This window comes from Pectobacterium sp. 1950-15 (assembly GCF_037136835.1).
Classification (GTDB): Bacteria; Pseudomonadota; Gammaproteobacteria; order Enterobacterales; family Enterobacteriaceae; genus Pectobacterium.
Map to the genome: position 1 here is coordinate 1 of NZ_JBBBQR010000024.1, position 56,529 is coordinate 56,529.

Here is a 56,529-nt window from a genome sequence, read left to right on the forward strand (position 1 = left end):
TGCCAGCCCCTGCGTGAGCAGTTGGCCGGTTTTCGCATTGTCCAGACGGTTTTTCGCCGTCAGCGTCAGAGCCGACAGCCCCAGCAGCTGGCCGGCATTCCCGATGTCATCGGCCGTCAGCGCCAGCGTCTTCGCCTGCCATTGCCCACGGTTTTCCAGTCGGCTGGCAGTCAGCGTGCTGTCGCCCTGACTCAGCCACTTCCCGCTGTTGCGCGCCGTGGTGTTAATCGCCAGCGTCAGTGCATCCATGCCCAGCATCGTGCCCTGATTGTCCAGTGCGTTCGCCTGCACCTGCAACCGGCGACTTTCCAGTGAACCCGACTGCTCGACCTGATCCGCCTCCAGCTGTACCTGCTGGCTGCCGCTCATCAGGCCACGGTTGCGCACCGTTCCCTGCAGCGTCAGGTGCAGCGCGTCACCAGAGAGTTCCCCCTGATTGAACAGGTCAGTCGCCGACAGCCCCAGCGTCGCGCCATAAAGCTGGCCCTGATTGGTCAGACGGTCGGCAACGGTCAGTTGCAGTGCGTCAACCCCGGCGATTTCGCCGCCGTTAAACAGGCTATCGGCCGTGATGTCGGTGCGCTGCCCCAGCAGCGTGCCCTGATTATCCAGCGTTATTCCCTGCAACTGAATGGCGTTCGCCTGCCAGCGCCCGCGGTTGGTGAGCGTCGTACCGGACCAGTCCAGCCGCCCGTCCGTTTGCAGCGTCCCGATACCCTGATAATTCCCCTTCAGCGACAGGGATGTCAGGGCGACCACGGCACCGTCATTCTGGATCGTGTTGCCCGTCAGGGTTGCCGTGCCGTTACCGGAAAGCGAGCCCTGATTGGTGATTTGCGTGGCATGCAGTTGCAGGTTACCGCCCGACACCAGCGTGCCGCGGTTGTCCAGTACACCGTCGCCCGCCCCACGTCCCTGAGGTGAAGATGACGCGTTGAGCTGCTGAATATCTGCCGCCAGCGACAGCGCCATCGGCAGGAATGAACGCTGACGTGCGGCACTTGCGGGCGCAACGGTGACGCTAAGTTCACGATCGGTCTGCACCCGCCCCGTATTGATGAAATGGGCAGACTGTAGCGTCAGGTTATCCGCCAGCCACTCGCCGTGGTTCTCCGCTTGGGCGGCCTGTAACACCGCCGCCCCCTGCGTGAGCAGTTTGCCGCGTTGTTGGTTGGTCAGCCCGCCCTGTGCCGTTACCGACAACGCCTGAATCCCGAGCAGTTGCCCGGCATTGGTCACCTCATCCGCTTCCAGCGTGACGCTTTTCCCTTCCAGCGTGCCGCTTTGTTTAATGGCGTCTGCCTTCACTACCACAGATTGATTGCCGCTGATGACGCCCGCGTTATCCAGCAGCCCGGTGGTGTTCAGTTGCAGGGTATTGATGCCCTGCATGTCGCTGCGGTTGTTCACCTCCGCCGCCGCAACCGACAGGTTGTCACTGCGTAGTTCGCCGCCGTTATCCAGACCGCCAGACAACACGATCCCCAACGAATCGGTGCCCACAATGCCACCGAGATTCGTCAGACGGTTTGCCGCTATCGTCACGTAATTACCCAGCACCGTGCCCTGATTGGTCAAGTGCTTCCCTTGCAGGGACAACGCCCGGCTTTCCCAGTGCCCGCCGTTAACCAGCGTGTCGCCCTCCAGCGTCAGGGTGCCCGCGGTATTCAGCAGGCCACGGCCCTGATAGTCGCCACGCAGCGACAGCCCCGTCGCTGCAACCACTCTCCCGTCGTTCATCAGCGACATGCCCGTCAATGTCGTCTGACCCCGACTAGACAGCGTGCCCGGATTCTCCATCAGGCGCGCAAAGAGCGTGGCGTCACCGCCCGTGGTCAGCGTGCCGCGGTTGATTAACGTCCCTTTGCCGTCGGTCATCGGCAGCGTCAGAGACAAGGCGTCATCGCCCTGAATCTGGCCGTCATTGGTGAGATTATTCGCCGTCAGCGTCAGCGTTTTCGCCTGCCACTCTCCGGTATTCACCCCCTCCGCCGCCGTCAGCACCGCAGCGCCCTGAGACAGCAGCTTGCCCGCCTGCTGGTTGGTGAGCCGATTGGCCACCGTCAGCGCCAGTGAGGACACGCCGAAGATGTTTCCCGCATTATCCAGTTCATCCACCTGCAGCGTGACGTTTTTTGCCTGCAACGTGCCCTGATTATCGAACCGTTTAGCCGTTGTGCTGCTGTCACCCTCACTCAGCAGTGTTCCCTGATTAGTCAGATTGCCGGTTATCGCCAGCGTCAGCGCGTCGGTGCCGTGAAGCGTGCCCTGATTGGTCAGTTGTGCCGCCTCGGCCCGGAGCTGGTTGCCCTGCAGTGTGCTGGCGTTAGTCAGGTTGCCGGTCAGGAAGAGCGACAGGTTATTGATACCGCTGACCGTGCCACGGTTGTCGAAAGACGTACCGTTCGCTGTCAGGGCTAAGGCCTGCAGCGTGCCCCGGTTCTCGGCCTTCGCCGCCTGAAGGTGCAGCGACTCCCCACTGAGCCAGTCGCCACTATTGGTAAAGGTATCGGCGACGGTCAGGTTCACCGCGCCCCGCGCCTGTGCCTGCCCGCTGTTTGTGAGGGTATTGGCCTGAAGGGTCAGGGTATTGCCCTGCAACGCTCCGACCTGACTGACGACATCGCTGTGAATGGTCCAGCTCCCGGCTGCCAGCAGGCTGCCGCGGTTGTCCAGATGGGTGGCCGTAACCTGTCCGTCGCCGGTAAGGCTGGTTTTGCCCGTATTCAGCCAGCGTTCGGCATTCAGCAGGAACTGCTGTGCCTGAATGGCACCGTCGGTCTCGGCCTGCCCGGCGTTCACCGTCAGGTCCGTGCCGGCCAGCAGCGAGCCGGTCGCGGATTGCGTCAGGGTGCGCGTGGCGTCCAGTTGCAGCGTGTTGTCGGCCTGCAGCGTCCCCTGGTTGGCGAGCGTGCCGGTGTGCAGCTGTAAATCAGGCGCGGTGAGCGTACCGTCATTGCTGACACGGTCGGCGGTAACCAGCAGGGTGTTGCCGGCCTGCATCAGGCCGCGGTTATCCAGCGCGTCACCCAGCGTCAGCGCCAGTTTTTCCCCCGCGCTGAGCGTGCCGCGGTTCACCAGACTGCCGCCGTGCAGCGCCAGCATCTGCCGCGCATTGATAGTGCCGTGGTTTGCTGCCGTCTGGCTGGTCAGGTCGAGTGTGTTCGCCGTCACCCCGCCCTGATTGGTAAACTGGTTAGCCTGTGCACTCAGCGTCGCGGCCTGCAGTGTGCCACCGTTGGTGATGGTGTCGGCCAGCAAAAACAGCGAGTTATCCGTCAGGATGTTGCCCTGATTGTTCAGCACCGTTTGCAGCTCAAGCGTCACGTCATGGCGGGCGCTGAGTAATCCGGTGTTGTCCAGACGCTGTGCGTTAACCGCCAACCGCTCGGCCGCCGCCAGCGTGCTGCGGTTCGTTATGTCACCGCCGCTGAACGTCAGCCCCTCCCGCGCGGCGATATCGCCCTGGTTATCCAGCACATCCAGCGTCAGCGTGAGGGTTTTCCCCGCCAGCGTGCCGCGCTGCACCAGACGTCCGCCCTCCATACTCAGCGTATTGTCCGCCGTTACATTCCCCTGCCAGTCGCCCTGCTGCGTGACGCGTACCGTGGCGTTGTTCTTCGCCTGAAGCTGCGCGCTGCCGGCACCGTTAAGGGTCTTTGCCGCCAGTCGCACATCTTCAGCACCCGCGCTGCCCGCCAGGGACACCGCGTCGCCGCGCACATCGAGCACCGACTCCGCCTTGATGCCGCTCGTTGCATCCTGCTGCAGCGACTGACCTGCCTCGATCGTCACCTTGCCCGCGGCAAGCTGGGTATTGTTGAGTGTGACACTGTCACCTTTAAGAGAGAGTTGATTGCCGGATTTGACCGTGCCCTGTGCATCAACGCCGGCACTGATAAGACTGTTTTGCGCCTTCAGCGTCCCGTCTGACCGGAGAGCGATATCCTGCCCGGCACGCAGCGTCGCGTCCTGCAGCGTGATGTCCTGCTTCGCGTTCAGCGTCAGCGCGTCACCCGCCTGCTGCTTGCCCCGCAACGCCAGCGCGTCGGCGTCGGCCTGAATATTCCCCTGTGCCACCGCATCGCCGAGGCTGAGTTTGCCGTTGGCCGACAGCGTGATATCCCCGCTGCGCGCACTCAGGTTGCCGACGTTAACGCCCACGCCTTTATCGCTGGAAACCAGCCTGATGCGGTTGGTGTACATCCCGCCCAGCGCGCCCGTATCCAGCGCAACCTTCACACCGCTGTCTGCCGCCTGCGCCGTCACTTTGCCCGTTGCATCAACCTGATTAGCCCCCAGCACAATCTGCGTGTCGTTGGCATTCAGCCCGGCGTTAATCTGCGCGGTACGGGCAATCAGGCTGAGGTAGTCACTCTTGCTCGCATCCAGCCCCTGCCCGGTCAGCGTGATATCGCCGCGCTTCACGTCGATATGCTGCAAATTCCCCTGCGCATCCAACTGCGGTTTGCCGGTGGTCAGCGTCACCTGCGGGGTATTGATAAAACCGCAGCCGTCGCAGGTAATGCCGTTCGGGTTGGCCACGATGACGCTGGCCTGTTTGCCGCCCACTTCCAGATACCCCGCCAGCGTACTGCGGTTGCTGGACACCACTTCGTTGATAATGGCGTCGGCGGCTTTACCCTTCAGGTTAGGGTTGTTCTGGATCAGCCCGCCAAGCTGGGTGGGATTGAGCTGCGCCGTGCCGTTATTCAGGATCAGACCGGGTTTATCAACGTTAAAATCCTGATACTGGTTGTGGGAAATCCCCGCGCTGTTTGGCGTGGCGATATTGATGACCGGGACGCCATTACCGGCCTGCTCCAGCGCGGTGTTGCCCGTCGCGACCTGCACGCCCGCCGCCATGGCTGGCAGCAGCGGCTGAAACGCAATCAGATGGATCAGCGTGTACGCCAGCAGGCGCTGTGTGGTTTTTATTGGTTTCATCCCTGAACCCCGGTCTTAACGATTAACAACGAAAAATGAAAAATAGTTAAAAAGACAGCCCAACGCGGTAATACACCACGGCGCTATCCGGCTTTAGCCAGTCGGGGTGTGCCAACGGCCACCCAACTGTGATTTGTTGTGAGAGATATTGATTCGCGACGCCAGCCCCTACCGCCGCGCCCCACAGCGTACCCGCCGATTCGCTTTCCGCTTTCTGTGAGAAAAGATGCCCACCGTCCACCGCCGCCGTCAGGGTAACGCTGCCCAACAGCGGCAACTGTGCTGCCCGCCAGTTGAGTTCGTTGCGCCAGTAACCACCACGATTGCCTGAGAGATACTGCTCCTTGAAACCCCGTACGGAGGTTTCCCCGCCCAGCGTGACCTGTTCGCTGCCATACAGGCGCTGCGGTGAATATTGACCGTAGAGGTTGGTGAGGTAATGGAGGTTGTCTGCGATCGGGTAGTAATAACTGGCCGCCAGCGTCACTTTGTTGAACTCAGCGCGGAACGCATCGTCAGACTTACCGTCGTCCGTTTCCGCGCCAAACCAGCGCGTTCCCCGGCTATAAGCCGGATTCAGTGTCGCCAGCCCGCCCCACAGTTTCTGGCTATGGTTGATGCCAATAATCGCACTGCTGAGTTTACGGCTGCTGATTTGCAGCAGCACATCGCTCAGGTAGTTCTTTCCGATACGGTGCGACAGGCCCGCAGAGAGGCTGGTTTTCATGTCACCGTTGCGGAATATCACGCGTGACAGCGTGGCGCGGTGCGTCTGGCTATCACCCGTTGAATGCCAGAGAAAATCCCGGTTGATGAAATCGTTACGGTAACGGCTTTGAGAATAGTCGTAGCTGAGCGTCCAGTAGCCGTAAGGCAGAGACACCCCCGCCTGCAGGCTTTCGGCATTGCGGCTATCGCGAAACTCGCTGCTGTGCCCGCCGTTGACAAACCACTGGTCGGCCAGCCCCAGCACGTTATCCGCCCACAGGCCACCGCTTAGCTGCCGCTCTCCGGTGCTTTTCTGCCCGCTATTATCGAAACCGATGTTTGCCGTCAGCGGAATCTGTTTCTTACTGGTCAGGTTGACGATGGAATAGCCGGGCTGGCTGCCGGGCTGAATTTCGATGCTCACCTGCTGCGTCGGCATGCGGTTGAGCTGTTCCATGCCCTGTTCTATATCTCGGAGATTGAGAATTTCGCCTTCCGGACCTGGGAAAACCTGTTTTAATGCCCACGTTGATTGGTTATTAAGATTAATAGATTCGAGGCGACCTTCCAGAATATCAATCTGCAATACGCCGCCAGAAAGATCTTGCTCAGCAATAAAAGCGCGACTGGTAATATAACCCCGTTCGATATACCAATTACTGACGTCATGAATCAGCTGATTTATATCATTAACATTAAGACAACGATTAATATAATCTTTATTTAGACTATTTTTATCTTTTTCACGCAGCAGGGAGCTATTGTGATAAGTAATATCCTTAATGAAAAAGCAGTACCCAGCATCGCTTCCGCCAGTGGGGTTCACCGTCGTTTGTGGCTGATTTAATTGCAATAAGGAATCGCGCTGCTGCCGGGATTGATCGATCACCTCGGCCTGCCGCTGCTGAATGTCATTTCTTTCTGCCGGATTAAGCGACGCGGAAAATACGGTATAAGAAAATAGCGCAGGCATGATAGCAATCAGCCTGAAAAAACCACGCATGGTTTCATCCCTGATGATAATAATTTTTTTGGCATAGTAGAGCCGTTAATTACCAAGCTCAATATGTCAGGTAATATATAATTTTATGATAATGGATTTGCGTTAAGTCGCGATAAAATACGCCCTTAACCAATAATTTCAGGTCTGTTACACCTCATCATACAATACTGCGCATTTCATAACCTTTTCTTGTCGATTCGCCAACCGGCAGACACCTCCCCATAGCTTCGTTGATGCATCATATTGTATATTAGCGCCTCATCGCCGTCGGTTATTGCGGCACTCACTTATATTTATCTCACCACGTTGCGCAGCGCTTCTCTCTGGGGGAACAGTGAATTATCCAATTGGGCAGATCAATCACAGCTATCTGGGCTCCAGCGTTTATACCATGCTGCGCGAGGCGCTAATTACCGGTCAACTCAAACCGGACGACCGCCTGAGAATACGGGAGCTTGCCGCACAGGTGGGTACCAGCGTCACGCCGGTGCGAGATGCGATCCTGCAACTGGCGAAAGAACAGGCGCTGGTGCTCAAAACGCCGCGTGATATCCGCGTTCCCCAGTTGACCGAAGCGCAATTTATCGAGATCCGCACATTACGGCTGGCGCTGGAAGGCACGGGAGCCGAACAGGCAGCCGCACACATTACGCCGAAGATGCTGGAGCAGATTGAGGAGAATATTCGCCAGAATCGTCTGGCGATTGACGAGAAAAATCTACGCGAAGCGCTGCGATTAAATAGCGAGTTTCACTTGTTTCTGGCGCAGGCGGCGCGTATGCCGCTGTTAACGCAGTTTATCGGCAGCTTGTGGATGCGCACTGGCCCGCTGATTGCCCAGGCCTATGCGCATTTTTCCGTGCAGATGGCGATCGAACATCATGAAGATGTCCTCGCCGCGCTACAGCAGCGCGATACCAGCGCCGCTCGTCAAGCCATCCAATCTGATATTCTGGATGGCAGCGAAACAATGCTGGCCTTTATTGCGATCGAACAATAGCTTATTGCGCTATGCCGCCATGAGTCGTGGCAACAAGCCGCGAATTAGCAGTCGGGTTTCTTTTGCCTGACTGATAAACGCGGGCAGCAACGCGGTAAAGCCGGGTTCATCGAGCGATTCTGCGGTGTGCTGAGTGCATAAACGCAGCGTCGCATTCTCATCCAGCGCCAGCCAGCAGCCTTTCATCGCCGCCATTTCAAAGTTGAGCATCAGCATGAGCTGGTAAACCGCCGTACTGATCTCCCCCTGAAATCGCATCACATCGCTGTGTAATAGCAGCACGCTGCTGCTGGCGGGGACCTCTAACACCACCGCCTCCTGCCCGTCAGAGTCGCGTAGCGCACAGATGCCGTCCTGCAAACTCAGTGGAGTACGGCTGAGCGAACCGTAATGGCGCAATAGGCGAGTAATATGTTGTTGTGTGGGTGTCATTCTGTTCTCCTTTACTCTTCACAATTAACCGTTAAGTTGCAGGCCTTCCTGCTGTAACTGTTGCAGGGCGTTGGCGGTAGCCGGACTGGCTTTTGCAATTTCGCCGCCCAGTTTGTAGCTTTGCGGTACGTTTTGATCCTGCCCGTAACTGAAGCTGACGCTACCGAGCAATTTATTCATGCTGACGCCCGCGCTGCTTGAGGCGTTGATGATGACCGCAGGGGTATTAAACCCTTCGCTCTTCTTCACCGTCTGCGAGACATCAATGCTGGCGAGACGTAAATTATTGCCGTCTTTAAACAACGCGATGACGTCATCTTTGCCGTGCGTTTTGTCCTGAATGCCCTTCTCGATCTTCTCCCGTACATCATCTTTCAGCTCCAGCGCAACCGTCACCGACGCTCTGTCGTTATCCTGCAAGCGGCTCACGATATCCTTCAGTGCGGGGTTGTCCGCAATCAGTTGATTAATGCGATCGGCATTGCTCGGCGGCAGCGAAGAAAACAGATGGTTGCCGATGACCTGGAACAGCCCGTTTTCCGTCAGTTTGCTGAGATTGGTGTAGGACGTCGTGTGTTTGACGCTATCCAGCGTGGCTCCGTCGCGCTGCGCAACATCCTGTCGCACGTTCAGCTTTTTCAGGCTCATCAATCCCTGATGCTGATCGTCAGTTTTTGCCGTTTTATCCGCAAAATGCTCATTCAGGATGGCTAATTGATCGTCCGGCTCCGCCATTTTTTTCACACCGTCAATCAACAGTTGACTGGCCGGATCGTTAAACGCGGAGTTCAGCGTTTTGGTCAGCGAATCGATGTCCTGTTTCTCCAGCGGTTCGGCTTTCTTCAAGCCCAGGCTGATCGACTGGTTAGTGCGTGAGTCAGCCGCCACATTCACCCCGATACTGGCCGAAGTGAAGAACGGGACGGTGCCATCCGGCGTGGTTCTGGCGGCACCCGCGCTGAGGGTCGCGTTTGCCCCCATCGCGGCCTGATTCATGAAACGCAGGCGGTTGTCGGATTCCGTGTAGGTTGTGGATTTTTCACCTTGTGCGACGCTGGACGAACTGGTGGCAGACAGCACATTGGCGCTTGCCGTCAGGCCGACGGATCCGCGCAGCGTAGCGCTGGTTGGCGCCGCACCTTTTTCCGTCAGGTTTATGCCACCGCGCAGTTCCAGCGCCGCGTTGCTATCCAGATTGAAGCTAACCGTTTTACCGGCCTTCACGCTGTGCTGCTCCCCTTTATCCAGCAGGGCAAGCGGGTTGATCGTGCCGCTTGAGAGGCCGTCAATAAATCCAGGCAGTTCTTCTTCGCTGAGGGTGAAATTCAGGGCGTTTTGCTGCGCCATTTGCAGGCTGGCGGATACGCCGAATGAGGCGCGGACATCCGGTGCAAAGCTGTGTTTGCTGTTAATACTTTGCGTCATCTGCTCCGTGGTTTTCCCTGTCAGATATTGGCTGACGTCATACCCGCCGGAATAGCTCACTTTACCGGTGATGCCACCTGAACGCTCGAAGGCGACATTGATGCCGTTTTCACCGCGAGAAAAACTCAGATTGTAATTCCGTTCGCCGCTGACACCACCGCCCGGCACCGGAGGAAAAGGTAATGGCGTGCCGCTGACCACAAACGACATGGACGCTCCACCACCATAGGTTCGGTTAAAGGCGATGCTTTCGTTGCTATCCAGCGACAAAACGGTCGCCTTCATTTTATCGATCATGTCCGTCTGGTTGGCCGCCTGCATCACGGTTTTCGACGTTACGCTGACGGCATTCTCTTCTTTCCTGAACGCCTTCATAAAGGTTTTCACCGAGTCATAATCCGCTTCCAGCGCCTTATGGTTGGTGAACCCCATGTCGGTCATCTTTTTCACCGGATTTTCGCCGTAGTCTCCCTGACGCAGCGCGTTAAGCTCTTTCATCATCGAGGCCAGTTCCGCTTCACCCGGCGACGTGCCAGATAATGCACCGATGCGATCGGTCAGCTTATGCAAATCCCCCAGCACCAGGGTATCCAGCACCAGCCGCGTTTTCGCCAGCGACAGGGCATCACTGGTATCCCGCTGCTGCCCAAACACCTCACTATTCGGCTTTTGAGCGATCGGCGTTTTGCTATCTACAAAGGCTTTGATCAACGTACCAGCCGTACTCGTTTTCGATGAAGGGTTACTTTCCATTGCCGCCAGAAGCACCGGAGCCAGATCTTTTTCTCTGCCGTGCACGCTGGCAGGCTTGCCTTCCGTGTTCATGACACCATTATCGTTTACCACGCCCTGCTGCCTGCCGATAAGCAGAGCTGCTTTGGCCGAGCTGCTTTCCAGTTCGGTCTGGAACTGTTTGAGCAGATTCACCAGCGGTTTTCCTTTCTCCCCCAGATCCAACTTGTCTATCTTACTCTCCAGATCTATCGCCGCCCCCTGTGGCTGGCCCGTCGTGGCATCCAGTTTTTTCAGTAACTCCGTCTGCATGTCGTAAACGGGTTTCAGTCCTTCACGCCCGCCGATCTGGTGCTGAACATGGTCAGCAAAGGTTTTTAACGGCCGGGGGACGTCCATGGAGAACGAGACAACATGCGCTCTGAGCAAATCTGACAGCTTGCTTTTCACCTGCTGTGACTCTTCGCCGGTTTTACCCAGAACCTGCACATCGGCTTTAACCGTGACCCCGGTCAACGGTATCTTCGTCCCTTTTGTCGCGACATCAAGCCGACCAAACACCGTTTCTGCGGCACGCGCTTCCGAGGGTAATGGCGCTTCCCCTTTCGGCACCGTCGTTTTCCATGCGTTGCCTTGCTGGGTATGAAGCTCATGATCGTCATGTGCCACCTGCAAATGATGCTGCGCATCCGTGCCCAGCGAATTGACTTTCCCCTCAATCGGCGTCTTCACAGGCTGCCATTGTGCGCTGTCATGATTAGCCGCATTTTGCCAGTCGGCCTTCGGCAGTTGGAAAAGTTGCCCGTCTTTGTTCAAGGCGAAGAGCGTCTGCTGGTGATCCAGCGTGATGTCTTGAATCTCACCGGACAACCCATTTTTAGGCAACGCCAGCGGTGGCGCAGCGAGTTTATCCGTTCCCGGTTTGATCTGGTGGAAATGCAGATCGCCCTGCTTATCGACGGCAATAAATTTATTGCGGTTGATGACCGCCATCGTCGAGACGCCGTCGTCCTTCGCAATACCAGGAAGCGCCGTGCCCGCAGACGGCGTCATTCGCACCTGTGGCAGCGCAAACACGGTGTTGTCACCGTGCGTAAACGAGCCGGATTTCTGGTTGATGGACAGCGGCGTGATTTCACCGTCTTTCAGCGTGTAAGCCTGATTGTCTAGCCCACGCTTCAGTTGGCTGGCTTCGACGCTGGATGCTTCCCAGTTTTGGGTATTGCCGTTGTAAAAATGGACCTTGCCGTCCTGTAACCCAATTTGCCCTAGTCGTCCCAGATCTAAGGTGTCTTTCGCTGCGGGGGCTGTCGTGGTCAGACCCAGCTTGTTATCGACGACCAGACTGTCGCTCAGGTTCCAGCCCGGCGTTGGCGACAGCCCATTTTGTCCCAGAGAAGCGACGTGTTTTTGTCCTTGACGGTCGGTGGCGAGCGCCTGCGTCTGGCCGTGTTCATCATGGGCAAATCCGGTAATACGGTGATCATCACCCAGCACCGTATTCAGTTCTGGCGTGCTGGCTGGGGTTAATGTCACGTTCGGTTCACCCGCTTCAGGCAGCGGTGCGTGGTAAAGCTTGCCGTCATTATCAGCAACCAGCAGGTGTTCTGCGGTTAACCCCACCGCTTTCGCATACACCGGTTCGCCGCTGTCCAGTTTGAGTTCCACCGGCTGCGGCGCGGCATCCAACGCGCTCATCAGATGCAGCTGCGTAAGGTGATCCTGCTCGGTCAGCATGGCCGATTGCCCATTCTGATTGGCGGAGAACGCCGTAATCTTATCGCTGAACGTGGCTGATTCCGTTCCCGCCGAGAGATTACTCAGCGTGTGATCATCTTTAATCGCATACAGTTGCCCATCCCCCTGCCGGGATAACTGGCTGTGGGCGACATCGCTGCTTTGCTGCCAGACGCCAAACTCGGTGTTTAACGCAAAAAGTTTGCCGTCATGCAGGCGCAATTGCTCGCCCGCGCCTGAAGCTGAATCAGGCTGCCGGTAAATACCGGTCAACAGCTCATGGTTCATGCGGCCAGATAGCGGCACGTTGGTGGATTCCCCCGCTTTTGTTTGCAGGGAGAGATGCTCTGGCGTGGATTCCAGCTTTACGCTACCTGCGCTCGATTTGCCCGTCGGCATCGCACTGCGGCCGCTGCTGTGCAGCGCAATGTGCTGATTTTCATCGCTTTGAATCACGAATAGTCGCCCTGATTTGTCGACTAACGCGTGCTGCTGTGCTTCCTGATTCTCATGATGGGCAACGAACGGCTGGCTATTTTTCCCGATGGTCTGTTGTAACAACGTGGTCAGCGCCTCCGGCAAGCCTTTGCCAAACTGAAGCTTACCGTGGCTGTCCAGCGTGATATCGGCTTTGGCCGCAGGTGGCGCGGTGGAGGCAAAACGCGGCAGGCTCTGGCTCGATCCGCCTGACGCCAGCGAATCGTGCGATGGACGCGGCAAGGCCTTCCCCATGTCTTCCGATGAAAATAGTTCGCGTAAAGTCGTTGATCGCGCCCCCTGACTCTTCACCTGGCTGCTGCTTCCCTGCTCCAGCTCGGGCGGTCTGTTTTTATCATGCAAGCCTTGCTGAATCAGGGATTGCGCGCCTTTCTGGCTCGCACTGGTGCTACTGCCCTGCGATAACGATGTTTTAGCTAACGTAGCTGGTGCAATCTCCGAAATGGACAGACCAGGCTGAACATGCTGGATTTTCTGCATAACAAGTTCCAAAGGTGATGAGGTGAACGTATCGGTTAAGTGGCCGTTTTCCCCTTCTGGTTCCCATCATCTTTCTCTTCCCGGAGCGGGAACCACATCACGCCGTCCCTCACTTAATACGCAACAGACGTAAGCCTGTTAATAACCCATCACGATTCACTTTCAAGGAGATGTTATGGCTGATATGACGATTACGCTCAGCATACAACCCGGCGCAGGCCTGTCCTCAACAGGCCTGAATTCCCAGCTTTCAGGCAGCAACAGCGGGGCATCGCCACGCTCTGCGCAGCAGGATAGCCAGCTTATGGAGGCACTCGGCACCCTGCTTAGTGCGCTCTTGCCTAATGCACAGGGCAATACGCCGTCCTCGACCGATGGCAGCCCGTTGGGTCAGTCTGGCGCAGGCAACGGTGGGAGTTCGGCGTTAGGGCAAAACGGCAGCCCCGCCGATATGTTGATGAAACTGCTGGAAGCGCTAATTCCGGGGAAAAACGGGCAGGAAGCGGGAAATCCGCTCTCTTCCGGTTCGTCGGGTGCGGCAGGCGGCAACAGCGGCGCCTCACCGCTGACAGGATCATCTGGCCCTGGTGGCGCAGGTGGTGCACAAAACCCAGAAGATCTGAGCCGCTCTCTGCTGCAAGACTCAGCTGGCAGCGCATTAGATAATGCCATTAGCCCAACGGCAGACGGCGGCGGCCAACTGAGCGGTAACGATCTGTTAAAAGCGCTGCTGGAATTGATCGGCAATCTGATGGATTCGCAGAAAGGTGAGTTTGGTCAGCCGCAAGGTAACGGCCAATCCCAAGGTGGCGGTTCGCCGTCAGTGGGCGCACCGCAGGCTGCATCCGGCGGTGGCGGTGGATCGCCTGCCGCACCGTCTGCGCCATCTGCTGGCGGTGGTGGTTCACCTGCGGCACCATCGGCGCCATCTTCACCCATTGGCGGTAACGGCGGCGGCGCGTCTGCCCCACTGACGGCCGCACCTGCTGGTGTTGGTGGTGGTTCTGCGGCATCGCCCAGCACGTCAACAGCAGGTGCTGGCCCCGTCTCTTTCCCAACCGCCAGCGGTGATGCCACCGTGGTAAATGAAACGATTAAAGTCGGCCCCGGCGAAACCTTTGACGGCGGTGGTAAAACCTTCACCGCCGGTAGCAAGTTAGGCGACGGCGGTCAGGCTGAAGGCCAGAAGCCGGTATTTGAGCTGGCTCCGGGCGCAACCCTGAAAAACGTGGTGTTTGGGGATAACGCAGCGGATGGCGTACACGTTCGCGGCGATGCCAAAATTGATAACGTACACTGGACCAACGTGGGTGAAGATGCGCTGACGGTGAAATCCAATACCGGTAAACCTGCTAACGTGGAAATCACTAACAGTAGCGCTCAGGGCGCTGCCGACAAGATTTTCCAGTTGAACGCAGACGCCAACCTGACCATCGATAATTTCAAAGCGAAAGATTTCGGTACATTTGTTCGCACCAACGGCGGACAACAGGGTAACTGGAATTTGAACCTGAGTAACATTGATGCAGAAAACGGCAAGTTCTCATTCGTGAAAAGCGACAGTGAAGGGTTGAACGTTAAAGGCAGCAATATCAACCTGACGAATGTCAATAATCACTACAAAGTGCCGGATTCCGCCAACTTGCAGGTGAATTAAGATGCCAAACACGATGACCTCTCCTACTCCGACACGCTGGGCGGATATCGCCAGGCAAGGCGGATACATTACGCCTGCTCAGCGTGAATCATTCACTCAGGCTATCCATCTGGTGAGAGCACAGTTGAACACCGTACTTGGCCAGTCAGGATCGCTGCGACGGGGTGAGTTCGAGTTCGACGCCTTTGTGGATTCGCTGGAGCAGGATTTTCTGCATCAGGCCGACATCCACACGAAGAACGGGCTACACAGCGACGTGGCGCAGACCTCGTTCTGGGTTGCCCGTCTGATCGCCGATCGTTTTATTGCGGTGCGTCAACTGTAATACCTGCGCCATATCACACCGGGGAAAAGCCAGCCAGGGAAACCTGTGCTGGCTTTTTTTATCTCGAATAGGATTCAGAACTTTTCCCAGTCACTGCTGCCGGTATTTGCCAGCGCCAGCCTAGTGGAAGTCGGTTTTTTTACTACCGACGCGCGAGGCTGTCGACGGGAAGGCGGTGCCTCTGGCGTGCTTTGAATGGCAAAGACGCTCATCAGTTGCACCAACTTCGCCGCCTGATCGTTCAGGCTCTCTGCCGCACTGGCGGATTCTTCAACCAACGCGGCATTTTGCTGCGTGATACTGTCCATCTGGGTGATAGCCTGATTGATTTGTGAAATACCGGATTCCTGTTCCTGTGTGGTAACGCCGATTTCGCTAATCAGTTCGGCGACATGCTGTGCCTGAGTGACAATATCTGTCATCGTTTCCCCCGCGTGTGCCACCAATCGGGAGCCGCTTTCGACTTTTTCCATGCTGCTGGTAATAAGTTCTTTGATTTCACGCGCAGCAGAGGCCGAACGCTGCGCCAGCGAACGCACTTCTCCTGCCACCACCGCGAAGCCACGCCCCTGTTCACCGGCGCGAGCAGCCTCAACCGCCGCGTTGAGCGCGAGAATATTCGTCTGGAAGGCGATGCCATCAATCACGGTAATAATATCGCCAATTTTACGGGAACTGGAGCTAATATCGTCCATGGTCGTGATGACGTTGTGCACAACATCGTTGCCTTTGGTCGCCGTTTGGCTAGCCGTGTTGGCAAGCTGTGCCGCTTCGCGAACGGTGTCGCCATTCTGGCGGATAGTTTGGCTGATCTGCTCCATGGAGGCGGCTGTCTGTTGTACGCTAGCGGCCTGCTCTTCGGTGCGCCGACTCAAATCATTGCTGCCAAGCGCAATTTCGCTGGATCCCGTTGAAATGGAGGCGCTGCTGTCATGAACCTGCTGCACAATCCCGCCCAGCCCGACGCGCATTTCATTCATGGCTGCCAGCAAACTGGTGGTATCGTCCGGTTGCAGTTCGACATTAATGGCCAGGTTACCGCTAGCAATCTGACGAGCAATGTCGGAGGCATATGCAGGTTCGCCGCCCAACAACTTTTTGATTCTGCGGGTAATCAACCAGGCGATAGCAATACCCAGCACCTCTGAGACCCCCGTAAAAGTCAGCATCAGAATACCCGCTGTCTGAGCGGACTGGCTGGCTGCATCTACCGCTTGGCGGGTATCACTTTTCTGGTAAGCCACCATCTCGTTAATAGCTTTAAAGTAGCTGGCCTGGGCAGGTTGGGCTTCGGTAATAATGACGTTTTTGGCCTCGTCCAGCTTGTTATCCTGGCTGAGTGAAATAACTTTTTGCGAAGCTGCAAGGCTAGCAGGTCGCACCTGATTTATTGAATCAAGCAGTGCTTTTTCTTGGGGAGTGTTAGCCCGTTCAGTGATACGTTTTAGAATCTCGCTATTTCTGGCCACATTTTCATTAATACGCTGTTTTGCTCCTTCTACTTGATCTGGCGCGGTAAACAGCGTCAGGTTGCGTACCGCAATCGCAATATTGTTCAGGTTATCTTTCAGTTCCTGGATCAGCAATAAGCCTTCTATTTGATCGCTGGCCAGTTTTTCTGTGGCATCACTTTGTTGCCGTAGTTGAAATTGCCCATAAAGCGCAATAAGCAGGCTAATACCCAGCACAAGGACAAAACCGGTACCGAGCATGGTGGCAAGTCTCATATTCTTGAAAATGCTCATAAATTACCCCCAAAGATTATTCTTAATCACGGAAATGTGATAAATAAAATCAGCCTGATAAAAAGACTATTAATTTATCTGTGTCATCGGGGAATAACTTAGCGAATAAACCTTAGGTATAAGTTAAGAAAAGGTAATTTTTATTTATTTTTAGAAATTATTTTTTAATCTTTATTATCAATAAGTTGTAATTAATTTACAATGATTGATGACAATAATAATCATGGGCGTGACTTTATATCGAGTGAAAATCAATGGCGTTTTAAAAAATCATTCATTAAATAAACCAATGAGGGGAGGATGTCTCTCATTTCATCTCGATGAAATTATTAAAATAAATGGCGGGGGATAAGGAAAAATTGGCTTAATCGATGCGAATGCCGCTTACGGCAACAATAATTTCGGCCTAATGCATAACGAGAGAGCAGCGCTTCCGCCCTGCTCCCCGTTGTTTTTTTCGCTTTAGCTGGCGAGCTTTTGCAGCCCCATATTGACGATGCGGTCACCAATCATGGCCGCATCAATACCCAGAGACGAACCGCCATTGCCGCGAGCATTCAGGTTGGTATTGCCGGTATCACCGGCGACCGCGCTCTTGATCATGCCGACCGCTTTCATGAATTTATCCATGCTGCCTTTGGTCATGCCGTCGTCATCCGGTTTGCTCAGCGCTTTCGCCCAGGATTTGTCATCCTGCTTCGCCGTCTGCCAGTTATCTTTCTGATATTCCGGCTTACCGAAAACTTCAGGATATTGATCCATAAACTGACCAATTTCTTTCGCCATCGCCCGATCTTCTTTATCCACGAAGTAACGAGTCGGACTGTCATTGTGCGTGCTGATGTTGTTCAGCTCCTGCAAACCGGCTTTTTGCCCAACGCTCATCCCCAGCGTGCTGCCCAGTTGATTGAATGCGCCCGCGCCACTCAGGCCTTGCAAACCGTTGTTACCCAGTTGCAGCGGTGAAGTTTGCCCTTTCGCCTGGCTCAGGCCGTTGCCCAAAATGGCGGACAGTGCATCGTTAACGCCCTGGGTATAGGCAGAAATTTCCGGCGACGCCGGCTGCTTGTTGCCGAAAAGCCCACCCTGTTGCTGCGACATGCCGCCGCCCAGCAGATCTTCCAGTGCGCTAAACAACAGGCTGCCCATCATGGCCGATGGATTCATGGCATTCATACCGGCACCCAGCGCGCCGCCCAATCCACCGCCGAGCGCACTGCCCAGACCGCTGCCGAGGCTACTACCGAGACCGCCACCCAGGCCACCGCCCAGCAAGCCGCCACCTAATCCCCCCAGGCTGCTGCCCAAACCGCCGAGCCCACCGCCTAAACCACCACCCAGGCCGCCGCCCATCAGGCTGCCCATGAACATCATGGTCGTCATAATATCAGACAGCTGTTCTGCGATGTTGCTACGCTGGCCACCGAACGCCGACTGCGACGGCGAACCGCCCTGTTGTGAAGATTGAGATTGAAATAAACCGCCGTTACCGCCCGCCTTGATCGTGATTTGCAGAGAGGTTCCGCCACCAAGAGAATTAAGCATAATGTTTCCTCAATGAGTAAATGGGTTATGAAAGCGCCAATGGATGTGCGGTCAGCCCGCGTGATTGTGACACTCCCCCATTAAGTGATTTTCTTGCCTGTCCGGTTCCCGTCTTATGCACGAAAACACACGACTTTTTCACGGTTCAGCGCGGCGGCAATCCGGCCAAACGCCAGAGTTCATCGATCGCCACGACCGACTCACTCACGGTGGATAGCATGCGGCGTATGCGCAGATGTTGCTGTTCATCCAGGCTCAGGCTACAAGCTGGCAGCGCGTCAGCCTCCAGAAAACGGCGTTGTAAAATTTGCCGCAGCATTCCGGGGTAATGTCGGGCAGGAGCCAACGTTAAGATGAGCGCCGCCTGGCGCGCCGAGACCGCCGTAAACCACAGCGTGACGCCCGGCTGTACGACCCAGCAGGCCGTCGGTATATTTTCCAACGCCATGAGAAAATCATGCTGATTGTCGAATACCGCCGCTACCTCACTCATCCACGCTAACCCTGCTGTAATCCGCCGGGCCGCTCCGCAGATCGGGCTGCCACCAGATGATGAGCTGTCGCGTTTCCGGCTGTGGACGACAGGTGACGGAGGCGCAGTTAGCGGCCTGCCGCGGTGCATTGCAGGCGCTCAGCAAGAGAGCGATCAGCGCGACGGACAGTGCTTTGTCGTTCATGAGAATGTCCTTGGTTAATTTAACTATCGGGATGTCAGCACATGACGCCGGGCTGGTTGAGACGCTAACGCGGGCTGTAACGCCAGGAACACTTCGCTGGATTCCCCCGGCGCCAACGTCGTTTTTGGCCACACGGCTACTGCCAGCGTACGGCTACTGGCGCAGGCGGCTTCATCAAAACGCTGCGGCTGTGTTCCGCCATTGCGCACGACGCCGACGCTCAGGCGTACCTGACCGTTGTCGTACCACTGATAGCGAGAGCTGTCGTAGATCAGGCCCGATTGCGAGCGACACACCTCGCCCAATCGTGCGCCGCTACTGCCGCTCTTAAACCCAGCGGGCAGTTGACGACTCGCGAGATCGCGAAAGGCACCTTCAATCAGGCTATAGAGGTCCGTTTTACCGTTGCGCTGCGCGACGCGGTTCATCGCACCGTTCAACTGCTGGCGATTGGCGGAGGAAACATAGCGTGTGGGATCGGTCTGATCGCCGACAAGGTGCGGCGTCAGGATAAACAGGCGTTCACGGCGGGAGACCTCATGGCGCGTCGAGGTAAACAGTTTCCCCAACAGCGGAATATCCCCGAGGATCGGAATGCGACGATCGCGATCGCCGCTCTCCTCAACGTGGAAACCACCCAACACCAGCGCACGGTTCTCACCAATCAGCGCCTGCGTGCTGACGGTGCCCCGCTTCACGCCCGACGCCTCACCTTCGCGCCCTGTCTCGACCTGACCATCTTCGATATCGATAACCAGTTGGATGCTGCGCTGTGTCCCTTCGCCGACCACGCGCGGCGTCACCTGTAGGCTGGTGCCGGCGGTCACCGGTTGAATCTCTGCAACACGTTCGCCTGTCGCTGTGATGAACGCCGTCCGGCTGAAATCAACAATCGCGGGCTGATTCTCCAGCGTCAGCACGGAAGGATTGGCGACAATCGAGGCCGTTCCTTCTCCCTCCAGAGCCTGAATATCGGCGAAGAAGCGTTTGAAATCGCTGACAAACAGGGTGCTTCGCCCCATCATCATGGTACTGCCCGCGCTCACATTGCCGAGCTGCGCCTGCCAGTTCGCTTCCAGCCGTGACATGGCGGTTCGATCCACATCCAGAATAATGGCGTCAATGTTGACCAGATTTTGCGGTACGTCGATGTGTTCGACGAGCTGCTGATACTCCGCTCGGCGTTTTTCATCATCCCGAATCAACAGCGCGTTATTGCGTACATCGGCGGAAATCTTGCCGCTTAGCGTCACGCGGTCCGATGCTTCCCCACTGCGCCCCGGGTTATTACGGGTCGCCAGCCGGGTCATCAGCGAACGCGTACTGTCCCGCATCGCTTCCATGCCCGTATCCGGCTGCACAGGCATTGGCCCCGATGCCCCCGCTGGGGCCGCACGCTGACCATCCATCAGCTCATTGAGAATGGTCGCGACGCCGGGAATGGTGACCTTCTGATCGCGATATTGCAGCGTCCGGTCGGATACCGAGGCATAGCGCAAAGGAAAAATCATGACCTTGCGCCGTTCATCCTGTTTTTCTCGCTGCTGGCTGAAATTACGGATCAGATCGATGTACGCCTGCGGACCGGTGACCAGCACCACGCCTTCTTCAGGCAATTCCCCCCAACCGAAGCGCGTATCAAGCAGCCCGATACCGCTGAGTGCCTGTTTGATATCGGGCGCCGCATCCGGGGAAATCTCCAGCCGCACCGACGCCTGTTCATCCTGCGGGCTGACATACAGCGCATTGTTATAGACGAACCACTGAAAACGGTGCTCCAACGCCAGCCTGTCGAGGAACAGCGCAGGGTTTTCCGCCCGAATTTTCGCCGTGACTTCAGTATCCGCAATATTGCCCAGTACCAAGTCCACACCATGACTGTTGGCAAAATCCGTCAGAATCGCAGACAGCGGCGTTTGTTCGGCAGAATACGCATACGCCCCCTTGTTCCAGTCGGCTGGCGTAGCGGCGTGCGCCAATGCAATCATCCCGTTCACCGGGATAATCCCCATTAGCACCACCGCCCAGCAAAACCAGCGATAGACCGCCAGCAAAATGCTATACGATCGATGACGCATCAGTCCTTTACGCATGTCGTTCTCCTTGCAAAAAAGCCAGCGTGTTCAGATTCAATGGAGCAGAAACGGGCACCTTTGCGCGCGGCGTGAGCATGCTCAGCCAGACGTCCCGTTGATTCAGTAGGGTTTCCAGGCTGCGACAGAGCTGCATGACATCGTCGGCATCGGGCCGCATCCAGAGCCAGAGCTGTTCATCCTGCGGTGAGAGCGACAGGACGGCGGTGTCATCCTGAAACTGGGCGTGGGCGGCTTCAGCCAGTTGCAAGGCTCGCGCCAGCATCGGCTCATCCGGCAACGCACGCAGCGGAATGGCTGCGCGGCACGCCACGCCCGATGACTGCCGCACCATCGCCACCGCGCCGCCGTCAATCTCCAGCTTCAGCGTCGACGTTCCACCGTTTAGCCACCGCTCCAGCATCGCGGCCAACTCAGTTGAAGTCATTGATGATGGCCTTTGCCAGACCGTGTTTAACACTCAACAACTGCCCGACAGCCCAGCTGGCATTGGAATAATCCATGCTGGCTTCAAAAAAGGCGTAGCTATCCGCCTGACTGGCGCCACCTTCGGCAACATTCAGCGCAATATCATCCAGTTGTTTCTGCGAATCGACCAGGTGCGCGTCAAGACGACGCTGGATTGGGTTAAGGGACATCGCTCGCTCTCCTCATAAGGTAGTTTCCTCACAACACAGGTTTTGGTCGTTGACCTGACGTTTTGGCCGTTAACCTAGTGGGTTATTGACCTGATAGTGAGTGGCTAACCCCGGCGTGCAGTTCCCCTTGTCAGTCGCAATTTTGTCAGCCGCCATGTCACATCGCGGCAGAATACTCCGGCGGCATGAGCTGTTTTACCGCCTGCCGCCAGCTCAGCGACATCACGCCGTGCGCGGTAATTAGCTTCATGGCATCGCTATCCAGCGCCTCATCGCTGGCGAGACGCCACTCCAGATGCGCATGCGCATCCAGCCAGTTCTGTACATCGGCAAGCTGGGCGGGATGGCAGTACAGCGTTCCCCGGCTTTCCCCCTGCTGTTGTTTTAGCAACTGCCGCAGTAAAGCGTGATGGCGTGACGGCGCAGGTGTTTTATCCAGCACATGTGCCAGCGCATCGCGCAGCAGCTGTCCGGCTTGCGTAATCACGATCTTCTCCAGATGCATTCGATCTTGCTGAATCCCCTGCAATAGCGCGTTTGCCTGCTGCCAGAATTCCGCTTCTGCGTGTTCTACCGCCTGCTCACAGAGCGTTCTGGCACGTTCATGCGCCTGCGCCACGATCGTATCGGCCTGCGCACTGGCCTCTTCCCAGAGAGCCCGACTGCGCCGATGCGCCGCGACCTGCTCCGCCGGAATAATCACCGTTTCATCGCGACTGGCACCGGGTAATGTCACAAACGTCTTCGTCATCAACATGCTTCGTCCTTAGCAAAATGAATAGAAATGGGAGGGTTATGTGGAGGCCGAGGCTTTCCAAATCAGGGCATCGCACAGCGCATTGAGTCTGGCTGCGGGCACTGACACCGTCGGGATATGGCACTGATTGTCCCCGTCGCAGGGCCAATCGCGTGGAAAAAGCAGCCGCAGGTGCGGCCAGCACGCTTCCCCATAGCGAATACGCAGCAGCAGTAACGCATCCTGACAGCCAGTTGCAAAGGACTCCGACGGCGATGGTGCGGAAGATGGCGCGGAAAAGGTAACCTGTGCCGGTAACCACAAACCCGGCCGCAATGCCTTTGCCAACCGCTCACACCATATGCCCTCCGCATCAGCGCGATCCGGGTTACGCATGGGCTGACACACCCGCGCCATCAGGCGTAATACCGTTTCGCGCTGCGCCGTATCCAGCGCCCCTATCTGCATCAGTGAAACGTGCATCAGTGAGGCAAACGGGTCCGGCGGCGGTAGAGAAAAATGGCGATGAAGCTGGGCTGCGTTCACGTGCAGCCAGTCACGACGCTGCGGCGACTCAGGCAACCTCACCTTCCCGCGCCACCAACTGGGATCGGCCTGTAACAGGCAGTCCTTTACCCACCAGGTCAACCATGCCTGCGCGGTGATGTCACCCGACTCGCGCCCTGTGCTTTGCTCTTGTGTTGTCATTGTGACGACGGCGCTCCCGCTTTTTTCTGCTGCCATTGGCGCAGGTAAGGCGTGCCAACGCGCCAGCCTAATAGCCCAGCGAGTAGCAGACCGAACAGCCCCGCACTCCACTGCCAGCGCCGCATCTCATCCGGCGTGAGCGTGAACGGCCCCAGCGAGACAACGGGGATCGTGTCCTGATACGGTTCGGCCGGAACAAAGACGATCGCCAGCTCTTTATCATCCTTACCGGACAGGCCGGGGATGCTGCTGGCCACCATGCGGCGAATGCGTGGCTCCATCCCATCAGGCTCCAGTTCGGCACGGTATTTGATAAACACCGCCGCCGAGGCGGGTTGAACCGGCTCGCCAGGGGCGATACGCTCAGGTAGCACCACATGCACCCGCGCTACCAGCACGCCGTCAATCTGCGCCAGCGTCGCCTCCACTTCCTGCGACAGGGCGTAGATATAGCGGGCACGCTCCTCCAGCGGCGTCGAGATCACGCCACTTTTCTGAAAAACCTCGCCCAGATTGGTACGCGATTGCTTCGGTAAACCCGCCGCATTGAGAATATTGACGGCACGTTCCATGTTTTTTGCATCGATCACCAGCGTGACGCCGGTTTTATCCACCCGTTTCTCCGCGCCGATCTGATAGCGGCCGAGCATCGAAATCGCTTCGTTGGCATCGTTCTCCGACAGCCCGCGATTCAGCTCAATCGGCTCGCCGCAGCCAGCCAATAGCCCGATCAGCAGAAGAAACACTCGCTTATCGATTTTCATAGGCCGCTACTGTAAGTTGGTGAGTTTTTCCAGACTTTGCACACTTTTCGCCACCAGTTTGGCGCTCAGCAGACTTTCCAGATAGAACGATGACAGCGTTCGGGTCGCATCCAGTACATCCTTGGGATTATTGGAACGCATCGATTGGCTGACATCGCGTTCGGCGGATTTGAAGACGCCGTTCAATCCCTGAGATTTTTCCGCCAGTGCGCCCAGCCACTGACTATTACCGCTTTCTGCCGTCACTGGCGCTGATGACAGCGCCGCGCTAAACCAGGACACGTCCTGATTATTGGCGGAGAAGGAAAAAGACGTGCCGTTATCCGCCAGCAGCGCATCCCCCGACTGAGACAGCGTGGTGGCCTGATTGATTTTCATGGTGTGGATTCCATCGCGGAGGGATAAAATAAAGCCGGAGCAAAGCTCCGGCTCGTTCACTCACAATCAGAACTGGATAGCTTTCGCCGCTTTCTGCCCGGAGTTCAGTGATTTGGATGCGGAATCCATCTGACCATCCAGAATGGAGTTTTCCGTATCCAGCGCAATTTTCTGTGCCTGAGCGCCTGCTGCACGAGTCAGAGAACCCGCCATTGCGGTATCCAGAGTCTGAGAAGCCGCCTGAGATGCAACCTGAGAAAGTCCTAAAGCCATGATATATCTCCAAATATGATGAATGTTTACGGTGGTGAACTGTCATGCTGTACATACAGTCATCTTGTTCATTCATTAAGTGGGAGAGCGGGTCAGTGAGTTCCAACAGAAAGGAAATTCTTTCAGCAATGGCAATTCAAGAGGAAGAACTAGCCTGGTTTTATCTGTGTTTCCGGCCGTTAGTTATCATAGATTTTCTTTTAAAATAATAAAAAGCGTTATTACTTTACCGAAAGGCCGTATGTTGTTTCTGATTTGCAGGGGCGTTTTACGCTGTGTAACTGGCAAGGATGCGATATCTGAACCTATGCCGTACTATTCTCGTCACGCTGCCAGATGGTCGCTATGCTCACCTTAACTACCAACACCGGATTGTGGTTCAGACTTGTTTTGATTTCGTTTGCCAGCGCGTTGCTGGCGCTGTTTATTGGGCAAGGCATTTTAGCCCGGCTGGAACAGACGCAGTTGCAGCACTACAGCCAGGACGTGCTCGATCAGGGGATCGCCGTCGCCAATGAGGGCCGGGAGACCATCAATAGGGTGCTGATGCTGAACAACGCCCCGTGTTCAAGCGCCGACCTGAAAGAATTACGCCTGATCTCCTTTTACTCCGTTTATCTGCGTGATATCGGGCGTATCAAGGACAACTATCTCATCTGTTCTGCGGGCTGGGGCATTCTTAACCCACCGATTTATCTGCTGCCGCCGAACCTGACGACGCCAGAGGGCGTGCAGCTATGGACCGCGATGAAAGACGTGGTTGATCCACGTATTACCGCAGATATGGCAAGCCTCAACGGCGTGGTCACGATCACCGCTGCCGCTGCATTTCGCCGCTTCATTCATCCGCCAGCCGAATACAGCGCAATACTCCTCACGCGTAATCTGGATCATGTCTATCAGACCTTTGGCAATATCGACCTTCCCGCATTTAGACAGACACAGCAGCAGCATAACGCGTGGCTGACCATGGGAAAACGCCAGACCTTTTTCTGCGCACCGGACCGGAATATTTGCGTATTGGCGCAGTTGGATTCCGCCGGAATCCTGTCTCGTCCGTGGTATATCATCGCCGCCCTGTTTTCTGTCGGGGCGCTCATTGGCGCCAGTTTTACCCTGTCCTATCAGCTCTACGACGATCGGCACCATGCTTTGCCATCACAGTTAAAACGCGCGATCAAAAATCAGTGCCTTCAGGTACATTATCAGCCGTTAATCAGTCTGCCTCAGCGCACCATTATTGGCGTAGAAGCCTTAGCTCGCTGGAAAAACGAACGCGGCGACAGCGTGTCGCCGGAATATTTCATCAATATTGCGGAAGAAATGGGCTATTCAGATGAGCTAACCCGCATCATTACGCGTCAGGCACTGCGTGATATGCAGCCGTACCTCACGCAGGAAACCCCTTTTCTTCTCAGCATTAATCTGTCCGTTTCCGACATTGTTTCGCCGGATTATCATTGCTTCCTACAGCAAATGTGTGACGAACTGGGGATAGACAGAACGCGCATTATGCTGGAACTCACCGAGCGGTCGAGTACATCCCATAAGACGCTGGCAGATGGCCTTGAGGCCTTACGACGCGCGGGTTATAAGGTCGCGCTTGATGATTTCGGCACGGGCTATTCCAACCTCGACTATCTGAGCCATTTACCGTTCGATATGATCAAGATCGACAAGATTTTTGTCGACGCCATCGGCACAGGCACGGTGAATGCCGCCATGGCCGACCTGTTATTTACCCTCATCAAAAAACTCGACGTCCCGGTGATCATCGAAGGGGTAGAGACACGCGAGCAAGCCGCCTACATCCTGCAACAGTGCCCGTCGGCGATTATGCAAGGATGGTATTTCAGTAAGGCGGTGGCGCTGCACGATCTACCGGATATCCATCACTACCCGTGTCCGCCGATAGAAAAAATGCCGATAGAGACGGTGTAACCTGAAAGCAGGCCAACTGGCAAAAGTCGGCCTGCCGTCATTCGCTACCGCACCCCGTTCCGTAAACGGCGGAGAGTCTGCCCTCATGCCTGACAGGCTTCCCCGCCCCCTGCACACATTTCTCGCGCCGTCACATTCAGCACTTTCAGGCGGTGATAAAGCGTCCGCTTGGGAATCCCCAGCTCCACAATCACATCGTCAATACAGTGGTCGTGGCGGCGTAGTGCATCCTGAATCAGAAATTTTTCGATCCGCTTTAATCGATCTTTGAGTTGTAAAGGACGCGGGTGCAGCAGCGGCTGAACCTCAGCCAAAGGCGACAGCCCCAGCGCCCAGCGATCCGCCGCCGCTTTCAGTTCGCGGATATTACCCGGCCAGCTGTGGGTCAGTAGCTGCTCGTAAATTTCTGCCGTCATCGGCGGCAGCGTCATTTTCAGGCGTACCGCCGCTTCGTGACTAAAACGCTGAAATAACGGCAAAATGAGATCGCTGCGGGAGCGCAGCGTCGGCAGTTGAATTTTTACCGTATCAAGACGGAAATAGAGATCGCGACGAAAAAGTCCTTTTTCCACCAGTTGCAGCAGCGGCGTTTGCGTCGCCACAATCACACGCATATCTACGGGAGTAAACTGGGTACTCCCCAAGCGCTTTACGCCGCGGCTTTCCAGCACGCGCAGCATCTTGGCTTGCAGCGTCATGGGCATACTGTCGATCTCATCGAGAAACAGAATCCCCTTATCTGCACTTTCCAGATACCCGGCGCGAGAGCGGTTAGCGCCGGTATAAGCACCGGAGACCACCCCGAACAGTTCACTTTCGGCCAGATTTTCCGGCACGGCGGCGCAGTTCACCGCCACCAAAGGGCCACTGCACCGTGAAAGCCGATGAATGCGATTCGCCAGCGTGTCTTTGCCCGTACCGGTTTCACCTTCCAGCACAATGTCGACATTAAGCGGAGCAATAACATTGATGATGGGTGACAGCGATGAGTGAATATCATCAGCCGTAGAGGGGGAAAATCCCGACGGCGACGGGGAATAGTCTAATGATGCCCGACGATCTGTTGATGACGCGTTCTCTAAGAATGAATGATCGAATGATAAATGCTCGGGTGATGAATCGTGCTGTCTGTCCTGACGGTAATGATTATTCATTGACTACTCCTGGAGCCCAAACGGGCTAACTGACTGCCTTCCATAACGTGGGGGGTCCCACCGATCATCCGTGACGTTTCTCCGCATAACGCACACCGATTCCTCCCCGGTGGAACGATGACAAGCATTACCGTCATTGAATAATGAAACCATCAGGCATCGCTGAACATCAGGTAGGAATTCCAGAGCAATTTGTAGGGAAATACCTACAAAAAAACGACCAAAGCAAGAAAAAACAGCCCATTAGCCTTTCAAATAATACGCAGGAAATCGAAAGGATATTGTTAGGAAATCGTAAGCCTCAATAAAGGGATTCAGCGACTGTTGAATCCCTTTTATCTTTTCTCCTTTTCGCAGCGGGTTCCCACTGCTAGGGAATCAGCTTCTTACTGACGACATATTTAACAATCTCCACATTGGTGCTGAACTGCATTTTTTCCATCAGACGCGCCTTATGAGTGCTGACCGTTTTATTGCTGATGGCCAGCTCATTGGCGATGGCATTAATGCCCATCCCCTGCGCAAACATAATCATGATCTGGTGCTCTCTGGCCGTGAGTACATCGTGCTCGGCTCTGCCACCCTCTGTGTAGTTGGAAAACACCAACTGCTCGGCAATCGTGTGGTCGATATAGCGAGCCCCCTGTGCCACACGTCGGATCGCCGACAGTAGGGCTTCCGGGTCTTTATCTTTGGTGATGTAACCTCTGGCACCGCTCTTCAGCGCATGCTGTGCAATCTGTGCCTCGCTATACATGCTGAGCACCAGAATCGGCAGACGCGGATACTGTGCCACCACGCGTGAAATCAGTGCTTCACCGCTGATACCGGGCATCGACATATCCAGCAGCAGCAAATCGGGCGTCACGCTGCGCAGTTGTGCCAGTACCTGTGCGCCATTGCCGGCTTCGGCAACGACGCTCAGCGACGCATCCAGCGCGAAGATCTGCTTGAGCCCTTCACGCATGATGACGTGATCGTCTGCGATCATTAAACGTATTGGTTTGCCCATCGCTCATTTCTTCCTTTTGTTGTTCTTATCCCGCGATTAGCGGGTATAGCCATTTTTAGGAAACGTTAGCTGCACCAGCGTGCCTTTCCCTGGCGTACTTTCAATGACAACTTCGCCTCCCAGCATTCGCCCTCGCTCCTTCATGCTCATGAGTCCGAAGGCGTTTTTATTTTTGGCGTGGGCATCAAAACCTTTACCGTTGTCCTTGATGCACAGCACCACGTAGTCCTGCTGGTTATCCAGTGTGATGAGCACCTGTGTAGCCGCGGCGTAGCGCGCCACGTTAGTTAATGATTCCTGCACGACGCGAAAGGCTGCCGTAGTGCTTTCGTCATTGAGCGCCAGCGGTTCCCCCGGCGTACGCAGCAGGCAGGTGGCGCTGTAGTGTCGGTTAAATTCGTCGCACAGCCATTCCAGCGCGGGCGTCAGTCCCATATTCAAGACATTCGGCCTGAGCCGGGTTGAGACGTTACGCACCACCTGAATCGTTTGGTCAGCCAACTGCATCAGCTTTTGCAAATGCGTTTGCATGTCGGGGTTTTCCTTGGCAAAACACATGCGCATCAACGACAAACTCATGCGGATCGTGGTCAAATGCTGCCCCAGCTCATCGTGAATTTCCTGCGCGATATGCTTACGTTCTTCCTCACGCGATATCTCGCGCTGGCGCGCCAGCAAACGCAGTTGCATATGCGAATCAGCCAGTTTTTTCTCCGCATACCGAATCGCGGTAATGTCCCGTCCTACGGTCAGAATCGACACCAGCGCGCCATGCTGGTCAAACTCCGGCACACAGCGAATATGGTGAATACTTTGATGGCGCTGCTCGCCTCTCCCCCGCGACTCCATCACTTCACCTTCCGCGCTGCTGCGGGTATCAACCACCTGCTGCACCAGCTGTTCCATACGGATTGCACACCCTACACCGGGCATTAACTCCGTAATCATACGGCCGCGAAGTTGCTCTACGGTGAAATCCAGATGTTTCAAACTGGCCGCGTTGGCGTACAGGCAATTCAGGTTGGGATCGAAGCGAATAATCAAATCCGGCGTGTTCTCAACCAGCGCACGAAATTCCTGCTCTCGCGCGTAGGCTAACTGTTCAATATGTTTACGTTCCCTGATATCTCTGACGACACACATGCTGTAGCTACGTCCTCTGTGTTGGAAATGTGTGAGATTAACTTCTACCGGAATAGTCATGCCGTAGCGGGTGAGGTGTCGGGTTTCAAACGTGGTACCCACGCCTGATTCGTACTCCTGCAGCCAGTCCGGTGACCGATGATCGGCGCTCCAGAACGGGTCGATGTCGGCAACGCTCAGATGCATGAATTCCGTAATGCTGTAGCCCAGTGTCTGGCTGGCGGCCTCATTGACATAACAAAAACGCTGATCTTGATTGACGATATAAATCGCGTCCTTGATGCGACCAAATGCAAAATCCACCAGTTCCAGCTCGGGAGCCTTGGTTTTTTCATCGGAACGAAACGGTTGGGTGAACATCATTGCCATCTCCTTATTTTGAATTAAGACACTTGTGCAGCCACCCGCCGTGCAGGTAGCGCGATACGGCGTCTCAACATTCCAGAAGATGGACAGGAAACCCTGCAACGGCATAAATGCGACCTGATATCACGGCGTGCGACCCACTCACTGAGCGGCAACCGCCACCTTGAGCAAGGCGGTTACCACAGCAGTCAGTGAAAAACGGTAGGTGCAGGCTCGCTCTTTCGTCCCGTGAAATGCCGTCAGGACTCAACGGCCTGACGGATCACCCCTCGGGCACGAGACAGCCGTGACCGCACCGTACCGATGGGGATCTCCAACTGCAACGCGAGATCCTGATAGCTGGCATCGGTATCCAGCAACTGCATCAGCATCTGACGGGTATCCTCAGGCAGTGAGACGATGGCATCCATTGCGCGTTTCAATGCCCGCTGACTTTCGGTGATAGCACCGGGATCGAGATCTATCGCGATGTGTTCCAACATCTCATCCCCCATTTCCTGAGCACGCTGCCGTGCCTGCTTGAAATAGTTGCGCACCAGATTGAGGGCAATACCGAATACCCACGTCTCCGGCCGCGATGCTCCCGCAAATTTATCCTGATGTTTGAGCACTTCCAGATAGGTCATTTGCTGTAAATCCTCAACGTCGTCATGGTTGCTGACGCGCTTGCGGATGAAGTTATGCAATTTCTTTCCGTGTTGACGAAACACCTGTTCCCAATCGACAGCGAGCGCCGGGTAAAGCGAAGGGGTCTGTTCGATGTGTTTCAGGGTAGACATTTCCATTTGCTGACTCTCCGTTGTTGTGCCCCATTGGCAAAAACGGAAGAGCAAGCCTTGTGCCAGCCCGGAATTGTTTTTATCATACTGATTTTTAATCAGTTATTTTTTAACTTATCTTTTATCGTGCCATTTTTTGCCAGTGTCCACAGCACGAAATTGCAAGTTATTGCAATCAGTAAAACGGCATTTCACCCAATCCGCCATCAAATTCGGCCTGCTCCGATGACTTCACGCGGGGGAACCCATTCTTTTCAGATTCCACACAGCAATACATGTATCTCGCTGCACGTTCACACCACGACACGTAGCCGACTTATTCAGGATGACACCATGATCAAAATGCCGACTGTCCTTCCCTCCAGCAACGCCCTACCGCGCCCTGTCGTCGTGGATGACGACCCCGTGCCGCAGGCCGCAGTGCAGCAGACCAGTTCTCACCATGCGTCTCCCGGTTCGCCGTTATCTACCTCAATGGAAGAAGTAGCAATGGCGTTTGGCGAACAGGCTGAGCGGAGAAGTAAATCGCTGAATCGGCGTCAAATCGCCCAGCAGCCGGAGGCGCGCGCCACTGCGAATGTCGAGCGGATTGAGAAACTGACGGAACTGTTCAGGATGCTGGAAAACCCGTCGCAAAGTACGCTCGATCAGCAACTGAGCCGCATGCGCGATCTGCTGATGCAGAAAGGTTCGCCGTCGCTTGACGCCGTTCTGGAAGCCGCAGGCAACGATCCGGCGCGCGGCGATCTCCTGCTGCGCCACATCCAGCAGCAGTCTTCCCAACAGCCTGAGCTGACCGCTGCGGCGGAAAGTGCGTTACAGCAGTTGCATCAGGAGAAAGGGCCGGAAGTCCGAGCCGGTCTGAATACCGCGACGGCCATTGCGTTGTTCAGCACCCAGCCGGAACAAAAACAGGCGATGCGCGATCTCTACTACCAGAAAATCGTGCATCAGCAATCGGCCAGTGCGCTGCTGGACTCTCTTTTGGAACGCTTTGATGCAGCAACCTTTTCCATTGGGCTGCGCACGTTGCAGCGGGCGCTGGCGGCGGATATCGCCTCGCTGACGCCCTCTATCTCGAAAACCGTTCTCAGCAAAATGCTGAGCAACCTCAACGATTCCCGCCACCTGAGCCATACGCTGTCATCCAGTCAGACGCTGCTCACGCGGCTGGCGAACAAAGTGCCAGCCTTTACGCTCGGCGCCGTGGAGCTGACCCGCCGCCTGATTGGCCTGAGCGCCAACGGTGCCTATGCCCGCGACCTGCATAATCTCGGGCGGGAAGTCGCCGGGACGCAGGTACAGCATCAGGCGATGTTTTTCAGCGCCCTGCTGCCACTCGTCAGCGACCTGCCGCATCCGCTGTGGCGAGACAGTAAAAACCGGCAAACGGCGCTTCAACTGATACGCGGCATGATTGGCGATATCGCCCAATACGAAAAACAACAGGTCAGTAATTCTCAGCATAACGAACGGGCGCCGCGTGACGCCGCATCGCCGCAAAAACAGGACGCGCGCGACTCGGATAAGGAGCAGCCATGAATCTGCTGATTACCTGGCTGAACCGTATTGCGCTGAGCGCGATGCAGCGCTCCGAGGTCGTTGGTGCGGTCATCGTGATGTCTATCGTTTTCATGATGATCATCCCGCTGCCTACCGGCCTGATCGATGTGCTCATCGCGCTCAATATTTGCGCCTCTTCCCTGCTGATCGTACTGGCGATGTATCTGCCCAAGCCGCTGGCCTTCTCGACGTTTCCGGCTGTGCTGCTGCTGACCACCATGTTCCGGTTGGCAATCTCCATTTCCACCACGCGCCAAATCCTGCTCCAACAGGACGGTGGCCATATCGTTGAGGCCTTCGGCAATTACGTGGTGGGCGGGAATCTGGCGGTCGGTCTGGTGATCTTTCTGATTCTGACGGTGGTGAACTTTCTGGTGATCACCAAAGGCTCCGAGCGCGTGGCCGAGGTGGCGGCACGCTTCACGCTGGATGCAATGCCCGGTAAACAGATGTCCATCGACAGCGATCTGCGTGCGGGATTAATCGAAGCCCATCAGGCGCGGCAGCGGCGCGAAAATCTGGCGAAAGAGAGCCAGCTGTTCGGGGCGATGGACGGCGCGATGAAGTTCGTCAAAGGCGATGCCATTGCGTCGCTGGTTATCGTGTTCATCAACATGATCGGCGGTTTCGCCATCGGCGTGTTGCAGCACAATATGGCCGCGTCCGATGCCATGCACGTCTACTCGGTTCTGACTATCGGCGACGGACTGATCGCCCAGATCCCAGCCCTGCTGATCTCGCTGACTGCGGGGATGATCATCACCCGCGTCTCAGCCGATGGGCAAAAAGTGGATGCCAATATTGGTCGGGAAATCGCGGAACAGCTCACCAGTCAGCCCAAAGCGTGGATCATCTCCTCCATCGGCATGTTTGGCTTTGCGCTGCTGCCGGGGATGCCGACGCTGGTGTTTGTCGCTATCAGTCTGGCGTCGCTCGGCAGCGGTCTGTTTCAGCTTTGGCGCATCAAGCAGCAAGGTCAGTTGGATGCCAGCCAGTCGGAGGCGGACAACATGCCTGCCGAACAGAACGGCTATCAGGATCTGCGGCGTTTTAACCCCACGCGCGCCTACCTGCTGCTATTTCATCCGGTCTGGCAGGGGCAGCCAACGGCGACCGCTCTGGTACAAAATATCCGCCGCCTACGTAACAAACTGGTCTATCGCTTCGGTTTTACGCTGCCGTCTTTTGATATCGAATTCAGCGATCGGCTGGCAGAGGATGAGTTTCAGTTTTGCGTCTATGAAATTCCCTACGTGAAAGCCACCTTTGTCACCGATCGGTTGGCCGTTGCCAGTGCTGCCGTTGAACAGGTTGATACCACGCTTGCTACACCGGGTCCCACGCTGCGGGATGAAAGCCAATGGCTCTGGCTGCCGTTGGCTCATGTTGCGCAGCAACCCGACGACGTGCCGCGCTGGACGGCGGATGAACTGATTCTGGCGCGTATGGAGCAGGCTATTCATCGTACCGGTTCACAATTCATCGGCCTACAGGAAACCAAATCCATTCTGGCCTGGCTGGAGAGCGAACAGCCGGAATTGGCGCAGGAGCTACAGCGCATCATGCCGCTCTCGCGTTTCGCCAGCGTACTGCAACGGCTGGCGTCCGAACGCGTGCCGCTTCGATCGGTGCGCCCCATCGCCGAGGCGCTGATTGAAGTCGGCCAGCACGAACGAGATACGCTGGCGCTGACCGACTACGTGCGTCTGGCGCTCAAATCGCAAATTTGCCACCAGTACAGCGACGAAAACAGCCTTGCCGTCTGGCTGCTGACGCCGGAAAGCGAAGAGCTGCTGCGTGATGCGCTGCGCCAGACGCAGAACGAAACCTTCTTCGCCCTGACACAGGACTACGCCTCAACGCTGCTCGGCCAACTGCGGCAGGCGTTTCCGCCGCTCTCGTCGCAGCGCAGTCTGGTGCTGGTGGCGCAGGATTTACGCAGCCCGCTGCGTACGCTGTTACAAGACGAGTTTCACCACGTTCCGGTGCTGTCCTTCACCGAACTGGAATCCACCCTGTCGATCAACGTCATTGGACGTCTCGATCTTTACGACTCCCCCGACCCCTTTAGCGCATAGGAACACATCATGTTTGAATTACGCGTGCTGACTGGTTTACATCGCGGTGCGGCGCTGCCGCTCTGCGGAAACGCCTGGCGCATCGGTGCGGCCGATGATGCCGATCTCGTGCTCTACGATCCCGGCATAGCGCCGTATCACGGTCAGTTGGAGAAGACCGCTGACGGCTGGACGCTTAGCGCACAGGATGGCGCCTTGTGTAATGCGGAAGGCCATACCATCGAACACATTGACGCTCTGCCGCCCGGCACGCCGTTTGCGCTGGGGCAGATTTGGCTTTGCATTGTCGCAGCCGATACCCCTTGGCCTGACGACAGCGAAACGCCCCCGGCCGTAGAAGAAAACGTGTCCCCTGCGGATATGCCCATCGATGAACCGTCGGATCATGTCGCCGCACCGATTCCTACGCCTGCCCCCACGCCACGTCTGCCGCTGTGGGCCAAAGCCAGCTATCTGCTGCTTGGCGCGCTGCTGCTGGTAATGGTAGGCAGTTGGCAGCTACAGGAGAGCGTCGCGATGCCTGCCGCCTCGCCGCCGCAGGATACCCGTAAACCGCTCAGCACCCTGCCACAGCTGGAAAGCACGCTGCGCATTATGTTGCAGGAGCGGGAACTGAGCGCGGCCGTGAAAGTGGCGGCGTATCAGGATCGCCTCACGCTTACCGGACAATTAACGCCGGACGATCAAAAAAAGCTGGAACGGATGCTCGCTCAACTCCACCAACGTTATAGAACCGCGCTGTCCGTGGATAACCGGACGCAGTTGAAAACGGAGCAACTGCCGTTTCAGATCGTTCAGGTAACCAGCGGGTCGCGCGCCAACGTCGTCACAGCGGATGGCCAGCGCTTTTTCATCGGCGATGAGATCGACAACCTGCGTCTGGTGAAGATTGATGAGCACCAGATTGAATTCAGCGGCAGACAACAGATAACGGTGAACTGGTAATGCAGACGCAACCTTCTTCTTTTCCCCTGATCGACCAGTGGGTCGCACAACAGCGCCAGCATCTGGCAGCCTATGCGCCCGTGGAGAAAAAAGGCCGCGTCATGGCCGTCAGCGGCATTCTGTTGGAATGCAGCCTGCCGCAGGCGCGCATTGGCGATCTGTGCTGGGTGGCCCGTCAGGACGACAGCCAGATGATGGCCGAAGTCGTAGGGTTTAGCCCGAACAATACCTTTCTCTCCGCGCTCGGGGCGCTGGACGGCATCGCACAGGGTGCCGCCGTGACGCCGCTGTATCAGCCGCACTGCATTCAGGTGTCGGAACGTTTGCTGGGCAGCGTGCTGGACGGGTTTGGGCGGGCGCTGGAGGACGACGGTGAGAGCGCGTTTGTCGAACCCGGTCATGCCATAGGCCGCACACAGCCGGTGCTGGGCGATGCCCCACCGCCGACCTCCCGCCCACGCATCAGCCAGCCGCTCCCCACCGGACTGCGCGCCGTCGATGGCCTGCTGACCATCGGCCAGGGGCAACGCGTCGGCATCTTCGCCGGTGCGGGCTGCGGCAAAACCACGCTACTGGCCGAACTGGCACGTAATACGCCGTGCGACGCCATTGTTTTCGGGCTGATTGGCGAACGTGGCCGTGAACTGCGCGAATTTCTCGATCACGAACTGGACGATGAACTGCGCAGCCGTACCGTGCTGGTGTGTTCCACCTCTGACCGCAGCAGCATGGAACGTGCGCGCGCGGCGTTCACTGCCACGGCTATCGCCGAGGCTTACCGGGCTGAAGGCCGTCAGGTGCTGCTGATTATTGATTCCCTGACGCGCTTTGCCCGCGCCCAACGCGAAATCGGCCTGGCGCTCGGGGAGCCACAGGGGCGCGGCGGACTGCCGCCGTCGGTCTATACGCTGCTGCCGCGGTTGGTCGAACGCGCCGGACAAACGGAAGACGGTGCCATCACCGCGCTCTATTCGGTGCTGATCGAGCAGGACTCCATGAACGATCCGGTTGCCGACGAAGTGCGTTCGCTGATTGACGGGCACATCGTGCTCGCCCGACGGCTGGCGGAACAGGGGCACTATCCGGCTATTGATGTGCTAGCCAGTTTGAGCCGCACCATGAGTAACGTCGTAGATACCGATCACACCCGCAACGCGGGCGGCGTACGGCGTCTGATGGCGGCGTACAAACAAGTTGAGATGCTGATACGCCTCGGCGAATACCAGCCCGGGCATGATGTGCTGACCGATTCCGCCGTCAACGCCCATGCAGAAATCACCCAGTTTCTGCGTCAGTCGATGCGTGAACCGATGCCTTATGGCGTGATTCAACAACAGCTCGCCGGAGTCAGCCGCTATGCCCCATAACACCGAACGCGATGCCGAGTTACAGACCGTGTTGAACCTGCTGATGCCGATACGCCGTCAACGCTTAAGCCGCAGCGAGCGCCAACAGCGGCAGGAAGAACAGCAGTTGATCCGCATTGCGGAACAGCAGCGCCATCATCAGGAGCAGGTCGATGCGTTGCAACAGGCCAGCCAGACGCAGCGCGACCAGTTTGCCCGAGACACTCAGGGGCAACGCCAAACGCTGGAAAATCTGAAAAAGCGCCTTGCCGCCGAACAGCGCTTACTCGGCGAGATAGCGGCAGAAACGCAACAGGTACAAGCCACGCAACAGCAACATCACGATCAGCAGCGTCAGGTTGATCGCGCCCGAGATGCCACTCGCCAATGTCAGAAAGCGGTGGAGAAACTGGAATATCTGCTGACGTTACCTCAGGAGCACGTATGAATAACCGACAGATTGCGTCATCCGAATCTACGGCGACGCAGAACGCGCAGGCCGTGCTGCACGGCAAATCCTCTCGCGCAGACGGCCCGCAACACCACTCACAGCCCGATCCACAACATAGCGATTTCTGGGAGGCCTTCACGTTCTCAGACGGTTTTGAGGACGCGTTCTATCAGGACGCGCCTATCGCCTTAGCGCCGGGTGGTGCCCTCAATGCCCCGTTGCCGTTGCAAAATGAGGCACCGGACAGCCCACAATATGTGACACCGTCACCGTGGCAGCCGTTGCAATGTGAGTTGATTGAGGCGATGGACAACATCTGCGCCCCGCCGTTTGCCTTTAGCCTGCAACTGCCGCAGTTGGGCGATATCGATGCACGCTTAGCCACGCTGGTGCCGCGCGGCTGGGATATTTCTCTGCGTTTTAGCCGGGAAAGCTACCACCAGTTAAAAGATCGGCGCGAAGCCTGCCGCCATTCGCTCGCCAGCGCGCTGGACTGCCCGATAAACCTGCGTTTTGACGCCAGAGAGTATGAGCGATGAGTTCAAATTCCTCACACATTCAACCGCTGACACTGCCGACCCTGCGTGCGCAGCATGCCCGTATCCGATCGGTATTGGCCGCTGGGCTCGCGCTGCCGTTTACCCGTGAAGGACGGGCGGGCCGCCTACATCTTCAACTGACGAACGAATGCGTGCTGGCAGAGGAATCGTCCACCACGCAGGCCAGCAACTGGCGTAGCGACATCGGTAATATCGCACTGACCGATCCGTTCCCGGTACTCAGCCTGCTGTCGGACTGCCCGCTGCTGCCACTATCTGAAGACGATGATGCGGCACAGGAGTGGTACTGGACGCTCTACAACCAGTCGCTCAATCCCGCCCTGCGCGCGCTCGTCGGGGAGATTTATCCGCTGGGTATGGGTCATGAAACGCCGCACGACAAGGGTGCCGCCCTCTGTGCCTGGCTTTGTGTTAGTTGGAATGGGATTACCGTGCGCAGCAGGATGCAGGCCACAGATACTGTCTGGCTGGCATTGTTTTCTCGCGCAGGCTGGTACCGTCAGCGCCACACGCTGCCAGCCGGAATGGCTATCGCTATTCCGCTCACGCTGGCTGATGCCGTGCTGCCGCTGTCCGCGTTACTTCGCTTGCGTACGGGCGATCTTATTCTTCCTAACCGTCCGTGGTTTACCCCCTCCGGCGAGGGAACGCTGTCATCCGGCACGCTACGCCTGCGCGGCACGCTACAGCTCACGGAGCTCGCCCCCTACACCTTTACCGTTACCGACATGGAGACTGTCCCAATGCCCTCGTCCGCTACCGACACAATGTTCGCCGATCCCCACACGGAGGCATCGGCATTTGAATTCACGCAAGAAGGTGACAATGTCACCGAAAATTTACCGCCGCTGCCGGTCACCTTACATATTCGCTGCGGCAGCCTGACGATGACGCTAACGGAATTGCAGCACCTTGCCAGCGGTAGCGTGTTAACGCTGCGCGACGTGGTGCCGGGACAAGCCTGGCTGTATTACGGCGATATCGCTCTGGCGAGCGGCGATCTGGTCGATGTGGAAGGCCGACTGGGGCTACAAATTACCCAGCGCTTTTCCGCACCAACACCGCGTTTGCCACTAACGGATGAAGAACACGCCGCCGAACCGGAGCTGGCCCCATGACCTCCGGCGCGTTCGACCCGTTGATGTTTGCGCTCTTTCTGGGCGCCCTCTCCCTGATTCCACTGATGATGATTGTCTGCACCTGCTTTCTAAAGATTGCGATTGTGCTGTTGATCACCCGCAACGCCATCGGGGTACAGCAGGTACCGCCCAATATGGCGCTGTACGGCATCGCGCTCGCGGCAACGCTGTTTGTGATGGCACCGGTGTTTCAGGACGTCAGCAAACGCGTGCAGGAAAAGCCGCTGGATATGACCGATATCACGTCGCTTCAGGCCAGCGTGACCTACGGACTGGAACCGCTGCAAACCTTTATGTCACGCAACGTTGACCCGGATATCCTCACCCACCTGCATGAGAACAGCCTGCAAATGTGGCCTGCGTCGCTATCCGAAAAGGTCAATACGCAAAATCTGCTGCTGGTGATCCCGGCTTTTGTGCTGTCGGAGCTACAAGCCGGGTTCAAAATCGGCTTCCTGATTTATATCCCGTTTATCGTCATCGACCTCATCGTCTCCAACGTGCTGCTGGCGCTGGGGATGCAGATGGTTGCGCCAATGACGCTGTCGCTGCCGTTAAAGCTGCTGCTGTTCGTGCTGGTGAACGGCTGGACACGACTGCTCGACGGCCTGTTTTACAGCTATCTGTGAGGCCGCGATGGAAATAATCACGCTTTTCCGTCAGGCCATGGTGATGGTCGTGCTGCTCTCGGCGCCGCCGCTGCTGGTTGCGGTGATCGTCGGCGTGCTGATCTCGCTGCTACAGGCGGTGATGCAGTTGCAGGATCAGACGCTGCCCTTCGCCGTCAAACTGATTTCCGTCGGGTTGGCGCTGGCGCTCTGTGGGCGCTGGATTGGCGTAGAGCTGATGCAGTTGGCTATTACCGCGTTCAACATGATTGCGCAGACCGGGGTATAAATTCGCATGATCGCCACCATTCAGCACGTTTACGACTTTATCATCGCCATTACGCTCGGCATTGCCCGACTGTATCCCTGCTTTATTCTGGTGCCGGTTTTTTCACTCAACGTGCTGAAAGGGATGATGCGCAACGCAGTGGTGATTTCCCTGACGCTGCTGCCTGCTCCCATCGTGCAACAGCAACTCCTGCTGACGCCGCTGTCCTGGCCGATGCTGCCCGGCCTGCTGTTGAAAGAGATCATTGTCGGGCTCCTTATCGCGCTGATTCTGGCGATGCCGTTCTGGCTGTTTGAATCCGTCGGTGCCCTGTTCGATAACCAGCGCGGCGCGTTGATGGGCGGCCAACTCAACCCTGCACTGGGCTCGGACGCCACGCCACTCGGCCACCTGCTGAAACAGACCCTGATTCTGCTGCTGATTATTGGCATCGGCCTGAAAGGACTAACGCAGTTGATTTGGGACAGCTACCAGATCTGGCCGGTGCTGTCCTGGCTGCCCGCACCGGGTGAAAAAGGGTTTGAAGTCTACCTCAGCCTGCTGGCTGATACCTTTACCCATCTGGTGGTGTACGCCGGGCCGCTGGTCGCACTGCTGCTACTGTTGGAATTCAGTATTGCGCTACTCAGTCTGTATAGCCCGCAGCTTCAGGTCTTCGTCCTCTCCATTCCGGCTAAATGTCTGGTCGGAATGGCGTTTTTCATCGTCTACCTGCCGGTATTACAGTATCTGGGCGACGACAGACTGAAGGGACTACCGGATCTTAAGCACCTGCTCCCACTACTTTTTACGGCATCAAGCAGCTAATCAGGCGGAACCATGAGCGAGAAAACGGAACAGCCCACAGATAAAAAGCTCGAAGACGCGCGCCGTAAAGGGGAAGTCGGACAAAGTCAGGATGTGCCCAAGCTGCTGATCTGCGTCGGTCTACTGGAATGCGTGTTGGCGTTAGCGGACAGCACAATGGGAAAACTCCAGACGCTGGTGCAACTGCCGCTACAACGGCTGGATGCGCCGTTTGCGCAGGTGGCGAAAGAAGTCTTTCATGATGCCGCCGTGCTGGCAGGCACGCTCTGCCTGCTAGCCGCCGCAATTGCCGTCTTGCTGCGCGTGGTGGGCGGCTGGATCCAGTATGGCCCGCTGTTTGCGCCCGAAGCGCTGAAGCTCGATCTCAATCGACTGAACCCAATTAACCAGTTCAAGCAGATGTTTTCGATGCGCAAGCTGGTGGAAATGCTGACCAATATCCTGAAGGCCGTGGTGATCGGTACGGTCTTTTATAAAGTGGTGGTGCCGGAACTGGAAGCGCTGGTCGAATTGGCCTATGGCGATCTCCACGGTTTCTGGCAAGGGGTTAAAGCGCTGCTGACGCGTATTGCCCGCACCACGCTGACGGCGCTGTTAGTGCTGTCTGCACTGGATTTCGGCCTGCAAAAATACTTCTTTCTCAAGCAGCAGCGCATGAGCCATGAGGATTTACGCAACGAGCACAAGGATTCCGAAGGCGATCCCCACATGAAAGGCCATCGTAAATCGCTGGCGCATGAACTGATGAACGAACCCGCCGCGCCGCGCCCCAAAGCCAAAGTCGAAGACGCCGATATGCTGCTGGTTAACCCAACACACTATGCGGTGGGACTTTACTATCGCCCCGGCAAAACGCCGTTACCGCGCATCTTGTTTAAGGGGGAGGATAGCGCGGCGCAGGAGCTCATCGCGCAGGCGAAAAAAGCCGATATTCCAGTGATTCGCTTCATCTGGCTGACCCGTACGCTGTATCGCACTACGCCGGAAGGCCATTACATTCCGCGCGAAACGCTTCAGGCCGTCGCGCAGGTGTATCGCGTCCTGCGCCAGCTCGAAGACGAGCAGAAACGCGACATTATCGAGATGGAGTAACGGCGGATTGTTAGCTTTCCGCGATCTGACTCAGATAATATGCTTCCCCCTGACGCAGTTCCGCCATCATGAAATCCAGGAAAGCCTGCTGCTGGGGTGCATGAGCTTTCCCTGCCAGCGTTTGGATCTGAAGTGAACGCTGGTCAAGCTGCCTGATATTCAGCGGTTTCAGGCGCATCGGTTCCTGTAAGCACTTGTACATCACGGAATAGAAACTACAGGCGGTCACCGCACCCGGCGTGCTCATCGCATAGTAATAAAGCGTGGTGAAGTTGTTACAGCACAGCGTCGGTTCCAGAAAGGTGCCGTTCATGCGGCACGAGAGGTCAAACAGTTGGCGTAGCGTAGTAGAGGGTTCCGGAAGCGCCAGCGGGAAAGGATGCAGATCGGCCAGTTGGATAGACTGCTGCGCCAGTGGATGATCGTCAGACATCAGTAACATCAGCGGCGCAGGCAGCGCCAGTTCCACATTCACGCCCTGCTCGGGCGCCAGCGCAAACTGGAGCGCGATATCCACTTCACCATTGCGGATCATTTGAGACACCTGCATCGCCGAGTCCACTTTCAGCGCAAAGGTGGTATCCGGGTCATGCTGACGAAAACGCGCAAACAGCGTCGGCAGCAGATCAAACGCCATCCCTTCCGTACAGCCGATGCGCAGCAGCGCTCGACGACTCGCCTTCAGCCCCTGAATTTCCGCCACGGCAGCATCCATGTCCATCATGCTCTTGCGCACATGATTTTCCAGAATGCGCCCGGCATCATTTAACACCATGCCGCGCGCATGACGTTCGAACAACGGCACGCCGATGCGTTCTTCCAGCCGCTGGATTTGGCGGCTGATCGCAGACACGGCAACAAACAGGTGCTGACTCGCGGCGCTGAGCGAACCGGTGGTGGCAACCACCAGAAAATAACGAATCTCGGTGCTGTGCATGGCGGCATTCCTTTCAGACATCGCGGGGGATTGGCAGGTTTATATTAAAAGCAAAGCTTAATTGCAATTTTTATTATTGTTGCAAAGCTCATTTTTTCTTTAAATATCGGTAACTTCGGCACACTATCCAGCAAGGAAAGGCATGACCAGCGCAGACCTTATTCGTATCGCCTGTGAACGTTTCGATCGCGGAGAATTTAAACAGACGCTGGCACGGCGCATTGCGCATGCCAGCGAGAGCCAGAAAGCGGGTAACCAGCTTGCGCTGAACCGCTATCTGACGGAGGAGATCCAACCCGCGTTGCAGGCAATGGGGTTCAGCGTAAGACAGATTACCTCGTTGGATGAAGGCCATCCCCCTTTTCTGCTGGCCGAACGTATTGAAGATCCCAGCCTGCCGACCGTGCTGTCCTACGGTCACGGTGATGTGGTGTTCGGTGATGAAGAAAACTGGCGCGACGGGCTCAAACCGTGGGAATTGGTGGAAGAAGGCGACCACTGGTACGGACGCGGCAGTGCCGATAATAAAGGTCAGCACAGTATTAACCTGATGGCGTTGGAGCAGGTGTTTCAGGCACGCGGGCAGCGTCTGGGCTTCAACTGCAAACTGCTGTTCGAGATGGGCGAAGAAATTGGCTCACCGGGGCTTGCCGAGCTGTGCCAACAACACAAGCAGGAACTGGCAGCCGACATCTTTATCGCCTCCGACGGACCACGCCTCAGCGCAGCGCGCCCGACGCTGTTCCTCGGTTCTCGCGGCTGCGTCAATTTCCGTTTGCGCATCAAGTCACGCGAGCAGGCCTATCACTCTGGCAACTGGGGCGGTTTGCTGAGCAACCCAGGCACCCAATTGGCGAACGCTTTAGCCAGTCTGGTGGACGGGCAAGGACGGATGAAGATCAACGCCCTGCTGCCACCGCCGTTAACCCCCGCGCTGCGGGAGATTCTCAGCACCATCGATCCCGCTGGTGGCGAGGGCGATCCGGCGATTGATGAAAGCTGGGGCGCAGAGGGACTCACGCCTGCCGAGCGGTTATTTGGCTGGAACACACTGGAAGTGCTGTCGTTCATTACCGGCAACCCGCGTAAGCCGGTGAACGCGATTCCCGCCGACGCCACGGCAATTTGCCAACTGCGCTTTGTGGTCGGCACCGACTGGCAGCATCTGGCACAACATGTGCGTCAACACCTTGACCAACATGGCTTTGCGCAGGTGGAGATTCAGGTGCTTAACACCTCTCCGGCGACACGCTTTAATCCGGAAGACCCGCTGGTAAACTGGACGCTGGCTCTGATGCAGCACATCAGCGGCAAACAGCCTGCGTTGTTACCAAATTTGGGCGGTTCGCTGCCTAATGATGTTTTCGCCGACATCCTCGGCCTGCCGACGCTGTGGATCCCTCATTCTTATCCGGCATGCGGCCAGCACGCGGTCAACGAACACCTGCTGAAATCCGTCGCCCGCGAAGGATTAGCGATCATGACTGGCCTGTTCTGGGAACTGGGGGAACAAGGGCATACGCTATTAGAAGAACACCGGGAATATGCCCGTCAGAAGTGATTTTTAGAACCTGAGTAGATTGCTATATACACGGAAAAGTGGCCACATCAAACGGCCACTAAACACAATGAAATAACCATTTATCTTTCGTTATTCCATCATCAAAGAATAGCGCTTAACCCTTTCCTCTCGATAACTTCCAGTATTCGTAATGCCGCACCCGTTGGTGAACTTACTCCACGTTCCCATTTCTGAACGCTATTGGCCGACATATTGATGATGCCAGCCAGCTGGCTTTGACTAATTTTTTCACGCTCGCGGATAGCTCGTACTCTGCTTGCATCCATGCCTGCGCGTGATTCCGTTTTTTGACTTTCCGCTACCAAGCGATTGATAGCGTCAAGATCGACGTCACTGGCCGTACCTGCGGCATGTTGACGCTGAATCATGATCTGTATATTTAATAAGCGCTTATCAACCATTTATCACCTCAACAAGCTCTTTATTTTTAAGGTCTGTTTCGAGATCGGCATCAGATTTGTTTTTAAACACCGTTGACGCAATTTTAAAAGCAGCTAATACATCATCGGGAATTTCTTTTCCACGCCTTGATACCGTGTTTTTCTCCCATCCCTCAAAGAAAAATACTTTATCTTCACGATGATAAGCCACTATTGTCCGGGCACCACCACGTTTACCCAGGCCGGTAGCAACGCGTTTTTTATAAACACCGCCACCGAGGCCTCCTTTATCTGGATTATCAATAATATCTGCCGCAATATCACGTAACTGCTGATCGGTTATATCTGATTTTCTACGAGATTTATCGTAGTGACGCGCAACAAAAATCCTTTTTTGTCCCATGCTTATCCCATAAAAGAATGCCCGATATTACTATGGTAATAACTACCATAGTAATATCGGGCAATAGCGTCAACCGATTCAGGAGTCGTTTACTCTGAGTGCGTACCCTTTTTCATCCACTCAGGCTTCTGGAACGCGTGGAACATGGAGTTTTTGTCCTCAAAGAACGCAGCGAACTCCGGGGATTGAACGGCAGCTTTCAGATCCTGAGCAAACGGTTTGTCGGCATCTTCTGCACGCACGACAATCATGTTTTTCAGATCTTCCGGCAGCACATCTAACTGAATCGCGTCAGACAGATTCAGGCCAGCGGAAATCGCGAAATTGGCGTTAATCAGCGAACCGGTTACGCCACCCAGCGCACGCGGCAGCTGTGCGGCTTCCAGCGGTTTAAAGACCAGCCCTTTCGGGTTTTCAGTGATATCACGCAGTGAGGCTTTGGTCGGTGTAATCTCTGGATTGATCTTGATCAGGCCGTATTTTTGCAGGAAATCCAGCGAACGAGCCAGATTGGACGGATCGTTTGGCAGCGTGACGATATCGCCCGCTTTCAGCTCATTCAGGGAGCGGACTTTGTTGGAGTAAAAGCCCATGCTGGCCGTCGGCACGGTGATCACTTCCGCCAGTTTCAGCCCTTTATCCGCACTGAAACGGTCAAGGTAGCGGCGGTTTTGGAACAGGTTTGCGTCGATACTGTTGTTCGACAAGGCCAGGTTCGGCTGGATGTAGTCGCTGAATTCGCGCACTTTCACGTCGTAGCCTTTTTTCACCATCTCCGGTTTGATCGCTTTTGTGACCATATCACCGTACGGCCCCGGCGATACGCCGATGGTGATTTCTTTGCCTGAATCTGCTGCGTAAGCCTGAGAGATGCCCAACGCCAGCATGAGTGGAATAAGTTTTTTCAATCGCATCGTCGCGTTCCTGTCTGTCCGATTTAGTCAGTCTTCGCCGTTTTGCTAACGGCATTCTCGTTATGTTGGGCGTCTGTAACCACGGTTAAGATCGAGATATCGGGAGCGACCACGGTGTGAGGCATCCCTGCGGAAACCTCATCACCGTGTTTCTCCCTAAATCTATCCCCTTACGCGCGATGCAACATCGCTCATTATTTTCTCTATTTTTATAACGTTATTCCCTGGTGTTGGATAACGTTTTACTGCTCACATGCCTTACTAAAAAAGCCTTACTCAAGAATCAGTTAAAACAAAAAGGTTTCCTGTCCGTAGCAATACTTGTCGTACAGTTCAGGGTTAATCTCGAAGCCGATTCCCGGTTTATTTGGCACCGCAACGCAGCTGTCCTTGTCTAATTCAACAAACGGCAGCATGAAGTCTTCATGCCAGTAGCGGGAGGACGGCGGAATATCGTGCGCGTAGATAAAGTTCGGCAGCGTTGATACCGCAATGTTGTGCGCTTTACCGACCGCCGTATCCAGCATACCGCCGCACCACACCGGAATATTGTGCGCCTGACAGTAGTCATGAATCAGCTTGGTTTCGGTAATGCCGCCTACGCGTGCGACTTTAATATTGATGATTTTGGCGCTGCCCAGCTCGATCGCCTTACGCGCATCTTCTACCGAGGCAATACTTTCATCCAGACAGATAGGCGTATTCACTGCGGCCTGAAGTTTACGGTGGTCGATAATATCGTCATGCGCCAGCGGCTGCTCAATCATCAGCAGATTGAATTTATCAATGCGCTTAAAGAAAGCGATATCGTCCAGCGTGTAGGCAGAATTGGCATCCACCATCAGCGTAATATCACCAAACGTCTGACGCAGCGCCGCAATATAATCGTAGTCTTTTCCCGGCTTGATTTTTATTTTGATGCGCTTATAGCCTTCCTTCAGGAAATTATCGACCACGCTGATTAATTTATCCGGTGTTTCCTGAATGCCGATGCTGACACCCGCTTCAACGTTATCCCGTACGCCACCCAGCAGTTGATGTAGCGGTACGCCTTTTATTTTTGCGTAAGCATCCCAAATACCGCCTTCGATTGCTGCTTTGGCGCAGTTATTGCGTTTTACTGGCGCAAAAATATCGCGCACCTGTGAAGGATGTTCAATACCTCCAGCCTGCTTAATCATCGGGATCAGGAAGTCACGCATAATATGCCAGGCGGTGACGTTGGTTTCTTCGTTATAAAACGGCAGAGAAATTGCCGAGCAATCGCCGTAACCAATCTGTCCGCCCGCGTGAATTTCCGCGATGGAGAAGTGTTTCTCCGTCTGCGTCGCAAAGCTGGTCGTAAATGGCGTTTTCAGCGCCATTTTCATTTTTCTTAATACAATCTTGTCTATTTTCATGACATCTCTCTGCTGCCCTGAATACCCTATTCTGTCGTGGTTTAGCGGCGTTCGCGCTTATTTGCCCGCCGCGATAGCAAATCACCCAGCGTTTGCACAATCTGCACCAGCACCACCAACGCAATCACGGTCACGACCATCACTTCGGTTTCATAACGGTAATAGCCGAAGCGGATCGCCAGATCGCCCACACCGCCACCGCCGACAATTCCGGCCATTGCCGAGTAACCAATCAGGCTGACCAGCGTGATCGTCAGGCCGCGTAATAACCCCGCCAGCGCCTCCGGCAACAGCACGGTGCCGATGATGCGCGTCGGGCTGGCGCCAAAGGCCTCCGCCGCTTCCACAATGCCCGGATCGACTTCGCGCAGCGCGGAATCCACCAGTCGAGCATAAAAGGCAATCGCCGCCACGGACATCGGCACTGCCGCTGCCACGGGCCCTATCGTGTTCCCCAGCAGAAACTGCGTTAATGGCAACAGCAGCACCAGCAAGATCACAAACGGGATCGAACGGATAATATTCACCAGAACAGTCGAGACCAGATAGATAAAACGGTTCTGCCAGAATAAATGACGATCGGTCACATAAATCGCGATACCTAACGGCAGGCCGAATATCACCGCACACAGCGTTGAAATACACACCATCGTGAAGGTTTCACCGAAGGCGAAAACTAATTCACCAAATAACTCAGCCATTGATGACCTCCACCCCAAAGGTATTCTGTCGAATATAAGCAATAGCGGCTGCGAGGTTATCCGCCGCCGGATCGTCACGGTATGAAAGCTGGGCGATAATATGCCCCAGCGCGCGATCGTTAATGTATTCAATATTGCCGTGCAGAATATTTACCGATACCTGAAACTGCTGTGCCACGTCGGATAATATCGGTTGTTCTACCGAATCATCAGCAAAGAGTATTTTCAGCAAGACGCCTTTATTATTCAGCTTAAAACGTTCCGGTAATTCGACCGGACTGGTATGGCTAACCAGTTGTTTGGTGTAGGCATGCTGAGGCGAAGAGAAGATCGTAAAGACGTCGCCCTCTTCCACAATATTGCCGCCCGTCATCACCGCCATGCGCTGACAAATACTTTTAATCACGCTCATTTCGTGGGAAATAAGTACGATCGTGATACCTAATCGGACATTGATGCTTTTCAATAGCGCCAGAATAGACGCCGACGTTTCCAGATCCAGCGCGGAGGTCGGTTCATCACACAGCAGCACTTCGGGATGGTTAGCAATCGCGCGAGCAATGCCCACACGCTGTTTCTGCCCACCGCTCAGCTGTGCCGGATAAGATGTCCCCTTGTCCTGCAACCCGACCAGCGCCAGAATTTCCGGCACGCGTGAGGCGATGTCTTCTTTGTTCTTCCCCGCGGCACGCAGGCTGAACGCCACGTTGTCATAAACATTGCGGGTATGCATCAGATTAAAATGCTGGAATATCATCCCGATACGCTGCCGATGCTGACGCAGTTCACGGCCGGACGCATCGCTAATCAGCGTATCGCCCAGAAACACGCGTCCTTCGGTCGGGCGCTGCAATAAATTGATCGTCCGCAACAGCGTACTTTTCCCCGCGCCGCTGGTGCCGACAATCCCAAAAACTTCACCCTGTTGAATGGTCAGGTTGACGTTGTTTACCGCTCTGGACTGTGCTGCTTTGCCGGCGGGAAAATCAACGCTCACGTTTTCTAACCGAATCATTACCTGACTCACTCCTGCTGACTGACTATTTTAAGAAATGTATCGTCGGCATACGCAAACGTATGCCTGTTTGATGTAGGGAAGCCTGTGTTTGTGGGTAAAATCATTTCTCATTAGCGGGCGTTAAGCCTATCCCACAGAACGGTTTCACTTGTTATGTTGAACAGAGATAGGCTCTTCATCGCCTTTTTGCATTGAGGAATAACCGGGCTATTTATGGCTGCCATTTTTGTTATAATTAGATTAACTTCTTATAAATCAATAAAATATTAAAAAATATTCGTCTGTTTAAGTTAGAGAGAAATGAGCTTTGCGTCAATGATAAAAAAAGCAAATCACCCTTCTGTTTTTTAGAAACTCTTTTATGTCTTTTTCTTCTATATAGGCTACCGTCGCCTTCGGTTATCGCCATACCCATCACGGCATCACCAAACATAACAAATCATGATAATGCGTTGATAAGCATCTCAAAATATATCCTGAAACATTACTATCACAATCAGCGCCTAGCCTGATCCCGCACCGAAAAACGTTTATCCTCCCAATTAAGGATGCCACCATGCGTTATCGCTCTATTCTGCTGCCTGTTGTCAGTCTTTTCTTATTACCACTTTCTGAGTTTGCAACGGCATCTGAGCCGGACAGCGCGACGATCGGCGCCATTGTCGATACCACCACGCAGGCCAGTAACCGTCCCCACGTGATTGAACTGGAGCAATCCATTCAGGCCGCGCTGCGCAAAGCGATCCAGGGAGAGGCGCCGCAGCTTACCCGGGCACAGTTGGAGCAGGCGAGAGAAACGCCACAAATGGCGGATATCGATTGGCTCAACAACAGCGGTTATGACTTCGCCGTGAAAGCCAACCAGCAGGCCGGCATTGCGCTACTGGAATCCTTCTCCCATCTTTCCACCGATGTGTTACAACAAAACACCGCTATTGTGACGCGCATTAATCGCGAAGCCACCACCGGACAGCGCGAACAGGCACTGGTGGATGCAGAGGGTCAGGGGTATCTCTACTATCTGGCTGATGCATTGGGTCCACGCTTGGGTAAGGTCTTCATTAACGCATATAACCACGGTGAAATACGCAAGGCTGCCGTCTTACTCAAGCTATCCGCCGTCAGTACCTCCGCAGCTAAGCAGCATTTCAACTACCCTCGCCCTTTCCTACAGCCGAATAACACCATTCATCTGGTGCCGGATACCGCCGTGATTGGCGATAACAAACCCTACACCGCTTCCGGTGGTGCATTTCCGAGCGGGCATACCAACACGGGCTACACCGATGCGCTGCTGTTAGCAGAAATGATCCCCGAGCGCTTCGTCCCGCTGATCGATCGCGGCGCGCGCTACGGCTATTCACGCATTGTACTGGGTGTTCATTATCCATTAGACGTGATCGGTTCGCGGATGCTTGCTGAACGCAATGTGGCGCACTACCTCAACGATCCACAGTACCGTCGACTGTTTGAGCAGGCAAAAACGGAGTTACGTAACGCGTTAGAGAAAGCCTGTGGCACGACGTTGAGCGCCTGCGCAAAGAGTGCGCCACAGGATGACCCCTACGCCGCACCGGAAATGAAGACGTTTTATCGCTACACGATGACCTACGGTCTGCCGGCGCAACCTGGTACGGCGTCCCCGGTTAGCGTTCCCGAAGGTGCAGAAGTCCTGCTCGACCCGGTGCTTCCCCATCTCTCCGCAGCCCAACGCAGAAACCTGATGGTGAAAACCGCGCTGGCTGACGGCTACCCACTTTCCGGCGCACCGGGCGATAAAGGTACGCAGAATTTCTGGCAGCGCCTCAACCTGCATGACGCCGTGCAGTCAGCACAGCACCGCTAACGGAGCCCTCTTCCTCGCGTTTGCTTACGCGGGGAAGAGGAATGCCACGGGCAGATAATATTTAATTACGGAAATTTATTATCATTATTATCTTCACTTGGCGTTGTTTCATTTTTTTTTAAAAATAAATGATTCTATTTTTTAAAAAAACCTCCTATATGAAGCAATGTTGAAGCTACAACACCATCTTCATAGCGCCACCTTAACGATTATTCTATTCATTTAACTGTAACGGTAACTTTCCAGACAGGATAATATTTTAATGGTTATTTATCTGTCAGCATAGAATACCGATCGCTTTGTAAATCAATGTAAATCGATGCTATCACAAGTCCCCTAATGCCATTTTTAAATTTTAGTTCATCTCAATATAAACCTTATCTCCCCCCCGTCGATATAGAAATACCGCTCCTTATCCGGGAGTCATTTAGAGGTACTTATGAGCATTAAACTTAAATTAATTTCGGTTATGTTGTTAATGGCATTATTGCTTTTGGTTGTCTCTCTTATCGGACTGTTTGGCATGAACAGCACAAATCAGTCGATGAAAACGCTGTATCAGGATCGGCTGGTCGCTCTGCAGTATCTTGGCAATGTAACCAGGCAGATGAACAACGTGATGTTTGAAATCGCCAGCGTAGATCTCTCACAGCCGAACGATGTCAAGACCGGGCTGGAGCATATCGAAGAAGCACAAAAAATTTATGATGCGCAATGGGACTTGTACAGCAAGACGTATTTAACCGGCGATGAACAAACATTAGAAGAACAGTATGTTGTCTTATACAAGCAGTACAATGAAAAAGTCATCCTTCCCGCCATTCATGCAATACAAAAAAATGACAAAGAGGCGCTGGAATATATTATTAATCACACACTAAAAAGCGAATACGCCCCGCTGCAGAAGATTGCCGACCAACTGATAAAATTACAATCGGATGTGGGAGAGGAACTGTATTCCGAATCACAAAATAGTTTCAGTAATATATTATTTTCCGTCGTCATTACCCTACTGTTCGGGGTCGTCATCGTTGCCTTATCCGGCTGGCGATTGATTATGTCGATTGCCGTACCAATAAAAAATGCCGTGGATTTAGCGAGAAAAGTCGCAAGCGGCGATCTGACGCATCGCATCGAGATTACCTCGCGCGATGAAATGGGACAGTTGCAAACCGCGATGCGGGAAATGGTACTGAATCTGACGGATATCGTTGAGCGAGTACACAGCAACGCCGACATTATCGCAACCGCATCCAGCCAGATCAGCAACGGCAACATCGACCTCTCCTCCCGAACCGAGCAGCAAGCCAGTTCGCTGGAGGAAACGGCGGCGTCAATGGAGCAGATGACCTCCTCCGTGAAACAAAACGCCACCCATGCTGCCCACGCCAGCCAACTGGCTACGACCGCCTCGCAGCGCGCCGTTGATGGCGGCAAGATGATGGGCGATGTGACCAATGCCATGCAACAGATGGTGTCGTCCGCAGAGAAAATCACCAATATTATCAGCGTGATCGACGGTATTGCATTCCAGACCAACATCCTCGCACTGAACGCCGCCGTGGAAGCCGCTCGGGCGGGCGAACAAGGGCGAGGCTTTGCCGTCGTCGCGGGCGAAGTTCGTACGCTGGCACAGCGCAGCGCCAGCGCGGCGAAAGAGATCAAAGAACTGATCGGGACGTCAGTCGAGCAGGCAAACCTCGGGCACACCGTCGTCATCGACGCAGGCGGCACGATTCAGAGCGTCGTAGAGGACATCAAACGGGTTGCCTCGCTCGTGACCGAAATTTCCACCGCCAGCCATGAACAAAGTCTGGGCATCGGACAGATTAATACCGCAATTTCGCAGATGGAAACGGTCACGCAGCAGAACGCCGCCCTGGTTAACGAGGCCGCCGCTGCCGCTGGTTCACTGTCCGAGCGTGCAGGTGAACTTAGTCATGCCGTTGCGGCGTTTCGTATCTAATCACCGTTCTCACGGCACCCACACGCGAGTTATGACTTCCGCGTGTGGGTGTCGGTGACCATCAGTACATCGCTTAACGTGGTTAAAAACACATCGGCGTGTTCTTCCTGAAACACCAGCGGCGGGCGAATTTTCAGCACGTTCGCCGCGGGCCCCGTCGCGCTGATCAGCACACCGCGCTGGCGCATCGCATTTACCACCTGCAATGCGGATTCACTTGCCGGCGCTTTGCTTTCACGATCGCTGACCAATTCTACGCCGATAAACAAGCCGTAAGCCCGAATATCGCCGATCAGTGGAAAATCCTGCGCCAATTGCTGTAACCCTTGCCGCAGATAATGCCCCACGCGCTGGGCGTTCTGTTGCAACTGCTCTTCCCGAATCACTCTCAGTACCGCGTGCGCCGCCTGACAGGACACCGGATTGCCGCCGAACGTATTGAAATAGCGAACCTCTCGCCCGAATGCCTCAAATAATGCAGAACGTCCAACCAGCCCGGCGATAGGATGCCCGTTGCCCATCGGCTTCCCTAAACTCACCAAATCCGGGACGATACCGTGACGCGCAAAGCCCCACATTGACTCCCCGGTGCGACCAAAGCCCGGCTGCACTTCATCCGCGATAAACAATCCGCCAGCCTGACGAATCAGCGCCGCAGCCTGTGCCATTTCGCCTTCCGGCGCACAGAACACGCCGTCGCTGGAAAAAATGGTATCCACCAGCAGCGCGGCAGGACGAATACCCTCCTCTTGCATCTGTGCCAGCGCGTCACGAATACGGGTAAGAAATGCGCCGGGCTGACGATAGGTATTCGGTGCGTCAATCAGCTTCACATGGCTACCGCGCGCTACACCATCGCCCAGCGACGGCGACAGCTCCGCCAGCGCACTGGTGACGCCGTGGTACGCCCAGCGCGTCACCAGGACGCCCGTTCCCCCCGTGGTGTGTCGGGCAATGCGCAACGCCAGATCGTTGGCCTCACTACCGGTACAGGTCAACATCACGTTATTTAGCTCGGCGGAAAATTCGCTGAGTAAATCTTCCGCAAAATCGACAATGGCTGAATGCAAATACCGCGTGTGGGTATTGAGCTGAGCGCTTTGCCGCGCTATCGCCTCCACCACCGCCGGGTGACAGTGTCCGACCGAGGCCACATTGTTATAGACATCCAGATAACGTTTCCCTTGCTGATCGAACAGCCACACACCCTCGCCGCGCACAACATGCAGCGGTTCTTCATAAAACAGGCGGTAACCGCTGCCCAATATCCGCTGACGACGCGCCAGCAACGCTTCTGTCGTTGTCATTTCAGGCGTGATATTTCTTTGATTCATCGCATGTCCTCCGGGCAAACCTGCTGTAGGCGAGTCACAAACTGCGCATGGGAATAGGTCGCGATGCGCTGCAAACTGTGCCAACAGCGTGGCACATTACGCAGCAGATACTCCCGATTGTCGGGGTAGCGTGATGCCCGCCACTGCGCAATCGTCAGGGTCAGCGCCATGCGGGTCGCAATCAAATCCGGCAACAGTGCGATCTCCTCCGGGGCTAACGGCCTGTGCTGGTGATACGCGGCAATAAACGGCACAACATGTTCCAGCAGATCGGCACCATCACCAACCTGATACGCCAGCGCCGTCGCCACTTCGCAGATTAACGGTGCGAATACGGCGTCGCCAAAATCGATAATGCCGGTCACCCGCGTCGGTGACACCCCATCGACCAGCACATTATGCGGATTCAGATCGTTATGAATGACCTGACGGCGCAACGTCATCAATTCGGGCGCAACGCGGCTGTCATAGCGATCAAAAATGCGCCGAAGATGCTGATGCTGCTGTCGCTCAGAAATAAAATCGAGGTAAGGACGCACCTGCTCTGCGCGGCTGATATCCCACAACAGCGAACGGTTCGCTGCCGGATGCGTAAAACCGTGAAGCGCATTATCCAACTGCGCCAGCGTGCTTCCCAACTGCGGCATTAATGCCGTGGAAGGCGCGGTCAGATGCTGCGGCGTGCCTGCCAGATAACTCACCAGTCGCACGCGCAACAGTGCACCATCGATCTCAACGCTCGTTTCCGCCTGACCTGCTATTGTCGGCTGGATTCGCGGCACGGGCAGTTCAGGGGCCTGCTGCGCAAGGTGCAGCAGCAGTGCGGTCTGGAAATCGCTGACGTCGGCAGGTTCCGCCGCGTTGATCACCTTCAGCATATAGCGTTCATCGGGCGTGACCGTCAGGCAGAAATTCATATCGCGCTCGCCCTGAAGCAGCGCCATCTGCCCGGACAAACCATATTCTTGCTGGGCAATGGCCAGCGCCTGCTGGCAGGAAACCTGCGGCACGGCCTGCGTCATCAGGTCGTCGCTATGCGATAGCGCCTCCGCAAACACCGACTGATTGGACGCAGCAGATTGGAACATGGGAGAAAATGTCGTGAGCCGTCCTTCAGACATGCTGCCCTCCGTTAACGTGGATTTCCGCGCCGTTGACATAAGACGCACCGGAGGTGCAGAGAAAATAGATCAGGCTTGCCACCTCTTCGGGTTTACCTAAGCGCTGCATCGGCACCTGCCGTTCAATGATGTCATCCGTACCGGGTGACAGAATCGAGGTTTCAATTTCCCCCGGCGCAATCGCATTCACGCGAACGCCATGCTGACCAAAATCAAACGCCATTTCCCGCGTCAGCGCGGACAACGCCGCTTTCGAGGTGGCATAGGCAACACCAGCAAAAGGATGAACGCGCGATCCGGCAATCGAGGTCACATTAATCACGCAGCCCTGTGATGCTTTTAGCTCGTCAAACAGGCCGTTTGCCAACAGCGCACAGGAAAACAGATTGACGTTGAAGACCCGCAGCCAGGTCGCATAGTCTGTATCGCGCACGCCCAAACGCTGCCCGCCTTCCCCCTTTGGCGAAATCCCTGCGTTATCGACCAACGCATCCAGCCGCCCGCCCAGCTTTTCCTTAATCAGCGGCAGCGTCTGTTGCAGGCTGTCGATATCTTCCAAATCGAGATGGATGTGATTAAGCAGTTTTTCCGCCCACGGGCACTCTTCCGCCCAGTTCTGACGCGACGCGGTAAAGATCCGCCACCCCGCCGCGTGGAAATGCTTAACGGTGGCATGCCCGATTCCCCGGCTGGCACCAGTCAGCAAGAGTGTTTTTTGCACTGTCATACCAAATCTCCTGAGCCTTTGTAGGCGATGCATCAAAATGGTGTTTGATGCATCATAAATTAGATTTTAAAAAAAGCTGAAGAAAATTTCAGCGAAAAAAAACGATTTTTCCCCTTGGCGAAATGCGCTCTTAAACACATTTTTATGCCGAATCAGTGTGCGTTTCGTGCGCCACAGTGCTGTTATTTCATGCTACCTCGTAGCACGCGCCCGACGCAGGGCGGCTCAATCGCCGTCGCCCTGCGAACCCTGGCTTCCCGGCTAAATTATGCCGCTGCGCGGTGCCATCGTCGGTATCAGGCTTAACGGACCTCTTGCGACACGGTTACTCGCCCCATAAATGGGACTCGCCCTTCGGGCCAGCACAAGTGCTGTTCAAAAACGTCTCTGACGTTTTTGTCCGGCGTGGCGCAAGCTTTAGCCGCG

Annotated in this window: 48 protein-coding genes; 18 read left to right on the forward strand and 30 right to left on the reverse strand. The window is 55.5% G+C overall.

All coding sequences use genetic code 11. The features are described from left to right. A partial coding sequence (locus WCT94_RS19315; RefSeq protein WP_336871247.1) for a two-partner secretion domain-containing protein occupies nucleotides 1-4,947 on the reverse strand: 4,947 nt, incomplete at its 3' end. Nucleotides 4,948-4,993: 46 nt separating this feature from the next. After that, on the reverse strand, nucleotides 4,994-6,658 hold the full coding sequence (locus tag WCT94_RS19320; protein ID WP_336871248.1) for a ShlB/FhaC/HecB family hemolysin secretion/activation protein: 1,665 nt from the start codon (nucleotides 6,656-6,658) through the stop codon (nucleotides 4,994-4,996). 334 nt (nucleotides 6,659-6,992) lie between these two features. Between WCT94_RS19320 and WCT94_RS19325 the strand changes: the two genes are divergently transcribed. Then, nucleotides 6,993-7,658 carry a GntR family transcriptional regulator gene (locus WCT94_RS19325; RefSeq protein ID WP_336871249.1) on the forward strand — a complete coding sequence of 222 codons (666 nt, stop codon included), beginning with the start codon at nucleotides 6,993-6,995 and terminating at the stop codon, nucleotides 7,656-7,658. A 9-nt stretch (nucleotides 7,659-7,667) separates the two neighbouring features. Here WCT94_RS19325 and WCT94_RS19330 read toward each other — a convergent pair whose 3' ends face one another. Both WCT94_RS19330 and WCT94_RS19335 read right to left on the reverse strand, forming a co-directional pair. Next, nucleotides 7,668-8,090 (reverse strand): type III secretion system chaperone, encoded by a 423-nt coding sequence (locus tag WCT94_RS19330; RefSeq protein WP_336871251.1) that lies wholly within the window; start codon nucleotides 8,088-8,090, stop codon nucleotides 7,668-7,670. 24 nt (nucleotides 8,091-8,114) lie between these two features. Then, a complete protein-coding gene (locus WCT94_RS19335; RefSeq protein ID WP_336871254.1) occupies nucleotides 8,115-12,962 on the reverse strand; it encodes an AvrE-family type 3 secretion system effector in 4,848 nt (1,615 codons plus the stop codon). A 175-nt stretch (nucleotides 12,963-13,137) separates the two neighbouring features. Here WCT94_RS19335 and WCT94_RS19340 point away from each other — a divergent pair, with 175 nt between their 5' ends. Together WCT94_RS19340 and WCT94_RS19345 are read left to right on the forward strand one after the other, a co-directional pair. Next, nucleotides 13,138-14,619: a pectate lyase gene (locus tag WCT94_RS19340; RefSeq protein ID WP_336871256.1), complete on the forward strand. Its 1,482-nt coding sequence runs from the start codon at nucleotides 13,138-13,140 to the stop codon at nucleotides 14,617-14,619. Between the two features lies 1 nt (nucleotide 14,620). Then, nucleotides 14,621-14,944 carry a DNA-binding protein gene (locus WCT94_RS19345; RefSeq protein ID WP_336871258.1) on the forward strand — a complete coding sequence of 108 codons (324 nt, stop codon included), beginning with the start codon at nucleotides 14,621-14,623 and terminating at the stop codon, nucleotides 14,942-14,944. A 74-nt stretch (nucleotides 14,945-15,018) separates the two neighbouring features. Here the strand turns inward: WCT94_RS19345 and WCT94_RS19350 are convergent, their stop codons facing one another. The 12 genes from WCT94_RS19350 to WCT94_RS19405 all read right to left on the reverse strand — a co-directional run bounded on the left by WCT94_RS19350 (nucleotide 15,019) and on the right by WCT94_RS19405 (nucleotide 24,501). Continuing rightward, nucleotides 15,019-16,689, reverse strand: a complete 1,671-nt coding sequence (locus tag WCT94_RS19350) for a methyl-accepting chemotaxis protein (protein ID WP_336871260.1) — start codon at nucleotides 16,687-16,689, stop codon at nucleotides 15,019-15,021. Between the two features lie 462 nt (nucleotides 16,690-17,151). Further along, nucleotides 17,152-18,234 carry a harpin HrpZ family protein gene (locus WCT94_RS19355; protein ID WP_220273741.1) on the reverse strand — a complete coding sequence of 361 codons (1,083 nt, stop codon included), beginning with the start codon at nucleotides 18,232-18,234 and terminating at the stop codon, nucleotides 17,152-17,154. A 145-nt stretch (nucleotides 18,235-18,379) separates the two neighbouring features. After that, complete coding sequence (locus WCT94_RS19360) at nucleotides 18,380-18,727, reverse strand: type III secretion protein (RefSeq protein ID WP_336871262.1); 348 nt, start codon at nucleotides 18,725-18,727, stop codon at nucleotides 18,380-18,382. Continuing rightward, complete coding sequence (gene hrpT, locus WCT94_RS19365) at nucleotides 18,720-18,911, reverse strand: HrpT family type III secretion system protein (RefSeq protein WP_336871264.1); 192 nt, start codon at nucleotides 18,909-18,911, stop codon at nucleotides 18,720-18,722. Before hrpT ends, WCT94_RS19360 begins: the two co-directional genes overlap by 8 nt. Before the next feature lie 23 nt (nucleotides 18,912-18,934). Beyond that, nucleotides 18,935-21,004 carry a type III secretion system outer membrane ring subunit SctC gene (gene sctC / locus WCT94_RS19370; RefSeq protein ID WP_336871267.1) on the reverse strand — a complete coding sequence of 690 codons (2,070 nt, stop codon included), beginning with the start codon at nucleotides 21,002-21,004 and terminating at the stop codon, nucleotides 18,935-18,937. Further along, nucleotides 20,997-21,431: a type III secretion system chaperone gene (locus WCT94_RS19375; protein WP_336871269.1), complete on the reverse strand. Its 435-nt coding sequence runs from the start codon at nucleotides 21,429-21,431 to the stop codon at nucleotides 20,997-20,999. The genes sctC and WCT94_RS19375 overlap by 8 nt, the downstream gene beginning before the upstream one ends. After that, complete coding sequence (locus tag WCT94_RS19380) at nucleotides 21,418-21,642, reverse strand: type III secretion protein HrpF (protein ID WP_015840423.1); 225 nt, start codon at nucleotides 21,640-21,642, stop codon at nucleotides 21,418-21,420. Before WCT94_RS19380 ends, WCT94_RS19375 begins: the two co-directional genes overlap by 14 nt. Before the next feature lie 157 nt (nucleotides 21,643-21,799). Further along, nucleotides 21,800-22,393: a type III secretion system stator protein SctL gene (gene sctL / locus WCT94_RS19385; protein WP_336871272.1), complete on the reverse strand. Its 594-nt coding sequence runs from the start codon at nucleotides 22,391-22,393 to the stop codon at nucleotides 21,800-21,802. A gap of 42 nt (nucleotides 22,394-22,435) precedes the next feature. Further along, entirely contained in the window at nucleotides 22,436-23,086 is a 651-nt protein-coding gene (locus WCT94_RS19390) for a type III secretion protein (RefSeq protein WP_336871274.1), read from the reverse strand. Continuing rightward, entirely contained in the window at nucleotides 23,083-23,850 is a 768-nt protein-coding gene (sctJ, locus tag WCT94_RS19395; RefSeq protein WP_336871276.1) for a type III secretion system inner membrane ring lipoprotein SctJ, read from the reverse strand. Before sctJ ends, WCT94_RS19390 begins: the two co-directional genes overlap by 4 nt. Nucleotides 23,851-23,856: 6 nt before the next feature. Beyond that, nucleotides 23,857-24,228, reverse strand: coding sequence for an EscI/YscI/HrpB family type III secretion system inner rod protein (locus tag WCT94_RS19400; RefSeq protein WP_336871278.1), 372 nt, complete (start codon nucleotides 24,226-24,228; stop codon nucleotides 23,857-23,859). 66 nt (nucleotides 24,229-24,294) lie between these two features. After that, on the reverse strand, nucleotides 24,295-24,501 hold the full coding sequence (locus WCT94_RS19405; RefSeq protein WP_009112561.1) for an Hrp pili protein HrpA: 207 nt from the start codon (nucleotides 24,499-24,501) through the stop codon (nucleotides 24,295-24,297). A gap of 345 nt (nucleotides 24,502-24,846) precedes the next feature. Here WCT94_RS19405 and WCT94_RS19410 point away from each other — a divergent pair, with 345 nt between their 5' ends. Next, nucleotides 24,847-26,442, forward strand: coding sequence for an EAL domain-containing protein (locus WCT94_RS19410; protein WP_336871279.1), 1,596 nt, complete (start codon nucleotides 24,847-24,849; stop codon nucleotides 26,440-26,442). An 83-nt stretch (nucleotides 26,443-26,525) separates the two neighbouring features. Here WCT94_RS19410 and WCT94_RS19415 read toward each other — a convergent pair whose 3' ends face one another. The 4 genes from WCT94_RS19415 to WCT94_RS19430 form a co-directional block, all read right to left on the reverse strand. Next, nucleotides 26,526-27,596: a sigma 54-interacting transcriptional regulator gene (locus tag WCT94_RS19415; RefSeq protein ID WP_336871280.1), complete on the reverse strand. Its 1,071-nt coding sequence runs from the start codon at nucleotides 27,594-27,596 to the stop codon at nucleotides 26,526-26,528. A 370-nt stretch (nucleotides 27,597-27,966) separates the two neighbouring features. Beyond that, complete coding sequence (locus tag WCT94_RS19420) at nucleotides 27,967-28,608, reverse strand: response regulator transcription factor (protein WP_336871283.1); 642 nt, start codon at nucleotides 28,606-28,608, stop codon at nucleotides 27,967-27,969. 36 nt (nucleotides 28,609-28,644) lie between these two features. Beyond that, nucleotides 28,645-30,114, reverse strand: coding sequence for a PAS domain-containing sensor histidine kinase (locus WCT94_RS19425; RefSeq protein ID WP_336871286.1), 1,470 nt, complete (start codon nucleotides 30,112-30,114; stop codon nucleotides 28,645-28,647). Nucleotides 30,115-30,356: 242 nt separating this feature from the next. Continuing rightward, nucleotides 30,357-30,902, reverse strand: a complete 546-nt coding sequence (locus tag WCT94_RS19430; RefSeq protein ID WP_319847864.1) for an RNA polymerase sigma factor — start codon at nucleotides 30,900-30,902, stop codon at nucleotides 30,357-30,359. A 327-nt stretch (nucleotides 30,903-31,229) separates the two neighbouring features. Between WCT94_RS19430 and sctW the strand changes: the two genes are divergently transcribed. The 11 genes from sctW to sctU are packed head-to-tail and all read left to right on the forward strand — an operon-like array spanning nucleotide 31,230 to nucleotide 41,774. After that, nucleotides 31,230-32,438: a type III secretion system gatekeeper subunit SctW gene (sctW, locus tag WCT94_RS19435; protein WP_336871287.1), complete on the forward strand. Its 1,209-nt coding sequence runs from the start codon at nucleotides 31,230-31,232 to the stop codon at nucleotides 32,436-32,438. After that, complete coding sequence (gene sctV, locus WCT94_RS19440; RefSeq protein WP_336871288.1) at nucleotides 32,435-34,537, forward strand: type III secretion system export apparatus subunit SctV; 2,103 nt, start codon at nucleotides 32,435-32,437, stop codon at nucleotides 34,535-34,537. Before sctW ends, sctV begins: the two co-directional genes overlap by 4 nt. 9 nt (nucleotides 34,538-34,546) lie before the next feature. Beyond that, a complete protein-coding gene (locus WCT94_RS19445; protein WP_336871289.1) occupies nucleotides 34,547-35,482 on the forward strand; it encodes an FHA domain-containing protein in 936 nt (311 codons plus the stop codon). Further along, nucleotides 35,482-36,849, forward strand: a complete 1,368-nt coding sequence (sctN, locus tag WCT94_RS19450; RefSeq protein WP_336871291.1) for a type III secretion system ATPase SctN — start codon at nucleotides 35,482-35,484, stop codon at nucleotides 36,847-36,849. Before WCT94_RS19445 ends, sctN begins: the two co-directional genes overlap by 1 nt. Further along, nucleotides 36,839-37,276 (forward strand): type III secretion protein, encoded by a 438-nt coding sequence (locus WCT94_RS19455; protein ID WP_336871293.1) that lies wholly within the window; start codon nucleotides 36,839-36,841, stop codon nucleotides 37,274-37,276. Before sctN ends, WCT94_RS19455 begins: the two co-directional genes overlap by 11 nt. Further along, nucleotides 37,273-37,818, forward strand: a complete 546-nt coding sequence (locus WCT94_RS19460; protein ID WP_336871295.1) for a type III secretion system HrpP C-terminal domain-containing protein — start codon at nucleotides 37,273-37,275, stop codon at nucleotides 37,816-37,818. The genes WCT94_RS19455 and WCT94_RS19460 overlap by 4 nt, the downstream gene beginning before the upstream one ends. Beyond that, a complete protein-coding gene (gene sctQ, locus WCT94_RS19465; RefSeq protein ID WP_336871297.1) occupies nucleotides 37,815-38,957 on the forward strand; it encodes a type III secretion system cytoplasmic ring protein SctQ in 1,143 nt (380 codons plus the stop codon). Before WCT94_RS19460 ends, sctQ begins: the two co-directional genes overlap by 4 nt. Next, nucleotides 38,954-39,607, forward strand: a complete 654-nt coding sequence (gene sctR, locus WCT94_RS19470; protein ID WP_319847872.1) for a type III secretion system export apparatus subunit SctR — start codon at nucleotides 38,954-38,956, stop codon at nucleotides 39,605-39,607. The genes sctQ and sctR overlap by 4 nt, the downstream gene beginning before the upstream one ends. 7 nt (nucleotides 39,608-39,614) lie before the next feature. Continuing rightward, complete coding sequence (gene sctS, locus WCT94_RS19475) at nucleotides 39,615-39,875, forward strand: type III secretion system export apparatus subunit SctS (RefSeq protein ID WP_015840440.1); 261 nt, start codon at nucleotides 39,615-39,617, stop codon at nucleotides 39,873-39,875. 6 nt (nucleotides 39,876-39,881) lie between these two features. Beyond that, complete coding sequence (sctT, locus tag WCT94_RS19480; protein ID WP_336871299.1) at nucleotides 39,882-40,682, forward strand: type III secretion system export apparatus subunit SctT; 801 nt, start codon at nucleotides 39,882-39,884, stop codon at nucleotides 40,680-40,682. Between the two features lie 12 nt (nucleotides 40,683-40,694). Continuing rightward, entirely contained in the window at nucleotides 40,695-41,774 is a 1,080-nt protein-coding gene (gene sctU, locus WCT94_RS19485) for a type III secretion system export apparatus subunit SctU (protein ID WP_336871302.1), read from the forward strand. Between the two features lie 10 nt (nucleotides 41,775-41,784). Here sctU and WCT94_RS19490 read toward each other — a convergent pair whose 3' ends face one another. Further along, nucleotides 41,785-42,711 carry a LysR family transcriptional regulator gene (locus WCT94_RS19490; RefSeq protein ID WP_336871305.1) on the reverse strand — a complete coding sequence of 309 codons (927 nt, stop codon included), beginning with the start codon at nucleotides 42,709-42,711 and terminating at the stop codon, nucleotides 41,785-41,787. A 142-nt stretch (nucleotides 42,712-42,853) separates the two neighbouring features. On the opposite strand from WCT94_RS19490, the gene WCT94_RS19495 reads away from it, so the two are divergent. Next, entirely contained in the window at nucleotides 42,854-44,272 is a 1,419-nt protein-coding gene (locus WCT94_RS19495; protein WP_336871307.1) for a M20 family metallopeptidase, read from the forward strand. Nucleotides 44,273-44,373: 101 nt separating this feature from the next. Here the strand turns inward: WCT94_RS19495 and WCT94_RS19500 are convergent, their stop codons facing one another. From WCT94_RS19500 to WCT94_RS19525, 6 genes are all read right to left on the reverse strand, one after another. Then, nucleotides 44,374-44,694: a helix-turn-helix domain-containing protein gene (locus WCT94_RS19500; protein WP_336871309.1), complete on the reverse strand. Its 321-nt coding sequence runs from the start codon at nucleotides 44,692-44,694 to the stop codon at nucleotides 44,374-44,376. After that, nucleotides 44,687-45,076 (reverse strand): type II toxin-antitoxin system RelE/ParE family toxin, encoded by a 390-nt coding sequence (locus WCT94_RS19505; protein ID WP_336871312.1) that lies wholly within the window; start codon nucleotides 45,074-45,076, stop codon nucleotides 44,687-44,689. The genes WCT94_RS19500 and WCT94_RS19505 overlap by 8 nt, the downstream gene beginning before the upstream one ends. Before the next feature lie 89 nt (nucleotides 45,077-45,165). After that, nucleotides 45,166-45,990: a MetQ/NlpA family ABC transporter substrate-binding protein gene (locus WCT94_RS19510; RefSeq protein WP_336871315.1), complete on the reverse strand. Its 825-nt coding sequence runs from the start codon at nucleotides 45,988-45,990 to the stop codon at nucleotides 45,166-45,168. Nucleotides 45,991-46,277: 287 nt separating this feature from the next. Further along, nucleotides 46,278-47,390, reverse strand: a complete 1,113-nt coding sequence (gene menC, locus WCT94_RS19515) for an o-succinylbenzoate synthase (RefSeq protein WP_336871317.1) — start codon at nucleotides 47,388-47,390, stop codon at nucleotides 46,278-46,280. A 41-nt stretch (nucleotides 47,391-47,431) separates the two neighbouring features. Beyond that, nucleotides 47,432-48,091 carry a methionine ABC transporter permease gene (locus WCT94_RS19520; protein ID WP_015840447.1) on the reverse strand — a complete coding sequence of 220 codons (660 nt, stop codon included), beginning with the start codon at nucleotides 48,089-48,091 and terminating at the stop codon, nucleotides 47,432-47,434. Continuing rightward, nucleotides 48,084-49,106: a methionine ABC transporter ATP-binding protein gene (locus tag WCT94_RS19525; RefSeq protein WP_317178181.1), complete on the reverse strand. Its 1,023-nt coding sequence runs from the start codon at nucleotides 49,104-49,106 to the stop codon at nucleotides 48,084-48,086. The genes WCT94_RS19520 and WCT94_RS19525 overlap by 8 nt, the downstream gene beginning before the upstream one ends. A gap of 559 nt (nucleotides 49,107-49,665) precedes the next feature. Here WCT94_RS19525 and WCT94_RS19530 point away from each other — a divergent pair. Both WCT94_RS19530 and WCT94_RS19535 read left to right on the forward strand, forming a co-directional pair. After that, nucleotides 49,666-50,955 (forward strand): acid phosphatase, encoded by a 1,290-nt coding sequence (locus tag WCT94_RS19530; protein ID WP_336871319.1) that lies wholly within the window; start codon nucleotides 49,666-49,668, stop codon nucleotides 50,953-50,955. 439 nt (nucleotides 50,956-51,394) lie between these two features. Continuing rightward, a complete protein-coding gene (locus WCT94_RS19535) occupies nucleotides 51,395-52,921 on the forward strand; it encodes a methyl-accepting chemotaxis protein (protein WP_336871321.1) in 1,527 nt (508 codons plus the stop codon). A gap of 29 nt (nucleotides 52,922-52,950) precedes the next feature. On the opposite strand, the gene WCT94_RS19540 is transcribed toward WCT94_RS19535, so the two are convergent. Genes WCT94_RS19540 through WCT94_RS19550 form a run of 3 tightly spaced genes read right to left on the reverse strand, consistent with a single transcriptional unit; the run spans nucleotide 52,951 to nucleotide 56,103 of the window. Next, nucleotides 52,951-54,255: an aspartate aminotransferase family protein gene (locus WCT94_RS19540; protein WP_336871323.1), complete on the reverse strand. Its 1,305-nt coding sequence runs from the start codon at nucleotides 54,253-54,255 to the stop codon at nucleotides 52,951-52,953. Further along, entirely contained in the window at nucleotides 54,252-55,376 is a 1,125-nt protein-coding gene (locus tag WCT94_RS19545) for a phosphotransferase (RefSeq protein WP_336871325.1), read from the reverse strand. Before WCT94_RS19545 ends, WCT94_RS19540 begins: the two co-directional genes overlap by 4 nt. Continuing rightward, nucleotides 55,369-56,103 (reverse strand): SDR family NAD(P)-dependent oxidoreductase, encoded by a 735-nt coding sequence (locus WCT94_RS19550; protein ID WP_336871327.1) that lies wholly within the window; start codon nucleotides 56,101-56,103, stop codon nucleotides 55,369-55,371. Before WCT94_RS19550 ends, WCT94_RS19545 begins: the two co-directional genes overlap by 8 nt. Nucleotides 56,104-56,529 lie beyond the last annotated feature (426 nt).

What these genes read in the sequence shown, in the direction of transcription:
- WCT94_RS19320 (WP_336871248.1), bottom strand. Translation starts at nt 6,658, where the DNA reads ATGCGTGGTTTTTTCAGGCTGATTGCTATCATGCCTGCGCTATTTTCT.
- WCT94_RS19330 (WP_336871251.1), bottom strand. Translation starts at nt 8,090, where the DNA reads ATGACACCCACACAACAACATATTACTCGCCTATTGCGCCATTACGGT.
- WCT94_RS19335 (WP_336871254.1), bottom strand. Translation starts at nt 12,962, where the DNA reads ATGCAGAAAATCCAGCATGTTCAGCCTGGTCTGTCCATTTCGGAGATT.
- WCT94_RS19340 (WP_336871256.1), top strand. Translation starts at nt 13,138, where the DNA reads ATGGCTGATATGACGATTACGCTCAGCATACAACCCGGCGCAGGCCTG.
- WCT94_RS19345 (WP_336871258.1), top strand. Translation starts at nt 14,621, where the DNA reads ATGCCAAACACGATGACCTCTCCTACTCCGACACGCTGGGCGGATATC.
- WCT94_RS19350 (WP_336871260.1), bottom strand. Translation starts at nt 16,689, where the DNA reads ATGAGCATTTTCAAGAATATGAGACTTGCCACCATGCTCGGTACCGGT.
- WCT94_RS19355 (WP_220273741.1), bottom strand. Translation starts at nt 18,234, where the DNA reads ATGCTTAATTCTCTTGGTGGCGGAACCTCTCTGCAAATCACGATCAAG.
- WCT94_RS19360 (WP_336871262.1), bottom strand. Translation starts at nt 18,727, where the DNA reads ATGAGTGAGGTAGCGGCGGTATTCGACAATCAGCATGATTTTCTCATG.
- hrpT (WP_336871264.1), bottom strand. Translation starts at nt 18,911, where the DNA reads ATGAACGACAAAGCACTGTCCGTCGCGCTGATCGCTCTCTTGCTGAGC.
- sctC (WP_336871267.1), bottom strand. Translation starts at nt 21,004, where the DNA reads ATGCGTAAAGGACTGATGCGTCATCGATCGTATAGCATTTTGCTGGCG.
- WCT94_RS19375 (WP_336871269.1), bottom strand. Translation starts at nt 21,431, where the DNA reads ATGACTTCAACTGAGTTGGCCGCGATGCTGGAGCGGTGGCTAAACGGT.
- WCT94_RS19380 (WP_015840423.1), bottom strand. Translation starts at nt 21,642, where the DNA reads ATGTCCCTTAACCCAATCCAGCGTCGTCTTGACGCGCACCTGGTCGAT.
- sctL (WP_336871272.1), bottom strand. Translation starts at nt 22,393, where the DNA reads ATGACGAAGACGTTTGTGACATTACCCGGTGCCAGTCGCGATGAAACG.
- WCT94_RS19390 (WP_336871274.1), bottom strand. Translation starts at nt 23,086, where the DNA reads ATGACAACACAAGAGCAAAGCACAGGGCGCGAGTCGGGTGACATCACC.
- sctJ (WP_336871276.1), bottom strand. Translation starts at nt 23,850, where the DNA reads ATGAAAATCGATAAGCGAGTGTTTCTTCTGCTGATCGGGCTATTGGCT.
- WCT94_RS19400 (WP_336871278.1), bottom strand. Translation starts at nt 24,228, where the DNA reads ATGAAAATCAATCAGGCCACCACGCTGTCTCAGTCGGGGGATGCGCTG.
- WCT94_RS19405 (WP_009112561.1), bottom strand. Translation starts at nt 24,501, where the DNA reads ATGGCTTTAGGACTTTCTCAGGTTGCATCTCAGGCGGCTTCTCAGACT.
- WCT94_RS19410 (WP_336871279.1), top strand. Translation starts at nt 24,847, where the DNA reads ATGCTCACCTTAACTACCAACACCGGATTGTGGTTCAGACTTGTTTTG.
- WCT94_RS19415 (WP_336871280.1), bottom strand. Translation starts at nt 27,596, where the DNA reads ATGAATAATCATTACCGTCAGGACAGACAGCACGATTCATCACCCGAG.
- WCT94_RS19420 (WP_336871283.1), bottom strand. Translation starts at nt 28,608, where the DNA reads ATGGGCAAACCAATACGTTTAATGATCGCAGACGATCACGTCATCATG.
- WCT94_RS19425 (WP_336871286.1), bottom strand. Translation starts at nt 30,114, where the DNA reads ATGATGTTCACCCAACCGTTTCGTTCCGATGAAAAAACCAAGGCTCCC.
- WCT94_RS19430 (WP_319847864.1), bottom strand. Translation starts at nt 30,902, where the DNA reads ATGGAAATGTCTACCCTGAAACACATCGAACAGACCCCTTCGCTTTAC.
- sctW (WP_336871287.1), top strand. Translation starts at nt 31,230, where the DNA reads ATGATCAAAATGCCGACTGTCCTTCCCTCCAGCAACGCCCTACCGCGC.
- sctV (WP_336871288.1), top strand. Translation starts at nt 32,435, where the DNA reads ATGAATCTGCTGATTACCTGGCTGAACCGTATTGCGCTGAGCGCGATG.
- WCT94_RS19445 (WP_336871289.1), top strand. Translation starts at nt 34,547, where the DNA reads ATGTTTGAATTACGCGTGCTGACTGGTTTACATCGCGGTGCGGCGCTG.
- sctN (WP_336871291.1), top strand. Translation starts at nt 35,482, where the DNA reads ATGCAGACGCAACCTTCTTCTTTTCCCCTGATCGACCAGTGGGTCGCA.
- WCT94_RS19455 (WP_336871293.1), top strand. Translation starts at nt 36,839, where the DNA reads ATGCCCCATAACACCGAACGCGATGCCGAGTTACAGACCGTGTTGAAC.
- WCT94_RS19460 (WP_336871295.1), top strand. Translation starts at nt 37,273, where the DNA reads ATGAATAACCGACAGATTGCGTCATCCGAATCTACGGCGACGCAGAAC.
- sctQ (WP_336871297.1), top strand. Translation starts at nt 37,815, where the DNA reads ATGAGTTCAAATTCCTCACACATTCAACCGCTGACACTGCCGACCCTG.
- sctR (WP_319847872.1), top strand. Translation starts at nt 38,954, where the DNA reads ATGACCTCCGGCGCGTTCGACCCGTTGATGTTTGCGCTCTTTCTGGGC.
- sctS (WP_015840440.1), top strand. Translation starts at nt 39,615, where the DNA reads ATGGAAATAATCACGCTTTTCCGTCAGGCCATGGTGATGGTCGTGCTG.
- sctT (WP_336871299.1), top strand. Translation starts at nt 39,882, where the DNA reads ATGATCGCCACCATTCAGCACGTTTACGACTTTATCATCGCCATTACG.
- sctU (WP_336871302.1), top strand. Translation starts at nt 40,695, where the DNA reads ATGAGCGAGAAAACGGAACAGCCCACAGATAAAAAGCTCGAAGACGCG.
- WCT94_RS19490 (WP_336871305.1), bottom strand. Translation starts at nt 42,711, where the DNA reads ATGCACAGCACCGAGATTCGTTATTTTCTGGTGGTTGCCACCACCGGT.
- WCT94_RS19495 (WP_336871307.1), top strand. Translation starts at nt 42,854, where the DNA reads ATGACCAGCGCAGACCTTATTCGTATCGCCTGTGAACGTTTCGATCGC.
- WCT94_RS19500 (WP_336871309.1), bottom strand. Translation starts at nt 44,694, where the DNA reads ATGGTTGATAAGCGCTTATTAAATATACAGATCATGATTCAGCGTCAA.
- WCT94_RS19505 (WP_336871312.1), bottom strand. Translation starts at nt 45,076, where the DNA reads ATGGGACAAAAAAGGATTTTTGTTGCGCGTCACTACGATAAATCTCGT.
- WCT94_RS19510 (WP_336871315.1), bottom strand. Translation starts at nt 45,990, where the DNA reads ATGCGATTGAAAAAACTTATTCCACTCATGCTGGCGTTGGGCATCTCT.
- menC (WP_336871317.1), bottom strand. Translation starts at nt 47,390, where the DNA reads ATGAAAATAGACAAGATTGTATTAAGAAAAATGAAAATGGCGCTGAAA.
- WCT94_RS19520 (WP_015840447.1), bottom strand. Translation starts at nt 48,091, where the DNA reads ATGGCTGAGTTATTTGGTGAATTAGTTTTCGCCTTCGGTGAAACCTTC.
- WCT94_RS19525 (WP_317178181.1), bottom strand. Translation starts at nt 49,106, where the DNA reads ATGATTCGGTTAGAAAACGTGAGCGTTGATTTTCCCGCCGGCAAAGCA.
- WCT94_RS19530 (WP_336871319.1), top strand. Translation starts at nt 49,666, where the DNA reads ATGCGTTATCGCTCTATTCTGCTGCCTGTTGTCAGTCTTTTCTTATTA.
- WCT94_RS19535 (WP_336871321.1), top strand. Translation starts at nt 51,395, where the DNA reads ATGAGCATTAAACTTAAATTAATTTCGGTTATGTTGTTAATGGCATTA.
- WCT94_RS19540 (WP_336871323.1), bottom strand. Translation starts at nt 54,255, where the DNA reads ATGAATCAAAGAAATATCACGCCTGAAATGACAACGACAGAAGCGTTG.
- WCT94_RS19545 (WP_336871325.1), bottom strand. Translation starts at nt 55,376, where the DNA reads ATGTCTGAAGGACGGCTCACGACATTTTCTCCCATGTTCCAATCTGCT.
- WCT94_RS19550 (WP_336871327.1), bottom strand. Translation starts at nt 56,103, where the DNA reads ATGACAGTGCAAAAAACACTCTTGCTGACTGGTGCCAGCCGGGGAATC.